General features: G+C 73.0%; 55 protein-coding genes and 1 pseudogene (2 of these 56 only partly in view). 24 read left to right on the plus strand and 32 right to left on the minus strand.

What is annotated here, in order from left to right; translation table 11 throughout:
• From H1226_RS10335 to H1226_RS10350, 4 genes are all read right to left on the minus strand, one after another.
• Nucleotides 1–559: the 5' portion of an ROK family transcriptional regulator gene (locus H1226_RS10335; RefSeq protein ID WP_258348723.1), read on the minus strand. Its footprint begins 701 nt before the window's first position; only the first 559 of its 1,260 coding nucleotides appear in the window; it begins with the start codon at nt 557–559; the stop codon falls past the left edge of the window.
• A 295-nt stretch (nt 560–854) separates the two neighbouring features.
• Nucleotides 855–2,081 carry an acyl-CoA dehydrogenase family protein gene (locus H1226_RS10340; protein ID WP_258348727.1) on the minus strand — a complete coding sequence of 409 codons (1,227 nt, stop codon included), beginning with the start codon at nt 2,079–2,081 and terminating at the stop codon, nt 855–857.
• A 64-nt stretch (nt 2,082–2,145) separates the two neighbouring features.
• On the minus strand, nt 2,146–3,291 hold the full coding sequence (locus tag H1226_RS10345) for an NtaA/DmoA family FMN-dependent monooxygenase (RefSeq protein ID WP_258348730.1): 1,146 nt from the start codon (nt 3,289–3,291) through the stop codon (nt 2,146–2,148).
• A gap of 201 nt (nt 3,292–3,492) precedes the next feature.
• Nucleotides 3,493–6,258, minus strand: coding sequence for a sensor domain-containing protein (locus tag H1226_RS10350; protein WP_258348733.1), 2,766 nt, complete (start codon nt 6,256–6,258; stop codon nt 3,493–3,495).
• A gap of 549 nt (nt 6,259–6,807) precedes the next feature.
• On the opposite strand from H1226_RS10350, the gene H1226_RS10355 reads away from it, so the two are divergent.
• A complete protein-coding gene (locus H1226_RS10355; RefSeq protein WP_258348736.1) occupies nt 6,808–7,974 on the plus strand; it encodes a beta-ketoacyl synthase N-terminal-like domain-containing protein in 1,167 nt (388 codons plus the stop codon).
• 103 nt (nt 7,975–8,077) lie between these two features.
• On the opposite strand, the gene H1226_RS10360 is transcribed toward H1226_RS10355, so the two are convergent.
• Complete coding sequence (locus H1226_RS10360) at nt 8,078–9,061, minus strand: adenosine deaminase (protein ID WP_258348737.1); 984 nt, start codon at nt 9,059–9,061, stop codon at nt 8,078–8,080.
• Between the two features lie 63 nt (nt 9,062–9,124).
• Nucleotides 9,125–9,607, minus strand: coding sequence for a MarR family winged helix-turn-helix transcriptional regulator (locus H1226_RS10365; protein ID WP_258348738.1), 483 nt, complete (start codon nt 9,605–9,607; stop codon nt 9,125–9,127).
• A 115-nt stretch (nt 9,608–9,722) separates the two neighbouring features.
• Here H1226_RS10365 and H1226_RS10370 point away from each other — a divergent pair, with 115 nt between their 5' ends.
• On the plus strand, nt 9,723–10,151 hold the full coding sequence (locus H1226_RS10370; RefSeq protein WP_258348739.1) for a DUF5313 domain-containing protein: 429 nt from the start codon (nt 9,723–9,725) through the stop codon (nt 10,149–10,151).
• Nucleotides 10,152–10,479: 328 nt separating this feature from the next.
• Nucleotides 10,480–11,334, plus strand: coding sequence for a 4-hydroxy-tetrahydrodipicolinate synthase (gene dapA / locus H1226_RS10375; RefSeq protein ID WP_258348740.1), 855 nt, complete (start codon nt 10,480–10,482; stop codon nt 11,332–11,334).
• Between the two features lie 249 nt (nt 11,335–11,583).
• Here dapA and H1226_RS10380 read toward each other — a convergent pair whose 3' ends face one another.
• The 4 genes from H1226_RS10380 to H1226_RS10395 all read right to left on the minus strand — a co-directional run bounded on the left by H1226_RS10380 (nt 11,584) and on the right by H1226_RS10395 (nt 16,732).
• Complete coding sequence (locus tag H1226_RS10380) at nt 11,584–13,389, minus strand: choline/carnitine O-acyltransferase (RefSeq protein ID WP_258348742.1); 1,806 nt, start codon at nt 13,387–13,389, stop codon at nt 11,584–11,586.
• Between the two features lie 47 nt (nt 13,390–13,436).
• Nucleotides 13,437–14,243, minus strand: coding sequence for a class I SAM-dependent methyltransferase (locus tag H1226_RS10385; RefSeq protein ID WP_258348743.1), 807 nt, complete (start codon nt 14,241–14,243; stop codon nt 13,437–13,439).
• A 25-nt stretch (nt 14,244–14,268) separates the two neighbouring features.
• A complete protein-coding gene (locus H1226_RS10390) occupies nt 14,269–15,138 on the minus strand; it encodes a HalD/BesD family halogenase (RefSeq protein ID WP_258348744.1) in 870 nt (289 codons plus the stop codon).
• Nucleotides 15,139–15,409: 271 nt separating this feature from the next.
• Nucleotides 15,410–16,732: a carboxypeptidase regulatory-like domain-containing protein gene (locus H1226_RS10395; RefSeq protein WP_258348746.1), complete on the minus strand. Its 1,323-nt coding sequence runs from the start codon at nt 16,730–16,732 to the stop codon at nt 15,410–15,412.
• A gap of 381 nt (nt 16,733–17,113) precedes the next feature.
• Here H1226_RS10395 and H1226_RS10400 point away from each other — a divergent pair, with 381 nt between their 5' ends.
• From H1226_RS10400 to H1226_RS10415, 4 genes are all read left to right on the plus strand, one after another.
• Entirely contained in the window at nt 17,114–17,740 is a 627-nt protein-coding gene (locus tag H1226_RS10400) for a TetR/AcrR family transcriptional regulator (protein ID WP_258348747.1), read from the plus strand.
• A gap of 80 nt (nt 17,741–17,820) precedes the next feature.
• Entirely contained in the window at nt 17,821–19,764 is a 1,944-nt protein-coding gene (locus tag H1226_RS10405; RefSeq protein ID WP_258348748.1) for a galactan 5-O-arabinofuranosyltransferase, read from the plus strand.
• Between the two features lie 82 nt (nt 19,765–19,846).
• The gene (locus tag H1226_RS10410; protein ID WP_258348749.1) at nt 19,847–20,665 is read left to right on the plus strand and encodes a siderophore-interacting protein; all 819 of its coding nucleotides are present in this window, start codon (nt 19,847–19,849) and stop codon (nt 20,663–20,665) included.
• Nucleotides 20,666–20,833: 168 nt separating this feature from the next.
• Nucleotides 20,834–21,157 carry an SCO4225 family membrane protein gene (locus H1226_RS10415; protein ID WP_224957563.1) on the plus strand — a complete coding sequence of 108 codons (324 nt, stop codon included), beginning with the start codon at nt 20,834–20,836 and terminating at the stop codon, nt 21,155–21,157.
• 164 nt (nt 21,158–21,321) lie between these two features.
• Here H1226_RS10415 and H1226_RS10420 read toward each other — a convergent pair whose 3' ends face one another.
• The 3 genes and pseudogenes from H1226_RS10420 to H1226_RS10425 form a co-directional block, all read right to left on the minus strand.
• Nucleotides 21,322–21,507 carry a tRNA-dependent cyclodipeptide synthase gene (locus H1226_RS10420; protein ID WP_258348752.1) on the minus strand — a complete coding sequence of 62 codons (186 nt, stop codon included), beginning with the start codon at nt 21,505–21,507 and terminating at the stop codon, nt 21,322–21,324.
• Between the two features lie 82 nt (nt 21,508–21,589).
• Nucleotides 21,590–21,763 (minus strand): annotated as a pseudogene (locus tag H1226_RS28295) (DUF6092 family protein); the annotation flags it as partial.
• Between the two features lie 489 nt (nt 21,764–22,252).
• A complete protein-coding gene (locus H1226_RS10425; protein ID WP_258348753.1) occupies nt 22,253–23,083 on the minus strand; it encodes an SDR family oxidoreductase in 831 nt (276 codons plus the stop codon).
• Between the two features lie 101 nt (nt 23,084–23,184).
• Between H1226_RS10425 and H1226_RS10430 the strand changes: the two genes are divergently transcribed.
• The 3 genes from H1226_RS10430 to H1226_RS10440 all read left to right on the plus strand — a co-directional run bounded on the left by H1226_RS10430 (nt 23,185) and on the right by H1226_RS10440 (nt 26,236).
• Nucleotides 23,185–24,009, plus strand: coding sequence for a helix-turn-helix domain-containing protein (locus tag H1226_RS10430; RefSeq protein ID WP_258348757.1), 825 nt, complete (start codon nt 23,185–23,187; stop codon nt 24,007–24,009).
• A 215-nt stretch (nt 24,010–24,224) separates the two neighbouring features.
• Nucleotides 24,225–24,596 (plus strand): MerR family transcriptional regulator, encoded by a 372-nt coding sequence (locus H1226_RS10435; RefSeq protein ID WP_258348759.1) that lies wholly within the window; start codon nt 24,225–24,227, stop codon nt 24,594–24,596.
• A 152-nt stretch (nt 24,597–24,748) separates the two neighbouring features.
• Nucleotides 24,749–26,236: a SulP family inorganic anion transporter gene (locus tag H1226_RS10440; protein WP_258348762.1), complete on the plus strand. Its 1,488-nt coding sequence runs from the start codon at nt 24,749–24,751 to the stop codon at nt 26,234–26,236.
• Nucleotides 26,237–26,284: 48 nt separating this feature from the next.
• Here H1226_RS10440 and H1226_RS10445 read toward each other — a convergent pair whose 3' ends face one another.
• The 5 genes from H1226_RS10445 to H1226_RS10465 form a co-directional block, all read right to left on the minus strand.
• Nucleotides 26,285–26,521, minus strand: coding sequence for a helix-turn-helix domain-containing protein (locus H1226_RS10445; protein WP_258348764.1), 237 nt, complete (start codon nt 26,519–26,521; stop codon nt 26,285–26,287).
• Between the two features lie 11 nt (nt 26,522–26,532).
• On the minus strand, nt 26,533–27,363 hold the full coding sequence (locus tag H1226_RS10450) for an SDR family oxidoreductase (protein ID WP_258348765.1): 831 nt from the start codon (nt 27,361–27,363) through the stop codon (nt 26,533–26,535).
• Nucleotides 27,364–27,507: 144 nt separating this feature from the next.
• Entirely contained in the window at nt 27,508–28,800 is a 1,293-nt protein-coding gene (locus H1226_RS10455; protein ID WP_258348766.1) for a CitMHS family transporter, read from the minus strand.
• Between the two features lie 114 nt (nt 28,801–28,914).
• Nucleotides 28,915–29,541: an aspartate/glutamate racemase family protein gene (locus H1226_RS10460; RefSeq protein WP_258348767.1), complete on the minus strand. Its 627-nt coding sequence runs from the start codon at nt 29,539–29,541 to the stop codon at nt 28,915–28,917.
• Nucleotides 29,538–30,632, minus strand: a complete 1,095-nt coding sequence (locus H1226_RS10465) for an isocitrate/isopropylmalate dehydrogenase family protein (protein ID WP_258348768.1) — start codon at nt 30,630–30,632, stop codon at nt 29,538–29,540. Before H1226_RS10465 ends, H1226_RS10460 begins: the two co-directional genes overlap by 4 nt.
• 287 nt (nt 30,633–30,919) lie before the next feature.
• Here H1226_RS10465 and H1226_RS10470 point away from each other — a divergent pair, with 287 nt between their 5' ends.
• The 5 genes from H1226_RS10470 to H1226_RS10490 all read left to right on the plus strand — a co-directional run bounded on the left by H1226_RS10470 (nt 30,920) and on the right by H1226_RS10490 (nt 37,111).
• A complete protein-coding gene (locus H1226_RS10470; RefSeq protein ID WP_258348769.1) occupies nt 30,920–32,296 on the plus strand; it encodes an NAD-dependent succinate-semialdehyde dehydrogenase in 1,377 nt (458 codons plus the stop codon).
• A complete protein-coding gene (locus tag H1226_RS10475; RefSeq protein ID WP_258348770.1) occupies nt 32,296–32,712 on the plus strand; it encodes a cupin domain-containing protein in 417 nt (138 codons plus the stop codon). Before H1226_RS10470 ends, H1226_RS10475 begins: the two co-directional genes overlap by 1 nt.
• A 130-nt stretch (nt 32,713–32,842) precedes the next feature.
• Complete coding sequence (locus tag H1226_RS10480; protein ID WP_258348772.1) at nt 32,843–33,706, plus strand: GntR family transcriptional regulator; 864 nt, start codon at nt 32,843–32,845, stop codon at nt 33,704–33,706.
• A 218-nt stretch (nt 33,707–33,924) separates the two neighbouring features.
• Nucleotides 33,925–35,754 carry an asparagine synthase (glutamine-hydrolyzing) gene (asnB, locus tag H1226_RS10485; RefSeq protein WP_258348775.1) on the plus strand — a complete coding sequence of 610 codons (1,830 nt, stop codon included), beginning with the start codon at nt 33,925–33,927 and terminating at the stop codon, nt 35,752–35,754.
• A gap of 130 nt (nt 35,755–35,884) precedes the next feature.
• Complete coding sequence (locus tag H1226_RS10490; RefSeq protein WP_258348778.1) at nt 35,885–37,111, plus strand: DUF418 domain-containing protein; 1,227 nt, start codon at nt 35,885–35,887, stop codon at nt 37,109–37,111.
• A 48-nt stretch (nt 37,112–37,159) separates the two neighbouring features.
• On the opposite strand, the gene H1226_RS10495 is transcribed toward H1226_RS10490, so the two are convergent.
• On the minus strand, nt 37,160–37,426 hold the full coding sequence (locus H1226_RS10495; RefSeq protein WP_258348780.1) for a cupin domain-containing protein: 267 nt from the start codon (nt 37,424–37,426) through the stop codon (nt 37,160–37,162).
• 34 nt (nt 37,427–37,460) lie between these two features.
• Here H1226_RS10495 and H1226_RS10500 point away from each other — a divergent pair, with 34 nt between their 5' ends.
• Nucleotides 37,461–37,814: a DMT family transporter gene (locus H1226_RS10500; RefSeq protein WP_258348782.1), complete on the plus strand. Its 354-nt coding sequence runs from the start codon at nt 37,461–37,463 to the stop codon at nt 37,812–37,814.
• A gap of 175 nt (nt 37,815–37,989) precedes the next feature.
• Here the strand turns inward: H1226_RS10500 and H1226_RS10505 are convergent, their stop codons facing one another.
• From H1226_RS10505 to H1226_RS10535, 7 genes are all read right to left on the minus strand, one after another.
• On the minus strand, nt 37,990–38,244 hold the full coding sequence (locus H1226_RS10505; protein ID WP_258348784.1) for a hypothetical protein: 255 nt from the start codon (nt 38,242–38,244) through the stop codon (nt 37,990–37,992).
• 276 nt (nt 38,245–38,520) lie between these two features.
• A complete protein-coding gene (locus H1226_RS10510) occupies nt 38,521–40,011 on the minus strand; it encodes an aldehyde dehydrogenase (RefSeq protein WP_258348785.1) in 1,491 nt (496 codons plus the stop codon).
• 1 nt (nt 40,012) lies between these two features.
• Nucleotides 40,013–40,750 carry an alpha/beta fold hydrolase gene (locus H1226_RS10515; RefSeq protein WP_258348786.1) on the minus strand — a complete coding sequence of 246 codons (738 nt, stop codon included), beginning with the start codon at nt 40,748–40,750 and terminating at the stop codon, nt 40,013–40,015.
• The gene (locus H1226_RS10520) at nt 40,747–41,298 is read right to left on the minus strand and encodes an amino acid synthesis family protein (protein WP_258348787.1); all 552 of its coding nucleotides are present in this window, start codon (nt 41,296–41,298) and stop codon (nt 40,747–40,749) included. The genes H1226_RS10515 and H1226_RS10520 overlap by 4 nt, the downstream gene beginning before the upstream one ends.
• Nucleotides 41,295–41,897: an amino acid synthesis family protein gene (locus tag H1226_RS10525; protein WP_258348788.1), complete on the minus strand. Its 603-nt coding sequence runs from the start codon at nt 41,895–41,897 to the stop codon at nt 41,295–41,297. Before H1226_RS10525 ends, H1226_RS10520 begins: the two co-directional genes overlap by 4 nt.
• Nucleotides 41,894–43,024, minus strand: a complete 1,131-nt coding sequence (locus H1226_RS10530; protein WP_258348789.1) for an LLM class flavin-dependent oxidoreductase — start codon at nt 43,022–43,024, stop codon at nt 41,894–41,896. The genes H1226_RS10525 and H1226_RS10530 overlap by 4 nt, the downstream gene beginning before the upstream one ends.
• Nucleotides 43,025–43,189: 165 nt before the next feature.
• Entirely contained in the window at nt 43,190–43,879 is a 690-nt protein-coding gene (locus H1226_RS10535) for a GntR family transcriptional regulator (protein ID WP_224965807.1), read from the minus strand.
• 197 nt (nt 43,880–44,076) lie between these two features.
• On the opposite strand from H1226_RS10535, the gene H1226_RS10540 reads away from it, so the two are divergent.
• From H1226_RS10540 to H1226_RS10560, 5 genes are all read left to right on the plus strand, one after another.
• Nucleotides 44,077–44,655: a hypothetical protein gene (locus H1226_RS10540; RefSeq protein WP_258348793.1), complete on the plus strand. Its 579-nt coding sequence runs from the start codon at nt 44,077–44,079 to the stop codon at nt 44,653–44,655.
• A 28-nt stretch (nt 44,656–44,683) separates the two neighbouring features.
• Nucleotides 44,684–45,124 (plus strand): ester cyclase, encoded by a 441-nt coding sequence (locus tag H1226_RS10545; RefSeq protein ID WP_258348795.1) that lies wholly within the window; start codon nt 44,684–44,686, stop codon nt 45,122–45,124.
• Nucleotides 45,121–45,630 carry a flavin reductase family protein gene (locus H1226_RS10550; RefSeq protein ID WP_258348796.1) on the plus strand — a complete coding sequence of 170 codons (510 nt, stop codon included), beginning with the start codon at nt 45,121–45,123 and terminating at the stop codon, nt 45,628–45,630. The genes H1226_RS10545 and H1226_RS10550 overlap by 4 nt, the downstream gene beginning before the upstream one ends.
• Before the next feature lie 79 nt (nt 45,631–45,709).
• Nucleotides 45,710–47,137 carry a purine-cytosine permease family protein gene (locus H1226_RS10555; RefSeq protein WP_258348797.1) on the plus strand — a complete coding sequence of 476 codons (1,428 nt, stop codon included), beginning with the start codon at nt 45,710–45,712 and terminating at the stop codon, nt 47,135–47,137.
• Between the two features lie 108 nt (nt 47,138–47,245).
• Nucleotides 47,246–48,265, plus strand: a complete 1,020-nt coding sequence (locus H1226_RS10560) for a 3,4-dihydroxy-2-butanone-4-phosphate synthase (RefSeq protein ID WP_258348798.1) — start codon at nt 47,246–47,248, stop codon at nt 48,263–48,265.
• Here the strand turns inward: H1226_RS10560 and H1226_RS10565 are convergent.
• Nucleotides 48,262–48,765, minus strand: a complete 504-nt coding sequence (locus tag H1226_RS10565; RefSeq protein ID WP_258348799.1) for a molybdopterin-binding protein — start codon at nt 48,763–48,765, stop codon at nt 48,262–48,264. The two genes, H1226_RS10560 and H1226_RS10565, sit on opposite strands and share 4 nt — an antisense overlap.
• Before the next feature lie 289 nt (nt 48,766–49,054).
• Nucleotides 49,055–49,345 (minus strand): hypothetical protein, encoded by a 291-nt coding sequence (locus H1226_RS10570; RefSeq protein ID WP_258348800.1) that lies wholly within the window; start codon nt 49,343–49,345, stop codon nt 49,055–49,057.
• A 354-nt stretch (nt 49,346–49,699) separates the two neighbouring features.
• Between H1226_RS10570 and H1226_RS10575 the strand changes: the two genes are divergently transcribed.
• A complete protein-coding gene (locus H1226_RS10575) occupies nt 49,700–50,356 on the plus strand; it encodes an NAD(P)-dependent oxidoreductase (RefSeq protein WP_258348802.1) in 657 nt (218 codons plus the stop codon).
• A gap of 1 nt (nt 50,357) precedes the next feature.
• Here H1226_RS10575 and H1226_RS10580 read toward each other — a convergent pair whose 3' ends face one another.
• Nucleotides 50,358–51,581, minus strand: coding sequence for an MFS transporter (locus H1226_RS10580; protein WP_309148800.1), 1,224 nt, complete (start codon nt 51,579–51,581; stop codon nt 50,358–50,360).
• A 477-nt stretch (nt 51,582–52,058) separates the two neighbouring features.
• The gene (locus H1226_RS10585) at nt 52,059–52,634 is read right to left on the minus strand and encodes a M15 family metallopeptidase (protein ID WP_258348804.1); all 576 of its coding nucleotides are present in this window, start codon (nt 52,632–52,634) and stop codon (nt 52,059–52,061) included.
• An 86-nt stretch (nt 52,635–52,720) separates the two neighbouring features.
• On the opposite strand from H1226_RS10585, the gene H1226_RS10590 reads away from it, so the two are divergent.
• Nucleotides 52,721–53,398 (plus strand): response regulator transcription factor, encoded by a 678-nt coding sequence (locus H1226_RS10590; RefSeq protein ID WP_258348807.1) that lies wholly within the window; start codon nt 52,721–52,723, stop codon nt 53,396–53,398.
• A 10-nt stretch (nt 53,399–53,408) separates the two neighbouring features.
• Complete coding sequence (locus tag H1226_RS10595; protein ID WP_309148801.1) at nt 53,409–54,476, plus strand: sensor histidine kinase; 1,068 nt, start codon at nt 53,409–53,411, stop codon at nt 54,474–54,476.
• Nucleotides 54,477–54,524: 48 nt separating this feature from the next.
• Here H1226_RS10595 and H1226_RS10600 read toward each other — a convergent pair whose 3' ends face one another.
• On the minus strand, nt 54,525–55,397 hold the full coding sequence (locus H1226_RS10600) for a sucrase ferredoxin (protein WP_224957638.1): 873 nt from the start codon (nt 55,395–55,397) through the stop codon (nt 54,525–54,527).
• A protein-coding gene (locus H1226_RS10605; protein ID WP_258348810.1) for a cupin domain-containing protein crosses the window boundary here: on the minus strand, nt 55,394–55,517 show its 3' portion. The gene runs 1,133 nt beyond the window's last position; the window shows 124 of its 1,257 coding nt (coding positions 1,134–1,257); the start codon falls outside the window, past its right edge — the gene reads right to left on this strand; the stop codon is at nt 55,394–55,396. The genes H1226_RS10600 and H1226_RS10605 overlap by 4 nt, the downstream gene beginning before the upstream one ends.

Raw genomic sequence — 55,517 nt, forward strand, 5'->3', positions numbered from 1 at the left:
CGACCGGGGCGGCCCGCCAGCGCAGCAGCGGGTGGTCGACGCGGCCCAGGTCGTCGACCCGGCCGCCGAGGGCGACCCCGGCCCACAGCGGGGTCCGGCCGGGCCAGCGCGCGAGGAACCGGTGCACCCGCGAGCCGATCGCGCGCAGCACCTCACCGGCGTCCCCGCCGCCGGTGCGCGTCCGGATCCCGCCGAGCACCCGCCCGTGCAGGTCGTGCGCGGTGATCGTGGTGGTGCGGAACCCGATGTGGACTCCCGCGGTGAGGTGCGGTTCGCGGCGCAGCTCGAACGGCAGGCGCGGCCGCCCGACCGCTCCGGCCGGGGCGAGGTCGGTGCGCTCCCGCAGCAACCCGGCTTCGATCAGCGCGGCGACGTGCCGGTTCACCGTGGGCGCGCTGAGCCCGGTGCGGGTGGCGGCGACGTCGCGGAACACCGGCCCCTCGCGCCGCGCGACCCGCAGCACCGCGGCCGCGGGCGCGTCCACGATCCGCAGCCCGGGGGCGATGACGGTCGGACCGGTGTCGCGGACAGGGGGGAGCGCGTGCAGTGCTGCGGGCATGGGGTCCTCGGGAACGGGAGGACGGCACCCGGGCGAACGGCCCGGTGGCACCGTGCGGTCGGCGGATTCGTCAGCGGAGCGGCGACGAACCGCGACACAGCACCCGCACCAGCGGCAGGCGGCAGGCGAGCGCGACGGTCACGTAGGTGACCTCAGGCGGAGCGGTCGGGTTGCCGGGCACGGGCGAAAACTACCGCACCGGCACGACCCCGTTCCGCCAGGTGAGAACCGCGGCAGGGGTGAACGGCCGATCCGCCCAGCGTGGCGGGGCCGGTGGGCCGTTCACCTGGTGGGATCAGAAGTAGCCGTTGACGGGGAGCGGGGTGGCGTTGACGGTGACGTCGCCGACCACGGCCGCCTTGTAGGCGGTCGGGTTGTGCAGGGTGAGGGTGCGGATGTTGCGCCAGTGCCGGTCCAGGTTCCGCGAGCGGCTCGCCGCCGACGCGCCGCCGACCTCGAACAGGTCGGTCGCCGCGCGCAGCGCGATGGCGTCCACGTGCACCTTCACCTTGGACGCGGCCAGCGAGGCCGCCGCGAACAGCGCCGGGTCGGGCGAACCGAGCCGTTCGCTGCGGTAGGCGGCGTCGATCTCGTCGGCGGCGGCGAGCACCGCGGCCTCGGCGACGTAGGCGGCGCTGCTGATCCGGCCGACCTCGGCGTGCAGGATCGGGTCGTCGGCGGGCGAGGCGGTCGGCGCGTGCTGGAACGAGCGGGAACGGCCGCGGATCAGCGCGGCGGCGTCGGTGGCCACGCTGCGCAGGACGCCCGCGATGATCGCCTGCAGGTACAGCTGGAGCTGCGCCACGTCGCTCGTCGGCCGCGGCGAACCGTCGGTGACCCGCACGTCGATCACCTCGTGCTCCTCGATGCGCACGTCGTCGAAGACGGTGGTGCCGGTGCCGGTGCGGGTCTGCCCGATGCCGTCCCAGTCGTCCAGGACGGTCACCCCCTCGCGGCCCACCGGGACCAGCACGGCCGCGACCGAGTTCTCGTCGAGCTGCGCGGACACCCCGATGTGGTCGGCGAACAGGGTGCCGGTGGAGTAGAACTTCTCGCCGTTGAGCCGGAATCCGTCCCCGGTGCGGGTGAGCCCGGTGGCGAAGGAGAACGCCCCGGCCGCCTGCCCGCCGCGTTCGCTGTTGGCGTTGCCGAACAGCTTCCCGGCGCGGACCTCGTCGAGCCAGTGCTGCCTGCGCGGGCCGGGCGGCAGCGCGCGCAGCAGCTCGTTGACCTGCCAGAAGTGCGCTCGCAGCGCGTGCGCCACGTTCGGATCGGCCTCGGCCAGGTCGATCACCACCGACAGCAGCTGCCGCACCGAGGCACCGGGGCCGCCTTCGGACGCGGGCAGGGTGATCGCGCCGAGGCGCGCCCGGCGGATCCAGTCGATCTGCTCGTGCGCGTTGCGGTCCTTGGCCGCGCGCTCCTCGGCCCCGGCGGCGATCTCGGTGATCAGCGCGGCGAGTTCGGGGGAACCCGGCAGCACCGGGTCCGCGGGCGCGGCGATCGTGGTTTCGGCGGTCACTTCGGCTCCTCACCGTTCGAAGGGTCTGCCGCGCTGCGGCGGGGAATGCGGTGCGTGCGGGCGGTCAGGAGAACGCGCCCCGGTAGGCGGCGGCCGGGTGGTGCTCGTCGAGCAGGTCGGCGCCGGTGATCTTGCGGCGGGTGGTGCCGGGGGCGTACTCCCGTTGCGCCAGCCCGCGGTCCCGCAGCACCGGCGTGACGTGCTCGATGAACTCCAGGTAGCTGCCGGGGATCGTGTAGTTCATGACGTTGATGCCGTCGACCCCGGCGGCCCGCCACTCGTCGAGCCGGTCGGCGATCTGCTCGGGGGTGCCGACGACGCGGCTGTTCCGGGTGCGCAGCCGCGCGAGGTCGCGCACCGTCGGCTCCCGGTCCGGCACGGCCTCCCGCAACCACAGCAGGTGGCTGCGGGACCCCTCCGACTCGATGTCGCCGATCGGGGTGTCCAGGTCGTAGTGCCCGAGGTCCACGCCGATGCCGCCGGCCGCGTGCGCGATGATCGCGTCGTCGTCGAGGTACTCGTCCAGCTCGTCGGCGCGCAGCCGCGCCTCGGCCTCGGTGCTGCCGATGACGAACGACAGGCCCTGGAAGAACCGCAGGTCACCCGCCCGGCGGCCGGCCTCGGCCACGAGCCGCCGGGTGTCGTCCACCAGCGCCTTCGCATCCGCCGGGCTGGGAGACTGGATGAACTGGGCCTCCGCGTTGCGGGCCGCGAACCGGCGGCCGGTGGGGGAGGAGCCCGCCTGGAACAGCAGCGGGGTGCGCTGCGGCGACGGCGCCACCAGGTGCGGTCCTTCGACGCGGTACCGGGCACCCTCGTGGTGGATCTTGTGAATCCGGCTGAAGTCGCCGTGCACCCCGGACGCCCTGCCCTGCGGCAGCGCCCCGTCGTCCCAGGAGCCCTCCCACAGCTTGTACACCACGTCCACGTACTCGTCGGCCCACGCGTACCGCTCCTCGTGCGGGGTGATGTCGGCGTAGCCGAAGTTGCGCCACGCGTTCGGCGACAGGCTGGTGACGATGTTCCAGGCGATCCGGCCGCGCGAGGCGTGGTCCAGCGTGGAGATCTTGCGGGCGAAGTTGAACGGGTGCTCCTGCAGCACCGAACTGGTGATCGCGATCCCCAGCTCCGAGGTGGCGTGCGCGATCGCCGAGGCGATGTGCGAGGTCGTGTTCATGACGAACGCGGAGAACTGCAAGGGGCGGGGCATCGGATTCCCTCCTCGGCGCGACGGCCCGGCTCCCGCCGACGCTAGAGCCGGACCGCCGCCGCGCCGAGGTTTCGCATCTACCTGATCGCAACCCTTGGCGCGGCCGCGAACACCGCCCCCCTCCGCACCTCGCGGGATCCGGCTCGCGCGGCGGATCTCGTCGTTCCCCCGGCAGCGGCGGGAGCCGGGCAACGGCGCCCGTCAGGGCGCGGCGATGCCGCGGAGGGAGGCGAACTCGGCCAGCGGGGCCGGTTTGCCGAAGTAGAAGCCCTGGCCGTGGTCGCAGCCGATGCGCCGCAGGATGTCCAGCTGCTCCGCGGTCTCCACGCCCTCGGCGACCACGGTGAGCCCCACCGCGTGCGCCATCGCCACGATGCTGGTGACGATCGCCTGCACGTCGTCGGAATCGCTGAGTTCGGCCACGAACGACCGGTCGATCTTGAGCGTGTCCAGCGGCAGCCGCCGCAGCTGCGCCAGCGAGGAGTACCCGGTGCCGAAGTCGTCGATCGCCAGGAACACGCCCAGCTTCCGCATCCCGCGCAGCATCCGCACCGCCGAGGTCGCATCCAGCATCAGCGCGTTCTCGGTGACCTCCAGGCACAGCGAGCTCGCGGGCAGCCCGGCGTCGCCGAGCGCGGCCCGCACCGTGTCGTGCAGCCGCGGGTCGCCGAGCTGGCGGGGGGAGAGGTTCGCGTTGATCTGCAGTTCCGCGCCGTGCTCCCGCCGCAGCTCGGCGAACTCGCGGGTCGCGGTGCGGAGCATGAACCCGCCGACCTCGTTGATCAGGTCGCTCTCCTCGGCGAGCGGGATGAACTCGGCGGGGGAGACGGCACCGTGCTCCGGGTGGGTCCAGCGCAGCAGCGCTTCGGCGCCGACGATGCGCTCGGAGGCCAGCTCCACCACCGGCTGGTAGGCCACCCACAGCTGGCCGCGCGGCACGGCGTGGCGCAGCTCCTGCTCCAGCAGCATGTGCCGCTGCACGCGTTCCCGGAGCTCCACGTCGAAGAACGCGTACCGGCCGCGGCCCTGCGCCTTCGCCCGGTACATCGCCACGTCCGCGTCGCGCAGCAGGTCCTGGGCGGAGCGGGTGTCGCCGGGCCGGGACACGACGATGCCGACGCTGGCGTCCACGTGCAGCCGGATGCCGTCCACGTGCGTCGGTTCGGTGAGGGTGCGCAGCAGTTCGTCCGCGCGGGCGCGCAGGTCGTCGTGGTCCGGCGAGTCCTGGGTGGCGACCACGAACTCGTCGCCGCCGAGCCTGCCGACGAGCTCCTGGTCGCTGGTGGCGCGCACCAGCCGCTGCCCGATGTTGCGCAGCACCTCGTCGCCGACGCCGTGCCCCAGCGAATCGTTGACGATCTTGAAGTTGTCCAGGTCGACGAACAGCACCGCCAGCGGCTCGGTGCGGTCCGGCGAGTTCACCGCCGAGTCCAGGTGGCGCAGCACCAGCGTGCGGTTCGCGAGCCCGGTCAGCGGGTCGTGAGTGGCCTCGTGCTCCAGCCGTTCGCGGGCGGCGAGGCTCTCGGTGATGTCGCTGAACGACACCAGCACCCGGTGCGGCGGCCGGTCGTCGGGATTCAGCGCGCGGGAGGACACCGCGAGCCACACGCTCTCCCCGTCGTCCCGCTGCACCCGCGTCACCTGCGAGTTCACCGGTTTCCCCGTGCGCAGCGTGACCGTGGACGGCCGGGTGTCGCCGCTGGCGCGGTCGCCGTTCTCGTCGAACATCGGCCACCACTCGGAGTCCATGCCGACCAGTTCGCTCGGCTGGGCGCCGAGGATGCGCTGCGCCGCCGGGTTGGCCGATTCGATGATCCCGGTGGGGGCGACCACCAGCACGCCTTCGTCGAGCGCGTCGATGACGGTGGCGAAGGTCCGTTCGGCCCGGCGGCGGGCCGTCTCGTCGGCGCATACCAGCACGTAGCCGTCGTCCATCTCGGAGACGGTGACCCGCACGACGAGCGCGTTGCCGTCGCCGCGCCGGTGCAGCGCCTCGCTGACCCCGCCGGCGGCGAGCAGTTCCGCCGGGCTCAGCCGGGCCCCGACCAGTTCGTCCACCGGGCGGCCCATGGCCTGGTCCGCCGAGATCCCGTAGACCGCCTCGGCGGCCGGGTTCCAGCTGGTGACCAGCGAGTCCCGGTCGGTGGCGATGATGGCGTTGCTGACGTGCTGCACCAGCGCCGCCTGGTAGCGCAGGCTCGTCTCGGCGGCCTTCTTGTCGGTGATGTCGCGCAGGATGACCTGCAGCGCGGGACGGCCTTCCCAGGTGGTGAGCACCGAGACGACCTCGACGGGGGCGCGGCTGCCGTCGAACCGGTGCAGCGCGGCCTCGGCCGGTTTGGTCCGCGCGCCGGGGAACGTCAAGGTCCGCAGCCGCGCCCGCATCATCGGCACCGAGTCGGCTTCCACGAAGTCGGTGATCGCGCGGCCGACCACCCGGTCGGTGCTGTCGGTGCCGAGGATGCCCAGCGTCGCCGAGTTCGCGTAGCGGACCACGCCGTCCTGGTGCACGCAGATCGCGTCCGGGCTCAGCTCGACCAGCAGCCGGTACCGGTCGGCGAGGTCGGTGAGGGTCTGCCGGTCCTGGTGCACGCGCGTGACGTCGGCCGCGACGCCGATGAGCCGGTCGGCCTCGCCCTCCTCGCGGTGGCGCCGCGCGTGGAAGTGCACGAAGCGGGTGCCGCCGTCCGAGGCGGGCAGGCGCTGTTCGAGGTCCAGGTCGTGCCATTCGGCGGCGGTGCGGGCGGACAGCGCGATCGGTTCGAGGAGTTCGCGCAGCCGGGCGCGCAGCGTGTCCTCGTCGGCCCCGGGCAGGCCCAGCAGCGCGTCCATGCCGGAGGTCCAGACGAGACCGTCGTCGTCGAGGCGCAGCGACCAGCGGACCGCGCCGCTGGCGGCCAGCGCGAGGTCGAGGAACTCGCGGTCCAGCTCGGAGTTCTTCGAGTGCGAGACCACCGGGTCAACCATCGATCATCCAGGAGACAGATCTTGTGCACGTACTGCGCAACCGCTCCACCGCCGTCCACGCCATGTCGTTCCGCTCTCGAACAGCGAAGCGCCCTCCCCTTCTCCCCGCGAGGCGCAGGCCCCCGACCGGATGCTCGTAGTTTCCCATGTGCGCTGCTCGCGAACCGTCCTGAGTGGCGGGTGCGTCCGAGGAGCCCGCTGATCATAAGCCCGCGTCGGATCGGCGGCGAACACGGCAGGTGATCCGCCGCGGGTTGTCAGTAGTGATCTGTTGGCCCGTTCGCGTGGTCATTCGAGTTCAAAAACACTAATGGTTTTCGAGAACCGCCTTCTCGCTTCACTCTAAAGAGGATCGAGCTGGTAGGTGCGGTGCACCAAGTGACTGCGCGTAGCTCGATCTCCGACTCGGTGATCCGCCTCTCCCGCCGGTCCCGCGGAATTCACGACGCCGGTCCCGGCGGGCGATTCACGGCGGCTCCGAACGCGCTTCGCCGCGGCTCGTGCGGCGAACGCGGAATCGATCGATTGGAAAGCGAGAAGGAGAAGCAGATGAACTCACAGCGCTCTGAAATCGAAATCGGCGGCATCGGCGCGGTGACCGGCTACGGCTGGGGTCGCGCCGAGCTCTGGGACGGCCTGGCCACCTCGAAGCTCGCCGCCACCCTCGTCGACGGGTACGGGCCCGACCAGGACCGCACCGCCTGGGTCGCGCGCGTGCCCGACGGCGGCGACCCCGCGGACGGGCCGAGCCGCTTCGCCAGGGCGATGCGCTCGGCGGCCCGCGAAGCGATCGCGGACGCCGGCGAACGCGGCTGGGAACCCGGCCGCCGGGTCGGCCTGCTGCACGCCGTGGTGCTCGGTGAAGTGGATCTGTGGCGGGAGTTCTACCAGTCCCGCGGCGGGCAGGTCTCGGTTCGCGAATACCTGGCGCTGATGCCCTCCACCCCGATGTCGACGTTCATGAAGGAATTCGGATTCCACGGACCCGCCATGAACGTTTCCGCCATGTGCGCGTCGGGGAACGCCGGGATGCTCACCGCCAAGGCGTGGCTGGACGCCGGGATCGTCGACGACGTGATCTTCGTAGCCACCGACCTGTCGGCGAGCCCGGAGAACGTGCTGCACTTCGAACGGCTCGGCGTCGTGGTCACCGATGCCGATCCGCTCGACGCCTGCCGCCCGTTCCAGGAAGGCAGCCGCGGTTTCGTCATGGGCGAGGCCTCGGTCGGCATGGTGCTGTCCCGCGGCCTTCCCGACGCCTACGCGCGGGTGCTCGGCGGCGCCATGTCGCACGACGCGCACCACGTCACCTCGATCGAGCCGAACCTGGCGGAGGTGACCCGCTGCGTGCGGGACGCGCTGGACAACGCCGGGGTGGCGGGCGGCGACATCCGCTACCTCAACGCGCACGGCCCCGGCACCGCGCAGTGCGACCGCGCCGAAGCGCGGTTCTGCGCGGAACTGCTGGGCGCGGACACCGAGATCTTCTCGGTGAAGCCGCTCGCCGGGCACTGCCAGGGGGCGGCGTCGGCGGTCGAGGTGGCGGCCACCGCGCTGGGCCACCGGCACGGCCTCGTCCCGGCCGCGCCGCGGCAGGCGGCGGGCGATCCGCGGCTGCTGGACGGCCCGACGCCGTTCGACGGCGGGCTCACCCTGAAGTCCTCCATCGGCATGGGCGGCCACAACTCGGCCGTCGTGCTCGCCCCGCCGCGGTGAGCGCGCCCCGGAGGTCGCCCGAGCCCGGCTCGGGGTGATCGGCCGGGGGATCGGAGCGCGGCGGTGCCCGGACCTCCTCCGGGAGGCCGGGCACCGTCCCGGGTCAGGGCGTCCAGGCCGCCACTTCGGCGAGGAACTCGTCCCGGCGCCGGTCGTCGAGGAACGCCGCGCGGAACGAGTTCGCCGCCAGCTCCCGCAGCTGCTCGGTGCTCAGCCCCAGCTCGCGGCGCACCGCGTCGAAGTTCTCGTCTACGTACCCGCCGAAGTACGCCGGGTCGTCCGAGTTCACCGTCACCAGCAGCCCGTGCTCCAGCAGCGCGGGCAGCGTGTGCCCGCTGAGCTCCGCGAACGCGCCGAGCCGCACGTTGGACAGCGGGCACACCGTCAGCGGGATCCGCTCCCGGCGGAGCCGTTCCACCAGCTCCGGGTCCTCCAGCGCGCGGATGCCGTGGTCGATGCGCTGCACGCCCAGCAGGTCCAGCGCCTCCCGCACGTACTCCGGCGGCCCCTCCTCACCGGCGTGCGCGACCGCGCGCAGGCCCAGTTCGCGGGCCCGGGCGAACACCTCGGTGAACTTCGACGGCGGGTGCCCCATCTCGGCCGAGTCGAGGCCGACCCCGACGATGCGGTCCAGGAACGGTTCGGCCAGCCGCAGCGCCTCGGCCGCCGATTCGGCGGACTCGTCGCGCAGGAAGCAGAGGATCAGCGAGGCCGACACGTCGCTGTCCGCCAGCGCCGAGTGCAGCCCCCCGATCACGGTCTCCATCGGCACGCCGCGCTTCAGGTGCGCCTGCGGGTCGAAGAAGATCTCCGCGTGCCGCACGCCCTGCTCGGCGCAGCGGTCCAGGTAGGCGGCGGCCAGGTCGCGGAAGTCGGCCTCGGTCCGCAGCACGGCCATGTTCGCGTAGTAGATGTCCAGGAACGACTGCAGATCGCTGAACCGGTACTTCGCCCGCAGGTCGGCGACCGACTCGTGGGGGAGCTCGATGCCGTTGCGCCGCGCCAGGTCGAAGACCATCTCGGGTTCGAGGGTGCCTTCGATGTGCACGTGCAGTTCGGCCTTGGGCGGGGTGGGCGCGGCGTTCATCCCGCGAGACTAGCGAGGCGCCGGCGACCGGGACGCCGCTCCGGTGCCCGGAGGAGACGGTGCTCACCGCGCGGGGGGCGCCGCCTTGGCGTGCTGGGCGGCGGCCATCACCTCGCGCAGGGCGGTGTTCAGCGCTTCGAGGGTGCTCAGCGGCAGGCCGAGGCGGTCGACGATCTGCTGCGGGATCTTCTCGGCCTCGGCGCGGAGTTCGCGCCCGGCGGGGGTGAGGCCGACGGTGACCGAGCGCTCGTCGCCCGCGTTGCGGCTGCGCGTGAGGTAGCCGACCGCTTCGAGGCGCTTGAGCAGCGGGGACAACGTCGCCGGTTCGGCCTGCACGGTGTGGCTGAGGTCTTTGACGGAGCGCGGTTCGGCCTCCCACAGCGCGAGCATCACCAGGTACTGCGGGTGGGTGAGGTTGAGCGGTTCGAGCAGCGGCCGGTACAGCGCGATGACGCTGCGGGACGCGACCGACAGCGCGAAGCAGACCTGCCGGTCCAGCGCCAGCGGGTCGTCGCCGAGTTCCAGGTCCGGTTCGACGGGGCTCATCGCGTTCCTTCCGATCGGCCTGGGTGCACGTTAACATATAGCGGGCATATGATTAGCGTGTTAAACATCGGGTGGTCGTCCGAGGTGCGGACGGCCGGACGGGAGGCGGTTCGCGGTGACCGAGGCGAAGCGGGTGCGCCCCGACCCGGTGCGCTGGGTCTGGTACGCGTTCGGCGGCAAGCTGCCGTCGCGGCACGACGAGTGGGTGCTGCACGACGTCACCGCTCGCACCTGGCAGCTGCGCCACGCGGTGCGCAGCCTGGTGCAGATCTCCCCGGGGCTGCTGTTCCTGCTGGTCCCCGGCCCGATGTGGATCAAGGCGATGGCGATCCTGGGCGGCGCGATCCTCGCGGTCTGGTACGGCATGGCCTACGCCGAGTTCACCTGCGAGCACCGCGCGTTCAAGCAGGGCTATCCGCTCGGCACCGCGCGCCGGGTCCGCAAGGAGGCCTCCGAGTGGATGAGCGAGCAGCAGCGCGCCCGCTACGCGGCGCTCTACCGGACGCCCGAGCAGGACGGCTCCGGCGAGCAGGCCGGGAGCTGATCGCGCGGGAGCGCTTCGGCCGGGTCCCGCGTGCGCGGGAGATCGCCCGGAAACCCGGGGCTCGGCGGGAGATCGTCCGGGAACTCCGGCGCCCCGGCGGAGGAACCGCCATCGCCCACACCCTCGTCGAACGCGCCGCCCCGGATGATTCATGCTGGTGACACCCGTCCCCGCGGCGAAGTGCCCGGAACGCGCCGCCCTGGGACGGTGGGTCGAGACCTGAACGCCGGAACCGGCGCCCCCGCGCAGCGATGCGGGCGGGCCGGGCGGTTCCGACGGTCCGGCGCCGGGATCGGCCGAACGACACGGACTTGAGGAAGGCAGCGCCATGACGACCACACTCGGAACCCTGCTCACCGCGATCGTCACCCCGTTCGACGACGAGCTGAAAGTGGACGAGGACGCGTTCGTCGCGCTGCTGCACCACGTGATCGACAGCGGTTCCGACGGCGTGGTGGTCTGCGGCACCACCGGCGAGGCGGCGACGCTCACCAACGAGGAGCACCTGCGGCTCGTCGAGATCGCCTGCGCCGAACGGCCCGAGGGCGTCACGATCCTCGGCTCGACCGGCTCCAACGACACCGCGCAGGCGTGCGCGATGACGGAGCGGGTGACGGAGCTCGGCGTGGACGGCGTGCTGTCGGTGACGCCGTACTACAACCGGCCGAACCGGCGCGGGCTGGTGCGGCACTACACCGAGATCGCGCAGGCCACCGACAAGCCGGTCGTGCTCTACAACGTCCCGTCCCGCACCGCGATCGACGTGCCGAACGATCTGCTCGCCGAGCTCGCCCAGATCGAGCGCGTCGACTACGTGAAGCAGGCCAACGACGACAACCTGGCGCTGATCGACGGGCTCGGCGTCTACTCGGGCAACAACGAGACCTTCGCGCGCGCCCTCGACATGGGCGGCGTCGGCGGCATCGTGGTGGCCAGCCACGTGGCCGGCCCGCAGATGCGGCGGATGATCGACGAGCCGGAGAACCGGGCCGAGCTGGACGCCGCGCTGAAGGACCTGTTCGCGGCGCTGTCGGTGACGACGAACCCGATCCCGGTGAAGGCGGCGCTGAACCTGCTCGGCCACCGCGTCGGCGGCCCGCGGCTGCCGCTGGTGGAGGCCGACGAGGCCGAGACCGCCGTCGTCCGCAACGCCCTCATCGCAGCCGGCTTCCTCGAACCCTGACCCACCCGAAGCGCCCCGCCCGCCCGGGGCGCTTCAACATCCGGTCACATCTCCCGCTTTCCGCTTGTCAGCGGCGAAGCCGCTGAGCGGCGACCACCTCATCAGCCCGACCACCCGCGGGTTCTCAGCGGTCTTCTCGCGAGGACAGCGTTTTCTCCTGTGGCGGAGCCACCGGTGAAAACGATCCCGCAGCGAGAAGACCGCTGAGGTTCCGCCACCCGCCCCGACTCGCAGTCGGATCCGGGGGCATCACTCGGTGATCAGTAGGTCTTCTAGTTGTTGTAGGGCGTTGCGGAGGTGGTCGGCGAACTTGTACATCTCCCCGGACACCGCCAGCGGCGTGCTCAGGTAGATGTTCAACCGGTCGGGCAGCAGCACGTAGGCCACCCCGATGCACTTGCCGCTGGTGGAGCCGAACCCGAAGTGCTGGATGTTCTTCGACGGCGCCGAGCTGGTGCTCAGGTAGTCGTCGCGCATGATCGTCCAGCCGGGGGAGTCGTAGAGCGCGAGCGGTGCCGCGTCCGCCTCGCCACCGCGGCGCTGGATCAGCTGCAGCTCCCACAGGTGCTGCTCGGGCGCGTCCCCGGCCTGGCACTGCTTGGCGCGCGCCACGTGCGCTTCGGCCGCGGCCCGGAACGCCGCGGTCTTCGCGGCCGCGTCGGCGTCCGGATCGTCGACGGTGCGCACGAAGTCGACGACCTGCGGGGTGACGACCCGCATCGCCTCGGTGCGCCCGTGCCGCCACTGCCGGGTGGCGATGGATTCGTAGGTGGCGCCGATGCCCTTGGTGCGGTGGTGGGCGAGCTGGTACGCCAGCTGCACGAACGCGTCGGGGGACATGCCGAGCCGCTTGGCCCGTTCCGAGCCGAAGTCCTCGAAGGCGAGGACCTTGTTGGAGGTCTCGGCGGCGAAGGTGGCGAACGCGCCCGCCGCGTCGCGCACCTCGGCGCGCAGCGCGTCGTCGAGGACGAAGTCGAGGCGGGAGAAGTCGGGGACGCCGAGCGCGCGGGCGCCCGCGTTCGCCGCGTGCTGCTCCGGCGTCGAATCCAGCAGCCCGTCGACGAAGGCGAGGATGGTGGTGCCGTCCAGCTCGCAGTGCTCCACGTTGATCCCGGCCCGGCCGTCCTCGAACACCACCAGCGACACGGCCTTGTCGAACCAGCGGTTCCCGCTGTCGCCGTGCAGCAGCTGGTCGCAGGCCTCCTGCACGTCGGTGGGCGCGAAGTCCTCCAGGCACAGGCAGAACAGCGCCGACTCGATGGTCTCCAGCGCGTCGCCGTTGCCCAGTTCGAGCAGCCGCTGCCGGGTGTGCGCCCAGTCGGCGCGGGCCTTCGTGGTCAGGTGCCCGACGGCGGTCTCGATCGGGGCGCGCTGGGAACCGGCGTCGCGGATGGCCTCCAGACCGGTCGCGAGGTCGGCCAGGCCGTGCGGGGTGCCGTCGGCCGCGAGCACGTCGAGCCGGAACGCGTTGCCGCGGAAGAACACCACGACGTGCCGGGCGTCCGACGGGCCGGGGTGCTCGGCCGAGTAGGGGGAGCGGACGGTGTCCTGCTGCTCCCCGGGGATGCGGGTGGTGGAGAACAGGTACTTGTGCTGCTCCATGGAGGAGGCGGCGCCGCGCTGGACCACCGGCGGCAGTTCCTCGGCGTCCACCGCCCGCTTGTGCGCGACGGCGCCCGCGATGAGCCCGGCGGCGCGTTGCACCTGCGTCAGCTCGGAGTCCTGGAACAGGAAGAAGAAGTTGGCGTTGAGCGCGATCCGGTCCCGCCTGCCGAGGTAGCGCGACGGCCAGAACCGGTCGAGCCAGCTGTGCGTGCCCTCGGCGGCGTCGAAGCGCCGCAGCTCGGCGTGCAGTTCGCGGGCCGGGCTGTCGGGCCGCAGGTACTCGGCGACGGCCTGCTCGGTGCGGGCGGTCTGGTCGGCGTCGAGCAGCGGGGCGCACCACTCCAGGAAGCGGGCGCAGCTGCTCTCCAGGGTGGGCAGCGGCACGCGTGGCAGCCGGTCCTCGTTGCCGAAGGTGCGGGTGGACCAGTCGTGGTCGTCGTTCACGGTCATCCTAATGCGATCGGGCTTTCCGGTGTCCGGCTTGCTGGTGGTGCAATTCAGTCGTGCGGGCGGGACAGGTGGAGCTCGGCGTAGAGCCGCCCGTCCGCTTCGAGACCGGTCGGGTCGACGCCGGCGGCGGTCAGCGTCGCCAGCATCTGCTCCTGCTCCTGCGGGGAGGCGAACCGGCGTTGCTCGAACACGCCCGCCACCCGGGTGGTGCGGTAGCCGAGCTCGGCGAGGCCGGCGGCGATCTCGTCGTACGGGAACATCCGCAGCACGAAGTGCGCCATCCACGGCTTGCGCGGCCCGGCGGCGTCGACGACGCGGCGCAGGGTGCGCTCGCCGACGTAGCCGAGGCAGCCGGTGGAGATCACCAGGTCGGCGCCGTGCAGCAGGTCCCGTTGCCGCGCATCGGGTTCCCGGGTCTCGAAGTCGGCGTGCACCGCCGCGTCGAGGTAACCGGCGGCGAGCCCGTAGTCCAGCGCCGGTCCGGCGGTGTCCAACCCGATGAACCGGGCCTCGCACCGCTCGCCGCGGGCGCGCAGCCAGTCCCGGTCGCGGGCCAGCAGCCGCTCGTGGTCGAGCTCGTCGGCGTCGCCGGTGTAGCGGGCGTAGAACTCGTCGAGCGTCGCGTCCGCCCGGAGCAGCGCGGCGTTCACCCCGTACGAGCTGCCGACGTCCACGACGGTCGGCACCGGCACCCCGCGGGTGTGCCGGTACTCGTCGAGGAACTTGGCGAAGTACGGCTTGGCCAGTTGCGGGATCCGGTAGTCGAGGGGGCGCAGCGTGCGCGCGAAGTCCCGCGGATCGGGACGGGTGTAGATGTGGTCGAGCGTGATCTTCCCGGTCGAGTCGAACTGCACCGGCGTGCTCCTCTGCGGCTGGGGGTCAGTCGAGCAGCGCGTCGCCGCGCACGGCGTTGCCCGCGGCCGCCAGGTGCTCGGGCAGGACGCGGCCGAAGATCTGCTTCGTGCGGGAGACGCTGCCGATGACGCCGGGGCGCTCGCTGTAGGCGAAGATCGCGGTGTGCCGGGCGCGGGTGCCGCCGACCTCGGTGACCCGGTGCAGCGAGAACCGGCCCTTGAACAGCTGCAGGTCGCCGGGCCGCAGCGCGAGCCCGCGCACCAGGTGCTCGCCGTCGCCGTCCAGCACGGCCCGCACGTCGTCGAAGTTCTCCTGCTCGGCGGAGCGGATGTCCTGGCAGTACTCGAAGCCACCGCCGGATTCGGGTTCCTGCGTCAGCATGCTCACCGCGAACTCGTTGGTGTCGAAGTGCCACGGGTGGGACATGCCGGGGTTGACGACGTTGAGGGTGAGCCCGGCCAGCGGGTCGGCGAGCGGGTGGATCACCGGCAGGCCGACGCAGTCGGCGAGGAACCGCTGGAACCGCTCGTCGGTGTAGAGGCGGTGGATGATGGCGCCGGAGGGGATCTGGTCGCGGGCGACGAACGCGTTGCCGCGCCGCATGGTCTTGCGGCCCGGGTGCTCCGGCGGCAGTTCGGTGCGGACGTCGATGTTGTAGGCGTTGACGGTCTCGACGTCGTAGTGCGCGTCGGGGGCGATGGCGGCGCACTCGGCGCGGAGCTCGTCGCGGAGTTCCGGGCGGATGAAGTCGGTGAGCACGCTGCACCCGTGTTCGGCGAGGTCCCGCCGGGCCCGGCCGACGGCCTCGGCCCAGCCGGGGCCGCCCGGATCGGCGAGGGGGTAGCGGTCGGTGTCGACCACTCGCTCGACCAGCGGGGATTCGGATGCGCTCATGGGGTCCTCTCCGCACGTCGAGTTCACCGACCCGGTCGAGCGGGTCCGGTGCACGCGAGCCGCGCCGCTGCGGTGTACTCCGGATCCAACGAATCTGGCACGGTGCGGTTGCTGTCGGGTGCACCGCGGCGCGGGGAATCCGGAGCCTTTTTCCCGAGAAGATCAAATCAGCGGATTTGCTCCGGCGGAAGGTGGGCGCCGCCGCCGGATCGTGTGATCGGGATCTTCTTGTGCGCGAGGCCCGCGGAGGGGTAAAGGGCCGCCCCGCTCGTCAGCGCCGTGCTCCGGAGGCGGTGGGGGTGAGCGCGAAGTCGTGCTCGCTGCGCCCGGCGGGTACCGACACCCGGCTCGCGGCGGGCGCCGCGCCCGGTGCGGCGGCGACCACGGTGACGAACCGGTCCGGCAGGTCGTGCACCTCGTACCAGCCCTCGGTGTCGGCGTCGACCCGCGCCAGCTGGTTGCCCGCCGCGTCGGTCACCGTCACCACCGCGCCGCGCGCGGGGAGGTCCCCGGCCAGCCGGATCGTGCCGGCCAGCGTCCGGTGGTGGGCGGGGCGCGGCGGCTCGAACGTCGGATCCACGATCGCGTCCCCGTCGTCGCGGTGCTCGTAGGAGCCCGCCTCGGCCACGGCCTCCGGATCGTTCTCCCGCTTGCGCTTCGCGTGCCACTGGGTCGCCGCGGTGAGCCCGACCCCGATCGCGCACCAGACGGCGAGCCCGGTGATCCCCGGCCAGGAGCGGGCGCCGTCGAAGTACAGGACGCCGCGGATCGAATCGGCCGCCTGCCCCAGCGGCAGCAGCAGGTGGAAGAACTGGAAGAACGGCGGTACCAGCTCCTTCGGGATGGCCCCGCCGCTGGAGGGCATGCTCAGCAGCACGAACAGCGACATCGCCACCCCGGGGATGAACTGCTTGACCAGCGGCACCAGCCCGAACGTGGTCCAGCCGACCGCCTGGGTGAGCATGAACCCGAGCAGCAGCACGATCGGGTGCGGCGGGATCACGTTCAGGATCCGCCCGGCCGAGTAGCAGACCACGGCCGCGAACGCGCCGACGCCGACCAGGCACAGCAGCTTCTGCCGGGTGGTCAGCTCCGCGCGCAGCAGCACCATCACCGTCACGTACGGCGGGATGTTCATCGCCAGCAGCAGGTAGAACAGCCCGGTGCCCATCACGTCGCCCGCGGCGGTGGGCACCAGGTCGACGGGCGTCAGCGCGTGCCCGGTGGCGGCGGCGACGGGCGCGAACATCTGCTGCAGGAACTGGACGAGCGCGGCGCCGTTGGCCTTGGCGTAGAACAGCTGCCCGCTGGCCGGGTCGTAGGCGGCGACGGCCTCGCGGTCGGTGATGGCCGACTTCGCGGCGGCGGCGTCCGGGACGGCGGTGACGTCCACGCCGCCGGGCAGCGCCGCGGCGAACTTCGCGTCGAGCTGCTGCGCGAGCTGCTCGCCGACGGCGACCACCGGCACGTGGTGCGGGGCGGGCGCGTGGAACGGCAGCAGGTAGCACAGCACGAAGCCGAGGATGAAGAACAGCGGGAACCACAGCGACGAGGCCAGGGTGCGCACCAGCGATGTCGGCTGCTGCTCGGGCACGACTTGCTCCTTGTCTCGGTGACGGTCGTGTGCAGGCGGGGCGGATGGGCACGTGCGCCTGCGGCCGGTGGCGGAGCGGGTTCGCCGAGCCGCCGCCTGCCCGGTCCGGTCCTCGGCCGGCTGCGCCGAGCGGATCGACCCGGCCGGGCCGCTGTCGGGGCCCGGCTCGTGGTCGCCGCGCGGGGGCGAGGTCGCGGAGCTCCGTGCTCCGGCAGCGTACCAGTAGCTGCATTCGATGCAAGAATGCAGATAGTGCAACTTTCGTCCGTGCTGCGGTGCTTTGTCCGGAAGGGGCGGAGTTCCCGGCCGTGCGCGGCACCGCACTACGATGGTCGGTCCGACGTGCGGCCGCCGCGACGGATCCACGAGGAGTAGCCCAGGATGCCCAGAACGACGACGCCCGACGACGCCCCGCCACCAGCGCCGGAAGGCCTGCGGGAGCGCAAGAAGCGCGCCACCCGGCAGGCGTTGCAGCAAGCCGCGGTCCGGCTGTTCCGCGAGCACGGCGCGATCTCGGTCACCGTCGAGGACATCTGCGCCGCCGCCGAGGTCTCCCCGCGCACCTTCTTCAACTACTTCGCCGCGAAGGAGGAGGTGCTGGTCCCGTGGGACCCGCAGACCATCGCGGGCACCCCGCAGCGCGTCGTGGACCGGCCGAGCGTGGAGCCGCTGCTGCGCGTGGTGCACGTCGTGCTCGGCGAGGCGATCGACACCGCGATGGCCGCCCCCACGTGGCGCGACCAGGCGCTGGTGCTGCGCGACCACCCGGAGCTGGTGAGCCGGGTGGCGCTGGCCTCGCGGGACCTGGAGCTGGCGCTGGCCGACGGGCTGTCCCGCCGCGTCGGCGAGGCGCAGGACGACGCCTACGTGCGGTTGCTGGCGGCGACCGCGGTGACCGCGCTGCGGGTGGCGATCCAGTGCTGGCACCGGGCCGATCAGGAGGCCGACCTGCACGACCACCTCGACGCGGGGTTCGCGCGGTTGGCACGCGGGTTCGCGGCGGACTGATCCGGGCGGGGCGCGGGAAACCCCTCGACTCCCTCCGTCACTCTTGCGGGTGAGTATCGAACACGTGTAGTCACCTGATCATGGGTGCAGTCGCCGACGAAGCCGCAGGACGGGCGGAGTGCTCGCTCCGGATCAGGCCGAAGCGCTTCATCCTCGAACTCTCCGCGGCCGTCGTGCTCGCCGCGGTGGTGAGCCTCGCCGTGCAGCTGCCCCTCGCCCGCCTCGGCCTCAGCGAACCCACCGAACTGCCCGAGCTCGCCGCCACCGCCGGTGCCGCGCTGCTGCTCGTCCTGCTGCTCGGCGGCGCCCGGTTCGCCGACCGCGTCCCCGCCCGGCTGCGGCTGCCCGCGATTTGGGTGGCGCTGCCCGCGCTGGCCACCACCGTGCTCGCCTGGCCGCTGGAACCGACCCGGCTGTACTACGGCGGCGTGTCCGTCGACCAGATGTTCCGGATGCAGTACCTGACCCGGCTCGCCGACTCGCCGGTGCCGGCGGACATGAACTACCCGGGCATCGCGCCCTACTACCCGGCGGGCTGGTTCTGGCTGGGCGGTCGCTTCGCCGACCTCACCGGGCAGCCCGCGTGGGCCGCGTACAAACCGTTCGCGCTGCTGACCATCGCCGTCACCGCCGCCGTCGCGTTCACCCTGTGGAGCACCGTGGTGCGCAGGCGGGTAGCCGTGCTGTGCGCGGTCGCCACCACGCTCAGCGGCTTCCTGCACGGCTTTGACGAGCCGTACGCGTGGATGTCGGTGGCCTGGCTCGCGCCGGTCGCCGTCGCCGCCTGGCACGTACTGCGCTGCCGGGAGCACCCGCACCGCGCCGCGCACCTCGGCATCGGGCTGTTCCTCGGCTTCACGGCCATCACCTACGCGCTGTACCTCGCGTTCGCCACCGCCGTGCTCGTCGGGATGGCCGCCGTCGTCGCCACCGCCCGCATCCGCGCCGGAGGCGGCGTCGCCCGCGTCGCAGGCCCGCTGGTGCTGCGGCTCGCCGCCGTCGGCGCGATCGGCGGGGTCGTGGCGCTGACCGCGTGGGCGCCGTTCCTGCTCGCGAAGCTCGGCGGAGCCGGGGGTGCGGGCGCGGCGAACCGGTACCTGCCCGCGGAATCGGTGCCGCCGTTCCCGTTCCTCGAACCCACCCCGTTCGGCGCGCTGTGCCTCGCCGGGTTCTGCTGGCTGGTGCTCGCGTGCCGCCGCGACGAGACGGCGGCGGCGCTGCTCGTGCTCACCGGCGCCACCTACGCGTGGTTCGCGCTCTCCGCGCTCGCCGTCGCGGCGGGCACCACGCTGCTCGCGTTCCGCACCACCGCCGCGCTGGAGGTGCTGCTCGCCGCCGCAGGCGTGCTCGGACTGCTCGACCTGTGGCGGCGCGGCCTGCCCCGGCTGCGGGAGCGGTGGCGCGCGCGGGTCGCGGCGCTCGCCGTGCTGCTCGGCCTCGCCGGATCGATCAGCACCGTGGAGACCGCGCTGGCCACCAGCATCGCCGAGGCCGCGGGTCCCGCCTACGAGGACTACTACCCGACGGGCTCCAACGCGCAGCGCAGGCAGGACCCCGCGCAGCCCGGGGCGTGGAACGACGAGCTGGCCACCGCGCTCGCCGGAACCACCGGCCGCCCGCCCGCCCGGATCACGCTGCTCACCACGTACCACCCGATCATGTCGTTCGCGCCCTACTGGGGTTTCCAGCAGGAGACCCCGCACTACGCCAACCCGCTCGCGCACTACGAGGAGCGCGCCGCGCTGATCCGCGGCTGGGCAGGCGCCGCCGGGCCCGACGAGCTCGCCGCGATGCTGCACCGCAGCCCGTACCCGCCGCCGAACGCGTTCCTGCTGCGCCGCGAGGACGACGGGCTGCACCTGACGCTGTCGCACGACGCGTTCCCGCACCAGCCCAACGTGCAGATCTACGACGTGCGCTTCGGCCCGGCGCTGTTCGACTCCCCGCGCTTCGTCCGCCGGGACGTCGGTCCCTTCGCCGTCATCGCGCTGACCGACCCCGGGGGAACCCGTTCGTCCCGGTGATCGGGGCGGTGGGCCGTTCACCCGAGGCGGATCGTCAGGTTAGCCTTGCCTCAGAGAGACGAATCGCGATGAGGAGGGCCGAATGGCTGGAGCGGGCAAGCCCAGGCCGATCAAGCGGCTGCGAGTGCTGCGCAAGGAACAGCTCACCCCGCACATGATCCGCATCGTGGCGGGCGGGGACGGCATCCGGGCTTACCAGCACAACGAGTTCACCGACGCGTACGTGAAGGTGATCTTCCCGGTGGCCGGCGTGGCGTACCCGGAACCGCTGGACATGGGCGTCATCACCGCGGAGCTGCCGCGCGAGCAGTGGCCCAGCACCCGCACCTACACGGTCCGGTACTACGACGCCGACGCGGGCGAGCTCACCATCGACTTCGTGCACCACGGCGACACCGGCCTCGCCGGGCCGTGGGCGGCGAACGCGGCGGTCGGCGACGAGCTGCTGCTCGCGGGGCCGGGCGGCGCTTACGCGCCGGACCCGGCCGCGGACTGGCACCTGCTGGTCGGTGACGAGAGCGCGCTGCCCGCGATCGCCGCCGCGCTGGAGGCGCTGCCCGCGGGCGCGCAGGCGCGGGCCGTGGTCCTGGTGGACGACGTGCAGGAGCAGCAGCCGCTGGCGACCAAGGCCGACGCGCAGGTCCGCTGGCTGCACCGCGCGGCGGGCGACGACGTGGCGACCGCGGTGCGGGAGCTGGAGTTCCCGCCCGGCGACGTGCACGCCTTCGTGCACGGCGAGGCCGGGTTCGTGCGGGAGCTGCGCCGCTACCTGCTCGACGAGCGCGGCGTCACCAAGGACCGGCTGTCGATCTCCGGGTACTGGCGCCAGGGCAAGAACGACGAGCAGTGGCGCCAGGAGAAGGCCGCCGAACGCGCCGCCGAGCAGGCCGCGACGGCCTGACCGCCCCTCGGCCCGCCGCGGGCGGGTCGGGCGGCACGAGGGTGGTGGACGTCCCGGGATCGGCACGGGGGCGTCCACCGGCGCGGGAAACGGGTACTACTACTCATGCGCCCCGCGCCGAAGGAGGCGATCATGAGTGCTCGCAGTCGTTCGCCCAGGAGGAGCAGCATGACCGAGCAGAAGCGATCCCCGATCCAGGCGTTCCGCCGCCTGCTGGTCAACCCGGTGTCGCTGGGCTACCTGGCCCTGGTCGCCGCCGTCTGGGCCTGGGTGCTGGTGATGACGTTCCTGGTGCCGCACCCGGACGCGAGCCTCGCCGGGGTGTGGGGCTTCCTGGTGACCGCGCCGACCTCGCTGCTGTTCCTGGGCATGTCGAGCCCGTTGGTGTGGGTGGGCGTGGCCGTCGCGGCGGTGTTCCAGGCCCTGCTGCTCGGCGCCGCGTACCGCGGGATCACCGGCCTCGTCCGCCGGGCCGGGACCAGCGCCGCCTGAGCGGGGCGTTCACCGCGGCAGCCCGGGCCCGGACGGTCCCTGAGGCGAGGCAGCCCTTCGTGCACAGCCCCGTTCGGGCCGGGCGAGGGGGCTTCGCGGCCCTCGCGCTGTGCTGGACCGCCTCGAACCGCGGCCGGCCGACGCCCTGTCCCGGTGAGCGGGCATCACGAGGTGGAATTCGGCTCCACCACGAGGAATCCGTGATCGCGATCCGCGGGGAGCACGCCGTTTCCGGGGCGGCACAGGAACTCCACCACCGGTGTGCTGGTGTGGTAGCAGACCACCGACGAGTCGACGCCGAAGACGCCCGCTGGGTCCAGGAAGAACGGCAGCTCGGCGAGCCGCAGCACGTCCCCATCCGGGCGCGCAGTTCGTCGAGCAACGAGCCGAAGTCGGCGGTGCGTGCACGACTGCGTCGAGCAGGGTGAGCACGGGCGCCAGCCGCGGGTCGGCATCACCGGCGATCAGCAGGGCGCGCCGAGCACCTTCGAGCAACCGGGACACCGCGTAGTCGCGGGTCTCCCCGAGCTGCCTGCGGCCGCTGCTGCGCAGGAATACCGCGAGCAGCAGGATTTCCTCGCCGTCGTCGACGTCACCAGTGCTCATGCCGCACGACCTCCGAGTCGTCGCGGCGCACCGACCGCTGGTGTTCCCCGTCCGGACGGCCGATCGGCACTACCAGCACCGGGGCGATGCGGCCCGGGAGGTCGACCGACCTGCGGACGGGTCCGGCGAGGAAGCTGCTGACGGGGCAGCCGCCGAGTCCGAGGGGGTCGCGTCGTCGATCGGTTCACCGGTGAAGCGCCGGGTCCCAGTGCGCCCGGCGCGCTCGCGATGTCGTGTTCGGTGGTCATCCTCCGTCCCCCGTCCGCCCGGCGTCCTGGGCCGCTGCCCACGACGTCCGCTCGGGCATTCGGTCGTCGAACCACCGGGTGGTGGAGGGGGAACAGGTCGCGACGGTGCGATCGGCGTTCGCCGGACTGGTGGTTCCAGCGCGGTCCGCGATTCCGGTGCGGTGCGGCCGAATTCGATGCACGGCCCGTCGATCTTCGATGTGGGTGCTGTCCCGCACCGGGCGGCCCGACTCGCCCGCGGTCAGGCGTCGGTTCCGGCGGCGCTCGCCTCCTGCGGCTCCACTTGGGCGAGGCGGGCCCGCAGCGACGCGGTCACCGCGCGGTACGAGTCGCTGCCCAGCACCAGCCGCAGCGGGGCGGGCCGCTGCTCCGCGCTGTCGATGACGCGGGCCGCGATCTTCACCGGGTCGCCGACGATCGGCACCGGCGCGCCCTCCCGGAGGCCGCGCACGAAGGCGGCGGGTGTGCCGTCGTAGGCGGCGAGCGGTGCGCCGGTGCGCAGGCTGGAACCCGCGAACGCGGTGCGCGCCCCGCCCGGTTCGACCAGCGTCACCTCCGCGCCGAACGGGGCGACCTCCTGGGCCAGCGCCTCGAAGAAGCCCTCCACGCCCCACTTGCTCGCGTGGTACAGCGAAGCGCCCGCGTGTGCGGCGATGCCCGCGACCGAGGAGATCGGGATCAGCCGTCCGCCGCCCTGCGCCCGCAGGTGCGGCAGCGCGGCCCGCGCCGTCTGGATGGAGCCGAGCAGGTTGGTGGTGATCTGGTGCAGCACCTGCTCGTCGCTGACCTCCTCGGCCGCGCCGAACAGGCCGTAACCGGCGTTGACGACCACCACGTCGATGCGGCCGAGGTCGGCGAACGCGGCGTCCACGACCTCCCGGATCCGGGGCAGGTCGGTGACGTCGAGGTGGGCGAGCCGGAACCGGTCGCCGTGGGCGTCGCGGAGGTCGTCGGCGGAACCCTCGCGGCGGACGGTGCCCGCCACCCGGTCGCCGCGGGCCAGCAGTTGCTCCGCCAGCTGCCGCCCGAATCCGCTGTTGACGCCGGTGATGAGCCAAGTGCGCGTTGTCATGGCACCGAGCCTCGCCGCCCGCGGGCGCGCCCGGCAGCCCCCGCTGTTCCTGGTAGTGCGGGGGACACCCACCGCGCCGCCGCGGCGGCATACTGGAGCGCATGGGCAACGCGCTCGGCGACTTCCTGCGGGCCAGGCGGGAACTGGTCACCCCGGCCGAAGTGGGCCTGGCGCCCGGCACCGGCCTGCGCCGGGTGCCGGGGCTGCGCCGCGAGGAGGTCGCGACCCTCGCGGGGATCAGCGTCGAGTACTACCTGCGCTTGGAGCAGGGCCGGGACCGCAGCCCGTCGCCGCAGGTCATCGAGGCGATCGCCGGGGTGCTGCAACTGGACGCCGAAGGCGTCGAGCACCTGACCGCGCTCGCGAGCCCCCGGCCGCGCCGCCGCGCGCGGCGGGAACCGCAGGTACCGCGCGGGCTGGAGCTGCTGCTGCGCACGCTCAACGTGCCCGCGCTGGTGTGCACCAAGTACGGCGAGGTGCTGGCGGTGAACGCGCTCTCCCGGGAACTGCTGCCGAGCGCGGCACCGGGTACGAACCGGCTGCGCGCCCTGTTCACCGAACCGGAGGCGCAGCACCGCGTCCCCGATTGGGAGGAGCACGCCGCCGACGCGGTCGCGCACCTGCGCGCGCAGAGCGGCGCCGACGTCGAGGACGAGCGGCTGCATGCGCTGATCGGCGAGCTGTCGATGAAGAGCGAGCGGTTCCGCACCCTGTGGGCGCGGCACGACGTGCGCCGGGCCCACGGCAGCCGGTTCCGCGTCCGGCACGCGAAGCTCGGCGAGGTGGAGCTGCTGGCGGAGAAGTTCACCGTTCCCGGCGACGGCGGCCTCGAAGCGCTGCTGCTGCACGCCGAACCCGGCACCGCCTCCGCCACGGCCCTCGCCCGGCTCCGCGACCTGGTGGACCTGCGAACCGACCCCGAGTGAACCGCGCTGTCCTCGCTCCCCTAGGCGGGCCGGTCCTGTCAGCGGCGAAACCGCTGAGCCGCCGGCCACCTGATCAGCCGGACTCCGGCGGGTTCCCAGCGGTTCCCCTGCTCGCGGAGCACGCGGCCGCGATCCGCGCCACGAGGTGACGCGCGGGGACCGCCGGGGCGCCCGGGTAGGGTCGGGGATCCACCGCGGCGAGGGAAGGGACCGGCTTGGGCGAGCGGATGCAGATCGGCGAAGTGGCCGAGCGCACGGGGCTGTCGCTGCGGACGATCCGCTACTACGAAGAGGTCGGCCTGGTCGTCCCGAGCGACCGCAGCCCCGGCGGTTTCCGCCTCTACACCGACCCGGACGTCGACCGGCTGCGGCTGATCATGCGGATGAAGCCGCTGGGCTTCCAGCTCGACGAGATGCGCGAGCTGCTGGCGATCCTCGACCCGAAGGACGGCGACCCGGAGATCGCCGACCCGGACGCCCGGCTGGCCGAGTTCACCGCGGGTGCCGAGCAGGCCTGCGAGAAGCTGCGCGCCAAGCTGCGCATCGCCGAGGAGTTCGCCGAAGTGCTGCGCGCCCACCGGGCGTGATCCCGCCCTCATCGGGTTCCGGGGGTGGGAGTCCGCGCGACGGTCTCGTCTAACGTAAGGGGAGAGTTGCGGGTCGCCCGCCGCACCGCTGCCCCTTCCGGCGGCACGAAACCTCCGCGCCCCCCGCGGCGCCCGAGCACGTCTGGACCCCCGTGTCGAACTCCGCCGCCCCCACCTGGGCACGCCCGTCGTGGCTGTCGCCGAAGGTCGCCCGCACCGAGATCCTCGGTGGACTGGTCGTCGCGCTGGCGCTGATCCCGGAGGCGATCTCGTTCTCCATCATCGCCGGGGTCGACCCGAGCGTCGGCCTGTTCGCCTCGTTCACGATGGCGGTGGTGATCTCGATCGTCGGCGGTCGCCCTGCGATGATCTCCGCGGCGACCGGGGCGATCGCGCTGGTCGTCGCGCCGATCAGCCGCGAGCACGGGCTCGGCTTCCTGGTCGCCACCGTCATCCTCGGCGGGATCTTCCAGGTGGTCCTCGGCTCGCTCGGCGTGGCGAAGCTGATGCGGTTCGTGCCGCGCAGCGTGATGGTCGGCTTCGTCAACGCACTCGCCATCCTGATCTTCACCGCGCAGGTGCCGGAGCTGATCGGCGTGCCGTGGGCGGTGTACCCGCTGTTCGCCGCCGGGCTCGCCATCATGGTGCTGTTCCCGAGGCTCACCAAGGTGGTCCCGGCGCCGCTGGTGGCGATCGTCGCGCTGACCGCCACCACGATCGCCGCCGGGATCGCGGTGCCGACCGTCGGGGACAAGGGCGCGCTGCCGTCCGCGCTGCCCGTGCCCGGGCTGCCCGCGGTGCCGCTCACCCTGGAGACCCTGCGGCTCATCGCGCCGTACGCGCTGGCCTTCGCGCTCGTCGGGCTGATGGAATCGCTGATGACGGCGAAGCTCGTGGACGACATCACCGACACCCGCTCGAACAAGACCCGCGAATCCATCGGGCAGGGCGTCGCGAACATCGTCACCGGTCTGTTCGGCGGCATGGGCGGCTGCGCGATGATCGGTCAGACGATGATCAACGTGAAGACGGCGGGCTCCCGCACCCGGCTGTCCACGTTCCTCGCCGGGGCGTTCCTGCTGGTGCTGTGCCTGGTGTTCGGGCCGGTCGTGTCGCGGATGCCGATGGCGGTGCTGGTGGCGGTCATGGTGCTCGTCGCGTTCGGCACGTTCGACTGGCACAGCATCGCGCCGCGCACGCTGAAGCGGCTGCCCGCGGGGGAGAGCATCGTGATGGTGGTGACGGTGGCCGTGGTGGTGGCCACCGACAACCTCGCCGTCGGCGTCGTCGTCGGCTCGATCACCGCGATGGTGATCTTCGCGCGCCGGGTGGCGCACCTGGTGGAGGTCAGCGCCGTCACCGACCCGGACGGGCGGCAGGTGGTGTACGCGGTGCGCGGGGAGCTGTTCTTCGCCTCCAGCAACGAACTGGTGTCCCGGTTCGACTACGCCGCCGACCCGGAGCACGTGACGATCGACCTGTCGGCCGCGCACATCTGGGACGCCTCGACGGTGGCCGCGCTCGACGCGATCACCACCAAGTACGGGTCCCGCGGCAAGCAGGTGGAGATCACCGGCCTGAACGAGCCCAGCGCCACCCTGCACGGCAGGCTCACCGGCAGGCTGACCCCCGCGGGATGACCGAGGTCAATGGCCCATTCGCCCAGGGAACCGGGGTGAATGGGCCATTCACCTGGTGATCAGGGTCGGCAGTTCGTCGTGCAGCGCCCGGACGAAGGCCCGCGCGGCGGGGGAGGGGCGGGCCTGCCGCTCGAACAGCGGGCCGCCCGCGGCGTCCTCGGCGGCACCGATCTGGCGGGAGATCGCGGATTGCGTGTACCCGAGGGCTTCCGCGGTCGCGGTGAACGACCCGCGGCGGGCGACCTCGACGAGCACCCGCAGCCCGGTGAGCGTCAACTCCGACATGCCGTCCAGTATCAGTGCCGGGCGCCGGTGAACTCGGCGTCGGCCGCGCCCGCCGACTCGCGCTGCGCCTCCCACCCGGCGAGCCGCTCGCGCACCGCGGTCGTGACCAGCTCGTAGGCGTCGGAGTTCAGCAGCAGCCGCAGCGGCGGCGCCGGGGACACGGCCGCCTCGATGATCGCGTGCGCGATGCCGGAGGGGCTGCCGACCATCTCCTCTACCGGCGTCGGCGCCCGGTCCGCGGGCCCGCCGCGGTACGGCTCGCCGGCCGGGACCCGCTCGGCGACGTCGAAGAAACCGGTGCGGACCTGGCCGGGCTCCACCAGCACCGTCCTGATCCCGAACGGTTCCACCTCCTTCGCCAGTGCCTCGAAGTAGCCCTCCACGCCCCACTTCGTCGCGTGGTAGATCGCGAAGCCGGGGAAGGCGAGGTGACCGCCCATGCTGGACAGCTGCACGAACACCCCGCCGCCCTGCGCCCGCAGGTGCGGGACCGCGCGCCGGGCCAGCTGGATGGACGCGGTCAGGTTGGTGCCGATCATCTGCTCGACCTGCTCGTCGGCGAGGTCCTCGCCCGCACCGAACACGCCGTAACCGGCGTTGGACACGAGCACGTCGATGCGGCCGAGCTCGGCGAACGCCTCGGCGAGGACCTGCTCGACGCGGGCGGTGTCGGTGACGTCCAGGCTCCACCGCCGCAACCGGTCGCCGTGCTCCCTGGCGAGGTCGTCGAGCCGTTCGGGCCTGCGCAGGGTGGCGGCGACCCGGTCGCCGCGCCGCAGCGCCTGCTCGACGAGTTCGCGGCCGAAGCCGCGGGAACCGCCGGTGATGAACCACGTGGTCATGCTGATCTGCTTCCTCCACTGGGTGGGAGGGCGAGGTGGTTCCCGGGCCACCACGCCGCCCTCCGCGGACACCACCCAGCCTCCGCCCGCCGACCCATGCCCACAAGCGAGGTTTCCGCACCTCGGCCATGCGGGAACCGCATGTCACACCACGCTGATCGCCCCGGTGAGGACGGCGAAGGCGATGTAGGCGACGGAGGCCAGCAGCACCCAGGGCAGCGCGAAGCGCTGGAACTCGCCGAGGTCCCGCTTGACCAGGCCGAGCAGCACCCACAGCGGTGCCGAGGTCGGGCCGATCGAGTGCATCATCTGCCCGATCGCGCCCGCCCGGGCGATCTCCACCGCCGGGATCCCGTAGTGCCCCGCGGATTCGGCGAGCACCGGCAGCACGCCGAAGAAGTACGCGTCGTTCGACATGAAGAAGCTCAGCGGCAGGCTGATCACCGCGGTGAACAGCGGCAGCAGGTTGCCCATCGACGCCGGCACCACCGACAGCAGCGCGTCCGCCATCGCCTTCGTCATGCCGGTGTCGGTCATGATGCCGGTGAAGATCCCGGCGCCCAGCACCAGCATCACGACCGGGACCGCGCTGCTCGCGTGCTTCTTGACGACCTCGGCCTGGTCCGCGAGCCGCGGGTGGTTGACGACGAGGGCGACGACGAACGCGAGCATGAACAGGTTCACCAGCTCGGCGACGCCGAACACCAGCAGCACCAGCAGCAGCACCGTGAGCCCGGCGTTGAACCAGGTCCGCCAGGTGCGCCCGTCGCGGTCCACCCGCTGTTCGGCGATCTCGGCGGCGAACTCCTCGATGACGGCGCGGTCGATGCGCTTGCGCTGAGCGCGCCCCAGCAGCCAGGAGATCGTGATGATGGCCAGCGAGGTCAGCGCCATCGGCGCGATCATGTGCACGAAGTAGTCGGTGGAGTCCAGGTGCAGCACGCTGATCCCGCGGGTCGCCGCCCCGCCCCACGGCGTGGTGCCGGAGATGGTGCCCAGCGCCATCGTCGCGATCGCGGCCAGCACCAGCGGGTTGATGCCCAGCCGAAGGTAGATCGGCAGGAACGCCGAGCACAGGATCATGTAGCTGGTGGTGCCGTCCCCGTCGAGCGCCACCAGCAGCGCGAGCACGGCGGTGCCGACGCAGATGCGCGCCGGATCGCCCTGCGAGAGGCGGATGATGCCCCGCGAGATCGGGTCGAACAGCTTCGCGTCCATCATCACGCCGAAGTACAGCACCGCGAACAGCAGCAGGATCGCGGTCGGGGCGACGATCTCCAGGCCGTTCAGCATCATCTCGTCGAGGCGTCCGCCGAACCCGGCGGCCACGGCGAACACGACGGGGGTGGCCATGATGGCGACGAAGGCGGTCAGGTAGCGGCGCATCACCAGCGCCATGAAGACGCCGAGGGTGGCGAAGCCCAGGACGGCGAGCATCGTTGCTCCTTTGCTGCTCCCGGCGGTGGTGCGGGCGCGACGGGGCGCCCGCACCACCGGGGGAGCGGGGGTCGTGGCGAGGGGTGCGGCCGAGCCGCGGCCGGCGGGCCGGGCTCAGGCCGCGCCGAGCAGCTGCGTCCGCAGCGAGCGCGCGGCGAGCAGCGGCGGGCTCAGCACTTCCGTGCCGAGGTCCGCGGCGAGCGCGGCGGCGTGCGGGCTCAGCGAGTACTGCGCGAGCAGCACCAGGTCGGCCGCGGGCAGGTGCGGGCGCACCGCCACGGCGAGGGAATCGGCGCCGGCCGGCTGCGCGAGCGCGGGCAGGACTCGTGCCTCGGGAGCCGCGATGTCCAGCCGCCCGGCCGATTCCGCGAGCGCGCTGTCCAATGAGGACACCAAAACGGCGGTGGTCCGGCCGCGGCGGGCGAGTTCGGCGAACGCGGCGTCGTCGGCGCCCCGCACCGGTGCGGACCACAGCTGCCGGGCGAGCCCGGCGACCGGCCCGTACATCGAGCAGCTCAGCTGCACCGCCTCCGCCCCGCCGTCCACGGCGTGCCGGATCAGCCCCAGCATCCGCCTGCGCAGCGCCGGGGTGAGCCCGCCCGCCGCGTCGGCCTCGGAGACCAGCCGGTCGTCCAGCAGGTTCCAGGCCGTCGCTTCCGGGAACGCCTCGCGCAGCGCCGCGTTCGCCGGTTCCACCGCGGCGGGCGCGGCGTGCACGAACGCCACGAGCGGGCGGGTCATCTCGCGTCCGCGATGGCGGCGGCGACAGCGGCGGCGAACGCCGTCGTCCCGGCGGAACCGCCCATGTCCGAGGTGCAGGTCCCGGCGGCGACGGTGCGCGCGATACCCGCGTCGAGCGCCGCGGCGGCGGCGCGCAGGCCCGCGTCCTGGTGCCGGTCTCCCAGCCACTGCAACAACATCGAGCTGGACAGCATCATGGCGATCGGGTTCGCGAGGTCCTTGCCCGCGATGTCGGGGGCGGAGCCGTGCGCGGCCTGCGCCATGCCCTGCCGGTCCGAGACGTTGATCGACGGCGCGATGCCCAGCGAACCGGCCAGCTCGCCGGTGAGGTCGGAGAGGATGTCGCCGAACATGTTCTCGGTGACGATCACGTCGAACTCGGGGGCGCGGCGCAGCAGGTGCACCGTCATCGCGTCGATGTGGTAGTCGTCCACGGTGACGTCGGGGTACTGCTCGGCGATCTCCCGGCAGACGTCGCGGAACAGGCCGGTGGTCAGCCGCAGCACGTTCGCCTTGTGCACGATGGTCAGCTTGCCGCGGCGCCCGCGGGCCAGCTGGAAGGCGGTGTGCGCGATCCGCTCCACGGCGGGCCGGGTGATGATGCCGTGCGCGATCGCCACGTCCGGGGTGGGCATGAACTCGCCGGTGCCCGCGTGGGTGTTGCGGTCGGCGTAGAAGCCCTCGGTGTTCTCCCGCACGATCACCAGGTCGGTGCCGGGGACCATCGCCTTCGCGCCCTCGAAGGACTTGGCGGGGCGGATGTTCGCGTACAGCCCGAAGCGGGTGCGGATGGTGCCGCTGGGGTTGAGCCGCGAGCGGTGCGGTTCCGGGTAGGCGGCGCTGTCGTGCGGCCCGAGCAGCCAGGCGTCGAGCTCGTCGAGCGCGGCCAGCGTGGACTCCGGCGAGGGCGTGCCGTGCTCCTCGATGGCGTCCCGGCCCAGCGGCAGCGGCACCCACTCGACGGCCGGGGCCCCGGCGGCGGTGAGCGCGGCGTCCACGGCGCGGGTGGCGGCCGGCACGATCTCCGGTCCGATCCCGTCGCCTTCGAGCAGGCCGAGTCGGTAGGTGCGGGCGGATCGGGGTGCGGTCATGGATCTCTCCTCGGGTGGTGCGTTCCCGCGACATCCTGGAGGTTATAACCTCGCTCGGTCAAGACCTGGAACCAGGGAGGTTCAGCCGAGCTGAGCAGCGGACTAGTGCGTGCGCAGTGCTTATAACGAATCGGATCGCGGTGGGCGCCGAGTTGGTACTTGTGCGTTGAGAAAAACCATCCGGTCGATTAGCGTCCTGCTCCGCCGGGACACCGCGGACCGCCGCGACCGGGCCGCGAACCCCGGAACCCGCACCCTCAGAACCCCTCCTGGAACGGAGCAGCCCCGTGACCATCCTGTCGATCGACCCGGCCACCGAGGCCGAACTGGCGCGGTACGAGGTGGACGGTCCCGCCGAAGTGGACGCGGCCCTCGCGGCCGCCGCGACCGCCCAGCGGGCCTGGCGCCGGACGCCGCTCGCCGAGCGCACCGCGCTGCTGCGCGAGATCGCCCGCGTGCTGCGCGCCGGGCGGAAGCGCTACGCCCGGCTGATCACCGCCGAGATGGGCAAGCCGATCGCCGAAGCCGCCGCCGAGGTCGACAAGTGCGCGCTCACCTGCGAGCACTACGCCGAGCACGCCGCGGAGCTCCTCGCCGACCGTCCTGTTCGGACGGACGACGGCGAGGCGCTGGTCGTGTGCGAACCGCTCGGCGTGGTCCTCGCGGTGATGCCGTGGAACTACCCGTTCTGGCAGTTCTTCCGGTTCGCAGCCCCCGCGCTGGCCGCCGGGAACGGCGCGATCCTCAAGCACGCCAACAACGTTCCGCAGTGCGCGCTCGCGATCGGCGAGGTGCTGCGCGACGCGGGCGCGCCCGCGGGGCTGTGCCGGGCGCTGCTGGTCGAGGTGCCGGTCGTCGCCGAGCTCATCGCCGACGACCGGATCGCCGCGGTCACCCTCACCGGATCCACCGAGGTCGGCGCGATCGTCGCCGGACAGGCCGGGAACGCGCTGAAGAAGCAGGTGCTCGAACTCGGCGGCTCCGACCCGTTCCTGGTGCTCGCCGACGCGGACGTGCCCGCCGCGGCCGCCGCCGCGGTGCGGGCCCGGTTCACCAACGTCGGCCAGTCCTGCGTCAACGCCAAGCGGTTCCTGGTGGCCGAGCCGATCGCCGAGGAGTTCGCCGCCGCCTTCACCGCGGCCGCCGAAGCGCTGCCCGTCGGCGATCCCACCGACCCGGCCACCCGGATCGGCCCGATGACCCGCGCGAACCTGCGCGACGCCCTGCACGACCAGGTGCTGCGCACGATCGCCGCGGGCGCGCGGCTGCGCACCGGCGGCGAACCGGTGCCGGGGCCCGGTTTCCACTACCCGCCGACTGTGCTGGACCACGTCGAACCGGGCATGGCCGCGTTCGACGAGGAGACCTTCGGACCGGTCGCGGCGATCACCCGCGTCGCCGGTGCCGAGCAAGCGGTGGAACTGGCCAACCGCACCGAGTTCGGCCTCGGCGCCGCGGTGTGGACCCGCGACCTCGCGCTGGCGCGGCGCATCGCCGCCGAGATCGACGCGGGCGCGGTGTTCGTCAACGGCGTCGTCGCCTCCGACCCGCGGCTGCCGTTCGGCGGGGTGAAGAAGTCCGGTTACGGCCGCGAACTGGGTGCCGAGGGCATCCGCGAGTTCGTCAACGTCAAGACCCTCTGGATCCGCGAGGAGCGCGCCTGATGCCCGAGCACGAGACCTTCCCCGCCGCCGTGCTGCGGCCGGCCGAGCTGTCCGCGTTCTCCCGCGGCGGCGGTGCCCGCACCATCCCGCTGGTCACCCGGGAGCGCGGCGCCACCACGTTCCTCAACGGGCAGACCCTGTTCGAGGGCGGGGCGGGCATCCCGCTGCACACGCACGACTGCCCGGAGAGCGTGGTGATCCTCGAAGGTGATGCGATCGCCGAGATCGACGGCGTCGAGCACGAGCTCACCGCCTTCGACACCACCTACGTCGACGCGGGGGTGCCGCACCGGTTCCGCAACGCCTCGGCGACCGCGCCGATGCGCATCCTGTGGACCTACGCCTCCGTCGACGCCACCCGAACCCTGGTGGCCACGGGAGAAACCCGGCGCGTCGACGCGGAGCACGGGGCCTGACGCCTGCCTCGTCCGGAACCTCGCCACCGGGCTGGCGCCGCGGGATCCCGACCGTCGGGGCGGGAACCGGCGCCGGCGCCGAAGTAGGCTCGCTCGGCACACCGCCCCCTCGCGGAAGGACCGGGAGCTCATGGCGACGCCCCTCGTCGAGCAGATCGCGGCGCGCATCGCGGAGCACATCCGCGAGGAGCGGCTCGTGCCGGGCACCCGCCTGGTGGAGCGGGCGCTCGCGGAGCGCCTCGCGGTGTCGCGCTCGCCGGTGCGCGGCGCGCTGCGGCTGCTCGCCGCCGACGGCGTGGTGGCGGCGGGGGAGCGCGGCGGCTACGCGGTGCTGCGGGTTCCGGACGCCGCACCGGTGGCCGAGGACGGGGACGGCGTCGAGGCGACCTACCTGCGGATCGCGGGGGACCGGTTGGACGGGCGGCTGCCGGAGCGGGTGACCGAGAGCGGGCTCGCCCGCGAGTACGGGCTCACGCCCGCGCAGCTGTCCCGGATCCTGCAGCGGATCGGTGCCGAGGGCTGGATCGAGCGGATGCCCGGCTACGGCTGGCGGTTCCGGCCGATGCTCACCTCGCAGGGCTCGTACCGGGACAGCTACCGGTTCCGGTTGACGATCGAACCGGCCGCGCTGCTCGAACCGGATTTCCAGCTGGACGAGGACGCGGTGCGGGAGGTGCGCGCGCAGCAGCAGCACCTCGTGGACGGCGCGATCCGGGAGGTCGGCGACGCGGAGCTGTTCGACCGCAACAGCGCGTTCCACGAGGTGCTGGTGCAGTGCTCGGGCAACGCGTTCTTCATCGACTCGCTGCGCCGGGTGGACCGGTTGCGCCGGTTGGTGGAGTACCGGCGGACGCTGCCGCGGGACCGCGCGGTGGTGCGCTGCCGCGAGCACGTGGAGATCGCGGACCTGCTGCTGGCGGGGCGCCGGGCGGAGGCGGCGGAGCGGCTGCGCGAGCACCTGGGCTCGGTCGGCGCCGAGAAGGCGGGGGAGTAGTGCCGGTCGCGCTCCGTGTTCGGTCCGGTCCGGGGTGGCGCGCGGAGAACTTCGCATTCGTCCTGTTCACGTGGTATTTGCGATGTGCCCGCAACATCGCGACATCTATGATTTACATCACTCGGCGTCACACTTTTGCTCCGCAGTGAGCGCGGGTCCCGGCCACTAGCGTCCATTTCGTTAGTTTGAGCAGCTATCTAAATGGGTGAGGTGGTCGTATGTGCGGCATCACGGGCTGGGTCTCCTACGGGCGTGATCTCGGTACCCAGGACCGAGTGCTGCGGGACATGACCGAAACGATGGCCTGCCGCGGCCCGGACGCCGCGGGCACCTGGGTCGCACCGCACGCCGCGCTCGGGCACCGGCGGCTCGCCGTCATCGACCTGCCCGGTGGCGCGCAGCCCATGGAGGTCGCCACGCCCGACGGCGCGGTCGCCATGGTCTACTCCGGCGAGGCCTACAACTTCACCGAGCTCCGCGCCGAACTGCGCGGGCGCGGGCACCGGTTCGACACCGACTCCGACACCGAGGTCGTGCTTCGCGGATACCTGGAGTGGGGCGAGCAGCTCGCCGAACACCTCAACGGCATGTACGCCTTCGCGATCTGGGACGAGCGCACCGAGAAGCTCGTGATGATCCGCGACCGGATGGGCATCAAGCCGTTCTACTACTACGAGACCGCCGACGGCGTGCTGTTCGGCTCCGAGCCCAAGGCGATCCTGGCGAACCCGGACGCCGAACCGGTCGTCGGCCTCGACGGGTTGCGCGAGATCTTCTCGTTCGCCAAGACGCCCGGCTTCGCGGTGTGGGAGGGGATGCGGGAGCTCAAGCCCGGCCACCTCGCCATCGTCGACCGCAACGGGCTGCGCGAGCGCTGCTACTGGCAGCTGGAGGTCGGCGACCACACCGACGACCGCGACGCCACCGTCGCGCACGTGCGGGAGCTGCTCGACGACATCATCGCCCGTCAACTCGTCGCCGACGTGCCGCGCTGCACCCTGCTCTCCGGCGGGCTCGATTCCTCGGCGATGACGGCGATCGCGGCGCTGCAGCTCGCGGAGCAGGGCGAGACGGTGCGCAGCTTCGCCGTCGACTTCCCCAACCAGGCCGAGAACTTCCGCGCCATCGACGTCGCCCCCACCCAGGACACGCCGTTCGTGCACGCCGTGGCCGAACACGTGCGCAGCGACCACGACGACATCATGCTCGACGGCGCGGCCCTGTCCGACCCGGCGGTGCGCGCCGCCGCCGTCGCCGCCCGGGACCTCCCGATCGGTCTCGGCGATCGGGACAACTCGCTGTACCTGCTGTTCAAGGCGATCCGCGAACAGTCCACAGTGGCCTTGTCCGGGGAATCGGCGGACGAGATCTTCGGCGGCTACCCGTGGTTCCACGACGAGCGCAAGCGCGACGCGGACACCTTCCCGTGGCTCGTCGACTCGCCGCTGACCCCGTCCGGGCTGCTCGACCCCGGCCTGAGCGCGCAGCTGGACCTCGGTTCCTACATCGGTGACAACTACCGGGACGCCGTCGCCGCCGCGCCGCTCAAGGACGGCGAAACCGGGCAGGAGAAGCGGATGCGGCAGGTCTGCTACATGCACCTGACCCGCATGGTGCAGACCCTGCTGGACCGTAAGGACCGGATGAGCATGGCCGTGGGCCTCGAAGTGCGGGTGCCGTTCTGCGACCACCGGCTGGTGCAGTACGTGTTCAACACCCCGTGGGCGCTGAAGACCTTCGACGGCAGGGAGAAGAGCATCCTGCGCGGCGCCACCCGGGACACGCTGCCGGAATCGGTGGCCAACCGGAAGAAGAGCGGCTATCCGGGCAGCTTCGACCCGAACTACCTCCGCGCCATCCAGGCGCAGGCCGCGGAGCTGATCGCGACCGACCACCGGGTGCTGGAGTTCTACGACGCGGATCGGCTCAAGGCCGCCACCACCGCCGACGGGGCGACCATCACCCACGAGCAGCGCGGCGCGATCGAACGGTCCCTGGACTTCGCCACCTGGCTGGACCAGCGGAACCCGGTGCTCAAGCTGTCGTGAGCACCGGGCGGGGCGCCCGCGGTGCGCGCGGGCGCCCCGTTCTCCGGGCGGTGGGCGGAAATCCGGGCTTGAGTGTGCCGCAGGGGCACGGAGTGGGATGGGGTTACGACAGCCCGAGAGGAGCCCACCCGTGTCCACCGACACCGTCCCGCGCCCGTCCGCACCACCGGCGCGACCCACCCCGCTCGCCGAGCGGGCGATCGCCCCGGACCTGGCCCGGGGCATGATGCTGCTGCTCATCGCACTGGCCCACGTGCCGTGGTTCCTGTACACCGCGGGCACCGGTGCCGCGCTGCTGCACCCGGCGGGCGGTGGGCTCGCCGACCGGATCGTGCAGGCGGCCACGATCGTCGTGGTGGACGCCCGCACGCACACGATGTTCGCGTTCCTGTTCGCCTACGGGATCGGACAGCTGCACGCCCGGCGGATCGCGGCGGGCGCCTCGCCGCGCGAGGCGCGCGGGCTGTTGCACCGCAGGCACCTGTGGATGTTCGGGTTCGGCCTGGTACACGCCGCGCTGCTGTGGCACGGCGACATCCTCGCCACCTACGGCGTGATGGGACTGGTGTTCGTGCCGCTGTTCCTCGGCCGCGGGGACCGCGCGCTGCGGGTGTGGATCGGGGTCCTGGTGGCGCTCGGCGTCGCGGTGTGCGCGATCTCGGTGATGGCGGGCCCGGTGCCGCCGTCGGTGGGTCCGCGTCCGGAGCGGTTCCCGATCACCGAGACCGGCTACCTCGCGTCCGCGCTGCTGCGGTTGGCGAACTGGGCGCCCACGCCGCTGGCAGGAATCGCCACGCTCGCGCTGCCGACCGCGTTCCTGCTGGGGCTGCTCGCTTCCCGGCACCGCGTCCTGGAGGAGCCCGCCCGGCACCTGCCGCTGTTGCGGCGCACCGCCTTCTTCGGCATCGCCGCGGGCTGGGCGGCGGGCGTTCCGCTGGCGCTGCACCACGTCGGCGTGCTGGGGCTGCCGAACCTGGCGGTCTTCGGCACGGTCCACTTCTTCGCCGGGATCCCCGCCGGGGTCGGTTACGCCGCCCTGTTCGGCCTCGTCGCGCACCGGATCACCGCGCGCGGTGCGAGCCCGGCCAGGCCGGTGCGCGCGTTGGTCGCGTTGGGGCGGCGCTCGCTCAGCGGGTACCTGGCGCAGTCGGCGGTGTTCGTGCCGCTGCTCTCGGCGTGGGGATTCGCGGCGGGGGCGCACCTGTCGAGCTGGTCGGCGGCGCTCGTCGGCGTCGCCACGTGGGTGCTGACCGCGGTGCTGGCGCGGCTCTCGGAACGAGCGGGCGTGCGCGGACCTGCGGAAACCTTGCTGCGCAGGCTCAGCTACCGGGAGCCGCGGCGGCGGACCGCGGTCTGATGCCCGTCGCGGTGCGCGGTTCGAACGGGCCGCGCACCGCGACGTCGGTCAGGAGACGACGTTGCGGAGGAACGTGGTGGTCCCCGCTGCGTCGTTGACGTAGGAGTACCGCTGCGCGCTGGAGTAGATCGCGTAGTCGCCCGCGTCCACGACCGCCACCTCGTCCTCGCGCTCGATGCGCAGCCGCCCGGCCGTCACGAAGACCATCTCGTGCCAGCCGGCGGGGTCCGGTTCGGCGTCGTAGCGGTCACCGGCGGCGAGGCTCCAGGTCCACAGCTGCGCCTGGTCGCGAGCGGGCGCGCTGCCGAGCAGCACCGCGCGGCTGCCGGCCTCGGCACCGCGCCCCGCGGTGGCCTCGATCCTGCCGGGCGGGGCGGACGGCGGGCTGACGACCTCGACGAGGGTGGCGCCCAGGGTGTGGCTGGTGGCGGCGCTCGGGCTCGGCGCGGCGAGCTGCCTGATCCAGATCGCGATGAACTGGGCGCAGCGCGAGGTCCCGCCGACGCGCGCCACGATCATCTACGCGGGCGAACCCGTGTGGGGCGGGATCTTCGGTCGCCTGGCGGGGGATCGGCTGCCGGGGCTCGCGCTCGTCGGCGCCGCGCTGATCATCATCGGCACCCTGGTCAGCGAGCTGAAACCACGCCTGAAGTCCGAAGTGGACACTCCTGCCGCCGAACTGTCCGAGTCCACCACCCGCTGACCGGCGCGGCCCCGCTCCGGCCCGGACGTCCCCGGGTTCCGGGGCACATCGGCGGTCCGCCCCGGCCGCGGCTGGCGGGGTCGAGGCCGCGACCGGCACGATCGCGCGGCCGGGTGGAGTAGGTGACGCGACCCGGCGGACCGCGTTCCGCCCCGACGATCGTCGCGCTCGCGCGTCAGCCGCCGATCTCCTCGCCGAAGCGGAGCAGGGAGCGGAAGAAGTCGATCGGGGCGCTCAGCACCGAGCGGGCCCCGTCGCCGAGAGCTCCCCACCAGTGGTTCACCCCGCCCGCCGCGCCGCTCGGATCCTTCGCGATCACCGCCAGCAGCACGACCGACCCCAGCAGCACCAGCACGATCACCAGCCCGATCAGGCATCCGGTGTTGCGCAGCCGCTTGCGCCAGGACCCGCGCGCGGAACGTTCGGACATGGCAGCCCACCTTCGTCGAGTGGCACCGGACCCTAGAGCAACCGCGGCCCCGTGGGCAGACCCGCGACCGAATCGCCGCCGGATCGTCCCGCGCTGCCCGGCGGAGGCCGGTGGTACCGCTGCCGACCGCCGTCGCAGCAGTGCCGTTCCGCCGCGAACGCCCGGCCGTCGCGCTGAGGACGAGGTTCCGGCCGGTGGCCGATCGAGCCCCGACGTGGTGCGGTCCCGCTCGCCGAATCGGCGAGCGGGACCGCGCGGTGGAACCCGGCGGAGCCGTCAGGAACCCAGCACGAACGGGTCCCGGGCCGGGCTCTCGTCGGTGTTGATCCACACGCTCTTGAGCCGGGTGTACTCGCGCAGCACCTCGGTGCCGTGCTCGATGCCGACCCCGCTCTGCTTGAACCCGGAGCGCGGCGACATCGGCGACATCGCCCGGTAGGTGTTCACCCACACCGTCCCGGCCTCCAGCACCGAGGCGAGCCGGTGCGCCCGCGCCAGGTCCCGCGTCCACACCCCGGCGGCCAGCCCGTAGGAGGTGTCGTTGGCGAGCGCCACCACCTCCTCCTCGGTGTCGAACGGCATCACCGTCAGCACCGGGCCGAAGATCTCCTCCTGGCAGACCCGCATCCCGTTGTCGGTGTCCACGAACACGGTGGGGGAGTAGAAGTAGCCGTCCAGGCCCACGTCCGGCCGTTCGCCGCCGGTGAGCACCCGGCCGCCCTCGTCGCGGCCGATCCGCACGTACTCCTCGATCTTGTCCCGCTGCTCCGCGAACGCGACCGGGCCGAGCTCGGTCTCCGGCTCCAGCGGGTCGCCGATCTTGATGCTGGCGGCGCGGGCCGCGACCTTCTCCAGCACCTCGTCGTAGACCTCGCGCTGCAGGAACACCCGGCTGCCCGCGATGCAGGTCTGCCCGGCCGCGGCGAAGATCCCGGCGACGATGCCCATCGCGGCGCTGTCGGTGTCGGCGTCGGCGAACACGATGTTCGGCGACTTGCCGCCCAGCTCCAGCGTCACCGGCACGAACCGGGAACCGCAGGCGGCGGAGATCCGCGAACCGGTCGCGGTGCTGCCGGTGAAGCTGAGCTTCGCGACCTGCGGGTGCTGCACCAGCGCGTCCCCGGCGTCCGCGCCGAACCCGGTGACCACGTTGACCACGCCCGGCGGGAAACCGGCCTGCTCGAACAGCGGCACCAGCTTCAGCAGCGACGCCGAGGTGTGCTCGGACGGCTTGATCACCACGGTGTTGCCCGCGGCCAGCGCGGGCGCGATCTTCGCGGTGGTCAGCATCAGCGGCGAGTTCCACGGGGTGATCGCCCCGACCACGCCCACCGGCTCGCGCTGGGTGTAGTTGAGCAGCTTGGTGCTGTTCGCGGGGATGACCTCGCCGTGGATCTTGTCGGCGTAACCGGCGTAGTAGTAGAAGTACTCCGGGATCCCGGCCAGCTGGGACCGCATCTCGCGCAGCAGCTTGCCGTTGTCCAGGGTCTCGGTGCGGGCCAGGTCCTCGGCGTTCTCCGCGACGAGGTCGCCGAGCCTGCGCAGCAGCCGCCCGCGCGCGGTCTGCGACAGATCCCGCCAGGACGGCGCCTCGAACGCCGCCCGCGCGGCGCGCACCGCGCGGTCCACGTCGGCCTCGGTGCCGCGCGCCGCCTCGTACCAGGGCCGCGCGGTGGTCGGGTTGGTGCTGGCGAAGTAGCCGCCGTCGGCCGGGGCGACCCACTCGCCTGCGATGTAGTGCTCGTAGCGGGGGAGTTCGGTGCTCATCTCAACGCTCCACGGTCGTGCGGGTGAGGTGCGTGCGGATCTCGGTGACCAGCCGGTCCGGTCGTTCCAGCGGCAGCAGGTGCCGGACACCGGGGACGACGACGGCGTGCGCGTCCGGGATGGTCGCGGCCAGGTGCTCGGTCATCGCGGGCGTCGAACCGGGGTCCTCGGCGCCGGTGATCGCCAGCGTCGGCGCGGTGATCCCCGGCAGCAGCGGGGCGAGCTCCCGGTCCGCGGTCGCGAAGATCCGGTAGCAGGCCAGGTAGGAGTCCAGGTCGTTGCCCAGCAGGGTGGTGCGCAGCCGGTCGGCCAGTTCCGGTTCGCGCGCCTGCCATTCCGGGCTCATCCACCGCTGCACGGCGGCCTCGGCGGTGCCGGCGAAGTCCTGCGCCACGCCGCGCAGCCGGTCGCCGACCGCGGCCGACTGTTCCGGGCTGCGCGCGGCCACCGAGCTCACCAGCACCAGCGACCGCACCAGCTCGGGGCGGCGCACCGCGAGGCACTGCGCCACCAGCGCGCCGAGGGAGAACCCGACCAGGTGGGCGGGACCGTCCAGCCGCCGCGCCACCGCCGCGGCGAGGTCGTCGAGCCCCGCGTCCGGCTCGACGGCCCCGCCCGCGCCGTGCCCGGGCAGGTCCGGGGCCAGCACCGGGTTGTCCCGGGCCAGCTCCGGCGTGCACCGGTCCCACATGCGGTGGTCCAGGCCGACGCCGTGCAGCAGGACCAGCTGGTCGGTCATCGCTCGCTCGACAGCGGGGCGAGCCGCGCCTGCGGGCGGCCCTGCGCCGCCGCGGCCAGCCCGACCACGATCTCGTCGGCGCGCGGTGCGTCGGCCAGCCGCACCTCGATGCTCTGGTGGTGCGAGCGGATCGTCGCGTCGGTGATGTGCTTGAGCGGGATGTCGAAGGTGGTGCCGGCCGCCGCGCGCTTCTCCACCGCGGGCAGCAGCGTGGTGGCGCTCGCGGCCTGCCGGAAGTGGTCGCCGAACTTCAAGGTGTGGATCAGTGCCGACCCGTGCTCGACCTCGCCGTCCAGCCCGACGACGGCGGCCTTGCCGTATGCCTCGATCGGCTCGCCCAGCGCCTCCACCACGCGGGGTGCGAGCAGCGCGCCCAGCGGGGACGCGAACTCCTCGATGCCCGGTGCGAGGTCTTCGACGAATCCGCGGCCGGCCCACGGGTTCTGTAGCACCGCCAGCACCACAGCGGTGCGCGCTCGCGGGTCCACCGGGCGGCCGCCTTCGGTGAGCACGTCCTCGGTGTAGCTCACGATCTTGCGGATGTTCATCGGTCCTCCAGGTCTGCCAGCCGCACCACCGGGTCGGTCTTGCGGTCGCCGATGCGGGCGTTGGGGCGCGGTCCGGTCGACGCGGCCGCGATGACGACGATCTCGTCGGCGGCGGGCGCGTCCGGGATGCGCACCGGGATGGTCTGGTAGTGCGAGCGGGTGGCGGCGTCGGTCTTGTGCCAGATCGGCACGGTCAGCGTGGTCCCGGCGGGCCCGCGCTCGTCGGAGAACACGATGACCGCGGTGCCGCCCGCCAGTTCCCGCAGCACGTTGCCGAAGTACGGGGTGTGGATCAGCGCCGCGCCGTGCTCGATCTCGCCGTCCAGGCCGACGATGGCGGCCTTGCCGAACGCGGTGATCTCGGCCTCGCCGCCGTTCGCCGTGGTCAGCGCCGCGGTGAGCTCGTCGTGCAGGGTGCGGGCCAGGCCGGGCGCGATCCGCTCCACCTCCGCGGAGAGGTCCGCGACGTGGCCGCGGCCCGCCCACGGGTTCGGGATCACCGCGGCCGCGGCGGCCCGGTGCGCGGTGGACTCCACCGGGGAACCCAGCTCGCGCAGCACCGTCTCCGTCGTCGTGACGACCTTGCGCGGCCCGCTCACGAGCCGGCGCCCTGGAAGCGCGGCATGACCTTCTCGGTGAACAGTTCGAGGCTGCGCATCGCGTGCTCGTGGCGCAGGCCGGGGTGCGTGGTCCACAGCAGCAGGTGCTCCAGGTTCAGCTCCTCCTGCAGCTCCTCGATCTTGCCCGCCACGTGCTCGGGGGTGCCGACGAGCAGGTTGCGCTGCTCCAGGAACTCGAAGGACAGCTCGTGGGCGTCGGTGAGCTCCTCGCCGGCCTCCATCAGGTTGCCCAGCCCGCGCCAGTGGGTGATCCACTTGTAGGAGGTCAGCAGCGCCTCCTCGAACTGGGCGCGGGCCTGCTCCATGGTGTCGGCGACGAACACGTCGCGGACCAGCCCGATCCCCTCGCCCAGCGCCAGGTCCCGGCCCGCCGCCTGCGCGGAGTCCCGGTACAGCTGGAAGCGGTCCTTGAGCGCCGAGATCGGCGGCAGCCAGAACAGGCCCTGCACACCCTGCTGGGCGGCGGTCTGGATGGACCGCGGGCTGTCGATCACCTGCCACAGCGGCGGGTGCGGGCGCTGGTAGGGGCGCGGGGTGACGGCGAGCTTGGTGATCACGCCGTCCTCGGTGAACTCCGGGGTGGCCGGCGAGAGCGGGTGCTCCCAGCGCACGCCTGGGGCCGGGAAGGTGTAGAAGCGCCCGTCGTGCGAGAAGAACTCGTTCGACCACGCCTTCTGCAGGATCTCCACGGTCTCGTCGAACAACGCCCGGTTCTGCTCCTGGTCGCGCGGGTCGGCGAGCGTGTTGAGGTTCAGCGCCTCCCGCCCGTAGAGCCCGCGGCCCAGGCCGACCTCGACGCGGCCGCCGGAGAGCTGGTCGAGCTGCGCGATGTCCTCGGCCAGCCGCAGCGGGTGCCAGAACGTGGCGATGTTCGCGGCCTGCCCGATGCGGATGTTCTCGGTGCGGGCCGCGATGTCCGCGCCCATCAGCACCGGGTTCGCGATCAGCTCGTAGCCCTCGTGGCCGAAGTGGTGCTCGGTGTACCAGATGGACCAGAACCCGGCCTGGTCCGCGTACCGCGCGAACTCCCGGGTCTCGTTCATGACCTGGTCGTACTCGCCGAACCGCCCGGGTGCGCCGAGGTTGTGGAAGATGGAGAAACGCATGTCTGCCTCCACGTCGAGGAGAGGGATCCGCACCGGACGGTGCGCGAGTGCCGCGGAGACCGGACGGGCGCGGGGATCGCGCCGCCGGGCGGGCGTGCTCGGGGGACCACCGCCGGGAGAACTCCCCGCGGTGGCCGGTCTTCTCTTGCCGGGGCCGAAGCCGGATCACTCCGGGGCGGGCTGCTCCCGGTGGGTCATGGCCTCGCGCTCGCTGCACCGGACGTGGTCGCGCATGGCCTGCTCGGCGCCGAAGGCGTCCTTGTCCACGATCCGCTTGAACACCTCGTGGTGCTCGTGCAGCGAGGCGCCCAGCCGTCCCGGGTGGCGCAACGTGTTCATCACGACCCGGTGGTAGGCGAGCTGGTTCATCAGCATCTGGTAGTGCTCGGCGAGCCTGCTGTTGTCCGCGCCCTGGATGACCAGGCCGTGGAAGTCGTGCACCAGCTGGGCGTAGCGCTCCACGTCGCCGTCGGCGACGGCGCGTTCGGACTCGGCGAGGTTGTCGCGCAGCAGATCGACCTCCGCGACGCGGCCCCGCTGCGCCAGCAGCTGCACGCCGAGCCCCTCCAGCACCGCCTTCAGCTGGAACAGCTCGCCGAGTTCGCGCCGGGACGGTTCGCGCACGAAGCTGCCGACGCGGGGGACGACCTCGACCAGGCCTTCGGTCTGGAGCTGCTGGAGGGCTTCCCTGATGGGAGTCCGGCTCGTGCCGTAGGTCTCGGCGAGGGTGCCTTCCGACAGCAGCGCACCGGGCTGGTGCTCGCCGCGGATGATCGCCTCGCGCAAACCGTCCAGCACTCGGGCCCGAGCGCCCCGGGCTTGCATACCAGCGGCCCGTGTTCCGGTCTCTTGCATGGCAGGCACGCTAGCCAGCCCGTGCTGGGCAGGTCAATGGGAACCCGTGATTTTTCGCGGTAGCGCCTGGTGATCGATGATCTGAGCAGTGGATCCCAGGTGGATTCTTGACAGTGACCTGGTCCACTCGTAGCGTCCCGCTGACATACAAGCAGGCTCGGTCGGACGGGCACTCGATCCGGACGGGGGACGAAGCGTTGGTCGATGCGGCGGAACCCGGAACCGGTGACCTGGCCAGGGCGGTGGACGTGCTGGCCGCGGAACTGGAACTGCTCACCGGCCACCGGCCGGTGCGGCGGCGACTCGTTCCCGGCCAGGCTCACGTGCACCGGATCGCGCTGACCTGGTGCGGCCGCCGGGACGAACCGGAGGTGTGCCTCCAGGTCCTCGCCCACCCGGCCGCCACCGGCACCGACCCCGGCTGGCTGCCCGCGGAAGCGGGTGCGCTGGCCGAATCGGTCGACATCAAGGCCCGGGCCGAGCGGTTCAAGGACCGCGACGCCGGGATCGCGGCCTGGACCGGGCGGACCGGGCCGGGCTACCACCTCGTGCTGCTCGACATCGCGGGCGATCGGACCCGCGCCGAGCTGGACGGCAGGTGCGCGGCGTTGGAGGCCGGGTACCTCGACGGCGCCGGCTGGATGCGCTTGTACACCGACGGAAAGTTCGGCGAGGGGTCGTTCACCCGAGTCGTGGAGCGCGTGCGCAACGACGTGCGCAGCCGCCTGGGCATCCCCGGCGGGCGCGCGCCGAACAGGAACCAGGGCCTGTGCTGACCCTGGACGGGCATCGAAGGAGTGACACATGGCCGCAGGACAGGACTCGCCGCGCAAGCAGCGGATTCGCGCAGCGTGGACCGCGTGCTGGGACCGCGGGGACGTCGACGCGCTCGACGAGCTGCTGGCCCCGGGCTACGCGCGGACCTCGGCGTCCGACGGCGCGGTGCAGGACCGCGCCGGCTTTAAGGAATCCATCCTGACCACCAGGGACGCGTTCCCCGACCTCACCACCGAGGTGGAGGAACTGGTGGAGGAGGGCGACCGGGTGGTGATCCGCTGGCGCAGCCGCGGCACCCACACCGAGACCTTCCTGGACGTGCCGCCCACCGGCCGCGCCGTCGAGGTCGTCGGCGTCACCTTCGCCACCTTCGACGGCGACCGGGTGACCGCGGAATGGGTCACCTGGGACCCGCGCCAGCTGCTGCGGGCGCTGGGCATCATCTCGATCGGGGAGGGACAGCGATGAGCACGTCGACCGAGCAGGCCGTCGACCCCGCCGCGGTGCGCGAGGTGCACCGCCGCTTCGTCACCGGCGTCACCGTGGTGACCGCGATGGACGGCGACGTGCCGCGCGGGCTCGCCGTGAACGCGTTCTGCAGCGTCTCGCTGGAACCGCCGATGGTCATGGTCTGCGTGCAGACCACCTCCAGCACCTACCCGGCGCTGGTGCGCGCGGACCACCTCGGCATCAACATCCTCGCCGCCGACCAGCTGCCGGTCGCGGGAGTCTTCGCCTCCAAGAGCACCGACAAGTTCGCCGAGGTCGACTGGTCGCCCGGCCCGCACGGATCGCCGCTGCTGACCGGATCGGCGGCCTCCGTCGAGGTGGAGATCGGCGAACGGCTGCGCGCCGCCACTCACACCGTGTTCGTCGGCCGCATCGTGCAGGCCGAGCACCGCGACGTCGACCCGCTGGTGTACCGGGCGGGGAAGTTCTTCGCGCCCGCTGACATGACCCCGCTCAGCCCCTGATCCCGATCCCCCTCGTGCGAGGCCGGCCCAGGTCCGCCCCGCACCCCGAGCCGTTCCGGCTCTCAGCACTGGAGAGACCATGACGCACGAGTCAGCGCCGACTCCGCAGCCCGCGTACGGCGAATCGGTGACGACGGTCGAGCCGTTCGGCGTCGACCACATCCCCGACTCCGAACGCCACGGCAAGCCGAGTTCCCAGTTCTTCGTCTGGTTCGCGGCCAACCTCAACTTCCCGATCATGATGCTCGGGTTCAACGCCATCGCGCTCGGCCTCAGCTTCACCGCCGCCGTCACCGCGGTCGCCGCCGGTGCCCTCGCCGGGTCGCTGCTGATGGCCACCATGTCCCGGATGGGCGTGCGGCTCGGCGTGCCGCAGCAGATCCAGGCCCGCGGCCCGCTCGGGTTCCTCGGCAACTTCATCCCGGTCGCCTACATCAACGTCTTCGCCGGGGTCGGCTGGGCGTCGGTGACGGTGATCCTCGGCGGCAAGGCCATCGCCGAGCTGCTGCCGGTGCCGTTCTGGGTGGGGTCGCTGCTGCTGACGCTGGTGCAGCTGGTGGTGGCGATCTACGGCTACAACATGATCCACTACCTGGAGCGGATCCTGGCGTTCGTGCTGCTCGCCCTGTTCCTGCTCATCACCGTGGTCGCGCTGGCGCGTGGTGCGGGCACCTTCCACGCCGACACCGCCGCAGACGGCTACATCGGCGGGTGGGGCGGGTGGATCACCTTCGCCGGTGCGTTCTTCGCGTTCCTGGTGGCGTGGTCGCCGTTCGCCTCCGACTACTCCCGCTACCTGCCGGACACCAAGCGCAGCGGCAAGCTGACCGCGCTGTTCACCGGCCTCGGTACCTTCATCACCGTGTTCTGGCTGGGCGTCGTCGGCGCGCTGCTGGGCAACAGCGCCACCACCAGCGATTCGATCGCGGCGCTGCACCAGCTCACCGGGCCGTTCGCGGTGCCCGCGCTGGCCGCGGTGATCCTCTCGGCGCTGTCGCAGAACTTCCTCAACGTCTACGGCGGGGCGATCTCGCTGCAGACGCTGCGGGTGCCGCTGACCCGGCCGCAGGGCGTGGCGTTGATCTGCGTGCTCGGCTTCCTGATCAGCCTGTGGGGCGAGACGGGGATCGAGGCGAAGTTCGAGGTCTTCCTGAGCCTGACCGCGTACTTCATCGCGCCGTTCGCCGCAGTGCTGCTGCTGGACTACTACGTGGGCGGGCGTTCGGACCGCAGCCGCATCGGCGAGCTCTACGACCGGAGCCGCGTCGTCGGCTGGGGCTTCGTGGCCTGGGCCGCCGGGGTGCTGCTGTCGGTGCCGTTCTGGCACTCGGCGCTCTACACCGGACCGATCGCCGCGGCGCACCCGGAGTGGGGTTCGCTCGGCAACTACGTCGCCGCGGCGGTGGCCGCGATCGCGTACCTGGCCACCCGCCGGTTGCCGTACCTGTGGGTGCGCGGTTCGGCGCGGCGCACCGGTGACGAGGTTCCGGCGACGTCGAAGTCCTGACGCCCCGCGGGGCGCGAACCCGGCCCTGCGGCGGACGATCCCGCCGCAGGGCCGGACTTCCGGTACGCGGTCCGATGTGGACGGACCGAGTCGCAGCGAGGAGGAAGCATGACCACCACCACCGCCGACGCCGGCCCGGCGGCACCGGCCCGGCCCGCCGACCCGGTGGCCGCCGCGCTCGGCGGGCTCGCCGCCGGGCGGGCCGTCGTCGTGCTCGACGACACCGGGCAGGAGGACGCCGCGCACCTCGTGCTCGCCGCCGAGCACGCCACGCCGCCGCTGGTCGCGTTCGCGGTCCGGCACACCTCCGGCCTGCTCCGCGCGGCGATCGACGCCGGGCGCGCCGACGCGCTGCGGTTGCCGCCGATGACCCGCGCCGGGGTGCGTCCCGGCGGCGCGGTTCCCTCGGTGGCGGTGGACGCGGTCCGCGGCGTGGGCACCGGGATCTCGGCGGCCGACCGGGCGCGCACCATCGCGGCGCTCGCCGATCCGCGCACCGGGCCGGACGACCTGGCGCGGCCCGGCCACGTGGTCCCGCTGCGGGTGGACGCCGGGGGCGTGCTCGGCCACCGGGGGCCCGCGGAGGCCGCCGCCGACCTGGCCGCGCTCGCCGGGCTGCACCGCGCGGTCGCGTTCGGCGAGCTCGTCGGCCTGGACGACCCGACCCGCCTGGCGGGGGCGGCCGAAGCCCGGCTGTTCGCGCTGGAGCACGAGCTGGCGGTGGTGTCCGTCGACGAGGTCGCCGAGCACCGGATGCGGCGGGACGGCCTGGTCGAGCGGGGCGCGGAAGCGCGGTTGCCGTTGCCGGCGGGGACTTTCCGCGCCGTCGGCTACCGCGCCCGCGACGGTCGGGAACACCTGGCGCTGGTGCGCGGCACGCCGCGGGGCGCGTCGCCGGTGCACGTCCACCGGGAGTGCGCCCTCGGCGAGGTCGCGGCCGGGCTGCACTGCACCTGCCGCGCCGAGCTGGACGCGGCGCTGGCGGCCGTGGCCGGGCGGGACGACGGCGTGGTCGTCCTGCTGCGCGCGGGCGGGCGCGCCGGGTCCTGCGGTTCAGCCACCGGGGCGCGGGAGGCGCGGGAACTGGAACTCGTCGCCGAGGCGATCCTCGCCGACCTGCGCGGCTAGGGCGCGGTCACCAGGTCCTCGGCCGGGGCGATGTTCAGCAGCCGCAACCGGCAGACCTGGCGCACGTAGCGGCTGGCGCGGCCGTCGCACGGCATCACCAGGGTCGGCCGGGTCAGCGTCCGCCCGTTGTAGCGGGTGGCCAGCAGCGCCGAGCACGCCCCGAACTCCGGGTCGACCTCCGCCAGCGACAGCACCACCTGGAACCCGTCCTCCGAGGTCGCGAGCACCACCACGTTGAGCAGCCCCATCTTGTGCCGCCCGTCCAGCCGGGGTGCCGCCGTCACGAGCACCTCGTGCAGCGGAACCCCGCGCACCAGGTGCACCTGGTCGCAGCGCCGGGTGCGGTAGTGGACCCGCCGCTGCACGGTCGCCCGCGCGTCCAGCTCGGCGGTGTCGAGCACCAGCTCCCCGCCCACGTCACCGGTGATCAGCAGCTGCCCCGGGGCCGGCGCGGCCCGCTGCTCCGGGATGCGCGGCCGAGCGTCCGCAGGCGGTTCCATGCGCTTCACGTTAGGACGCGCCCGGTCGCCCCCACATCGCCCGAACGGGCGAGCCCCCACACCGCGAAAGCGGACGGCATCCGCACGCCACACCCGCACCTGCGGAACATTTCCCGGGAATTCCGCATCACCTGCGAAAAGCTCACCAGGTGAGTGGCCCACTCGCCCCGGCGCACTGGTCGAGCGGGCCACTCACCTGGAGAACGTTCCACGGATAACTACTGGTGCTTGCGAAAAGCTCACCGGGTGAGTGGCCCGCTCGCCCCGGCGCACTGGTCGAGCGGGCCACTCACCTGCCGGGGTCCCGCAGGTGACGTCCAGCGCGAGCTCCGGCGGCGCCGCCGCGAGCGATCCGGCGGTGGCGGCGAGCAGGCAGCCGATCAGCAACACCCGGCGGCGGCCGGTGCGGTCGCCGGCCCGGGCGAGCGCGCGCACCCCACGGCAGCGAGAACGTGTTGGCATGGAGGGACATCTGCACGGCGAAGTGGATGAAGGTGCGCAGCAGCACCGCCGGGTCCCGCAGCGGTTCGACGTCGTGCAGCCGGACCTCGCCGAGCGCGGCGGGTCCACCGAGGCGCAAGCGGTCCGGCAGCTCGCCACCACCTGGAACCTGGGGACCTTCCTCGGCCTCTGCCGCGAGTCGGGATGGCGGAACCGCGGCGGTCCCTCCGCCGCGGCGCTTCCTCGGTGCGGCCGGCGATACCTGATGCCCGTCCGGCGCACGGCGGCGTCGCCGTGCTCGCGGGGCCGGCGCTGAGCACCCGTGGCGATGCCGGGTGGCGCGCGTGGTCGGTGGCTCGTCGGCTCCGCCGCTGACAGGAGGACCCGCCGCGCGCGGACCGGCCCGGTTCTCGGAAATGGTCCGGTCGGGGTGCGGACCAGGGCATGATGGCTCGGCGAGAGAGCGGTTGCCCCCACCGGTTCGGAGCGAGTCATGCAGATCGTCGTCCTCGGCGCGACCGGGCGGACCGGCGGCGCCGCCGTCGAGCACGCCCTCGACCGCGGGTACGGGGTGACCGCGTACGCGCGGAACCCCGACGCGATCACCCCGCGCCCCGGGCTGGCGGTCGTCGGGGGAGCGGTCGACGACGGCCCGGCGATGACGGCGGCCTTCGCCGGGCACGACGCCGTCGTCTCCTGCCTCGGCGCCCGCGTCGGAGCCGGATACCTGTGGCACGGCACCGATTTCCAGCGGCGCAGCCTGCCGCGCGTCATCGACGCGCTCGACGCGGCGGCGGTGCCCCGGTTCGTGCTGCTGTCCTCGCTGGGCATCGGGGACACGGCCCGGAAGCAGTCGTTCGTGCCGCGGCTGTTCGCCCGCACCCTCGCGAAGCGGCTGTTCGACGACAAGCTCGCCGCCGAGCGGGACCTGCCGCGGTGCGCGGCGGACTGGACCGCGGTCTACCCGGTGACGTTGAAGTCCGGCCCGGCCGACGAGGACCGCGAGCTCGCCCCGCTGGACGAGGTGACCGCGGTTCTCGGCAGGCCGGTGCTGACCTTCGCCACCGTCGCGGCCGCCCTGATCGACCTGGTGCCGGAGCAGGGCGGTCCGCGGCGGCTCGTCCTCACCGCGCGCGGGGCCTGGCGCTGACCTACTTCTCGACGCGCTGGACGTGCGCGTCGCCTTCGCCGGTGCTCAGGACGAGTTCGGCGGTGCCGCGGCGGCCGCTCGTCTCGGGCGCGGCGAACCACGCGGCCAGCGCCAGCACCGCGGTCAGCCCGGTCACCGCGAACGCGGCTCGGTAGGAGATGAGGTCGGCGAGCACCCCGGTGACCAGCGGCCCGAGGATCGACCCGACGTCCGCGCTCATCTGGAACGCGGCCAGCACCGGCCCGCCCTTGCCCTTCGCACCGACGAGGTCGGCGACGGCCGCGTTCTGCGCCGGGTTCAGCAGCCCCGCACCGACCCCGGCGACCAGCGACACCGCCAGGAACACCGGCACCGAACCGCTGAAGCCCAGCGCCGCGGTGCCGAGCCCCGACACGGCCAGCCCGACGAGCACCAGCGGTTTCCGGCCGTGCAGGTCGGAGAGCCGCCCGGACACCATGATCACGGCGGCGTTGCCGACGGCGAACACCGACAGCGCCACGCCACCCATCGCCTGCGTGGAGCGCAGCGCTTCGACGACGAACAGCGGGATCAGCGCGATCCGCACCCCGTACACCGCCCAGCCCATGCTGAAGTTCGACAGCATCGCCGCCCGGTAGGTGCGCGAGCGCAGCGCTTCCCGGACCGTCATCGCCGGGACGTCGTCCTTCACCGGTGCCGCCAGCGTCGACTTCCGCAGCAGCAGCCAGCCGATGAACGCGGCGAGGAACAGCGCCGCCCCGTAGGTCAGGAACGGCATCCGCAGCGAGAAGCCCACCATGACGCTGCCGATGATCGGCCCGGAGATGTTGCCCAGCAGGAAGCTCGTCGCCCACAACCCGGACGCGCGCCCGCGCTGCTGCGGCGGCGCGAGCCGCACCAGCAGCGCCACCACCGAGACGGTGAACATGGTGGAGCCGATGCCGCCGAGCGCGCGGAACACCAGCAGCTGCCAGTACGAGGTGGCGAACGCGCAGGCCGCGCTGCTGACGCCGACGATGCTGATGCCCCACACGTAGATCGGCCGCTCGCCGAACCAGGCGACGAGCCGCCCGCTGGCGGGGGCGAAGGCCAGGCGCATGAACGCGAACGCGCTGACGATGAACGACGCCGCCGTCACGCCCACGTCGAAGGAGGTCGCGAAGGCCGGCAGCGCGGGCGAGACGATGCCCATGCCGATCGCGACGATGAAGCTGCCGCCGACCAGGATCCAGATCTCGCGGGGCAACCGGGTTCCACTGCCGGGACCGCCCGACGCCTGGCTCGACGACTCACCTGACACCACTGCCTCGCTTCCGCTGGATGATCCGGGCTTCCCGGCCAAGAGGGCTCAACCGCGCCCGGGGCCAGCGCATTCCCAGCAGGTGGTGGGCCCTTGACAACTCGCGGCGGACGCGTCGACGCCCGGTTGCGGATCCACGGGGGTGATCTGGCGTGGCGGCCCGGAGGGCGACCGGGTGATCCGCGGGTCGGAGCCGGTGGAGATCGGGCCCGGGCGTGATCGCGCACCCGTTCCCCAGCCCGGGGACGGCGCTGTTCCTCGCCGAGCTGCCGGGTCCGTACCACCGGCTCCCGGCGGCGGCGCGCGAGCGGACGCGGGCGCTGGCGCGGTGGGCGGCGCGCTTCGACGAACCGGAGCGCGAGGACCGCGGCGCGGTCCGCTACGAGCGGGTGGGCGGCCCGCCCCGCCGGCCGCGACGGGCCGTCACGGGTGGATCCGGGGGTCCTCGGTGGGGTCGGTGTAGGGCTGCGGGCAGCCCTCGGTGACGGCCAGCGGGCGGAGTTCGAAGTGCCACGGCTCGTTGGCGTAGATCTGGCAGAGCCCGTGGTCGTCACCGTGCCGGACCAGCCAGTCCGAGGCGTCGTACGGACCGATGTCCACGGCCTGGCCGGACACGTGCGCGGAGGTCTCGGCGGTGGCGACCCAGCGCGCGGCCTCGGCGCGGGAACCGTAGGTGGTGACGGCGTCCTGCAACATCCGTTCCTGGAGGCCCGGTGATCGCCAGCCGCTGTTGACGCGGAACCGCAGTCCCTCGTCCTCGGCCTCGGTCGCGGCGGCCCGCAGCGCCTCCAGCAGGTCCTCGTCGAGCTTCCCGACGGCGGGTTCGGCGTCGTCGAACACCGACACCTCCCGGTCGTCGGGGATCGCGCCGTCCTCGGCGGTGGGTTCGCCGCGCAGCGCGGGAGAAGCGGCGATCGTCACCGCGACGCCGAGGGCGCCGAGCAGCGCGACGGCGGAGGCGGTGGTGATCCGGTTCCGGAGGTGCGGTGTCGTGGTCATGCCACCAGCGAAGACCCCGCGCCGTTGCCACCGCGTATTCGTTTTCGCATATGCCGGCGATACGTCCGCCGAACTAGCATTCCCCCATGCGAGTGCTGATCGTCGAGGACGAGCGCTACCTGGCCGAGGCGATCCGGGACGGCCTGCGGCTGGAGGCGATCGCCGCCGACGTGGCCGGGGACGGCGACACCGCGCTGGAGCTGCTGCAGGTCAACTCCTACGATCTCGCGGTCCTCGACCGGGACGTCCCCGGCCCGTCCGGGGACGACGTGGCGCGGTGGATCGTCGGCTCGGGCAGCGGGATCCCCATCCTGATGCTCACCGCCGCGGATCGGTTGCACGACAAGGAGACCGGCTTCGAGCTCGGCGCCGACGACTACTTGACGAAACCGTTCGCGCTGCGGGAGCTGGTGCTGCGGCTGCGCGCGCTGGACCGCAGGCGGGAGCGGTCCCGGCCGCCGGTGCGGGAGATCGCAGGGCTGCGGCTGGACCCGTTCCGGCGCGAGGTGTTCCGCGACGGCAGGCACGTCGCGCTCACCCGCAAGCAGTTCGCGGTGCTGGAAGTCCTCGTCGGCGCGGAGGGCGGCGTGGTCAGCGCGGAGGAGCTGCTGGCGCGGGCCTGGGACGAGAACGCCGACCCGTTCACCAACGCGGTCCGCATCACGGTGTCCGCGCTGCGCAAACGGCTCGGCGAACCCTGGCTGATCGCGACCGTCCCCGGCGTCGGCTACCGGATCGAGGCCGCGGTGGACGACCGTGGCTAGGCGCCCCGGGATGAGCGCCCGGTTCAAGCTGGCCGTGAGCTACGCCGGGTTCCTCGTCGTCGCGAGCGCCCTGCTGCTCGCCGTGGTGTGGGTGTTCCTGCTGCGCTACGTGCCGGAACAGGTGAACACGCCGGGCGGTTTCGTGCCGGGGCGCCGGGACCTGGTGCGCGCGTTCGCGCCGAAGGCGGCGCTGGTGCTGGCGGCCGTGCTGGTGTTCGGGCTGGCCGGCGGCTGGTTCCTCGCCGGGCGGATGTTGTCGCCGCTGCGCCGGATCGGCGCGGCCGCGCGGCTGGCGGCGGACGGTTCGCTCTCGCACCGGATCCGGTTGCCGGGGCGGCGGGACGAGTTCCGGGACCTCGCCGACGTCTTCGACGCCATGCTCGCGCAGCTGGAGGCGCACACCGCGGAACAGCGGCGGTTCGCCGCGAACGCCTCGCACGAGCTGCGCACCCCGCTGGCGATCTCGCGGACGCTGCTCGACGTGGCCAGCCACGACCCGGACCCGGACGTGGACGCGCTCGTCACCCGGCTGCGGCAGGTCAACACCAGGGCAGTGGAGCTGACGGAGGCCCTGCTGCTGCTCGCCCGCGCCGACCGGGGTTCCTTCAGCAGCGAACCGGTCGACCTGTCGTTGCTGGTGGACGAGGCGGTCGAGACGTCGCTGCCGCTGGCCGAGCGGCGCGGTGTCGAGCTCGACGCGGGCGGGGACGCGGCGTGGGCGTCCGGTTCGGCGGCGCTGCTGCTGCCGATGGTGACGAACCTCGTGCAGAACGCGCTCGTGCACAACCTGCCGGGCGGGGGTGCGGTGCGGGTGCGCACCGAGGCGCGGCCGGACGTCGCGGTGCTGCTGGTCGAGAACACCGGCGCGGTCCTCCCGCCGGAGGTGGTGGGGACGTTGACCGAGCCGTTCCAGCGCGGCGCGGAGCGGGTGCGCGACGACGAGCACGCGGGCGTCGGGCTCGGCCTGGCGATCGTGCGCAGCGTCGTGCGCGCGCACCACGGGAACCTCGACCTGGCGCCCCGGCCCGGAGGTGGTCTCCGCATCACCGCCGAACTGCCCGCGGCGCGGCCGAGCTGACCCGGCCGGTCTCCGGCCGCGGACCGGGCGGGAAGCGGAGTCCGGCGGTCAGCCGCGCAGGTCGAGGAGGTCGAACACCCGCATCCGGCCGGGTGCGGTGGCCGCGCAGGTCAACGGTCTCCCGGTGGCGACCCACCGCTCGCGCAGCCGCACCGCGACGTCCGGATCGGCGAGTTCCACCCGCCAGCCGGCGTCCCCGTCGGGTTCGACGGCGACGGGCCGCAGCTCGTCCACGCCGGTCGCCCCGGTGGCGGCCCGCGCGTGGTGCTGCGCGGCCTGCGCGGCCGGGGGCAGCGAGGTGCGGCCGCGCACCCAGCGGGCGTCGAGGTTCCCGGCGGCGTAGTCGCGCGCGGCCCCGACCGCGTCCACCGCCGGGATGCCGCCGAGGGCGTAGCCGTGCGGCAGCAGCACCAGCGCGGGCGCGAACCGGCAGCCGCCGAGGTGGCTGCACTCCCACGTGCCGCCGGGCGCCGCCGCGGCGAGGGCCGCGGCCACCGGTCGGCCGCGCACCGCGCAGCAGGTGTCGTGCCTGCCATGCGCGCACACCAGGTTCAGCGGCCCCGCGACGGGTTCGCCGGGTGCGTCCACCGCGTCGACCAGTTCGGCGGCCGAGGCGACCGCGCCGCCCCGGACGGATTCGCGTCCCGGCCGGGAGTCCACCCGGAACCAGCGGCGGACCGCTCCGCTCGCGTTGCGCCCGGGCCGGCGCACCAGCAGCACGCGCGCGCCCGCGTCGGCGGCCCACCCGGTGATCGCGGTGACGACGGCCGGGTCGAGCCCGGACCCGGTGAGCGCGTCCCGCCCCCACGGCCCGGGGTGTTCGAGGAGGAACCACCGCTGCGCGGGCGGCGCCGACCCCTCCAGCGGGTCGCCCGCGGCCTCGGCGACGAAGGAGCAGCGCGGCCAGTGGTGCCCGGTCACGGGAAGGCCGCGGGGACGAGCACGCCCTCCCGCAGCAGCCTGCGGACCAGCACGACCTGATCGGCCTCGTCCAGCCCGGGCAGCTCGCCCACCCGGAACGTGCCGCCGGTGAGCAGTTCG

It is taken from the genome of Saccharopolyspora gregorii, assembly GCF_024734405.1.
Lineage (GTDB): Bacteria > Actinomycetota > Actinomycetes > Mycobacteriales > Pseudonocardiaceae > Saccharopolyspora_C > Saccharopolyspora_C gregorii.

Coding starts and splice junctions, on each gene's coding strand:
- H1226_RS10550 (WP_258348796.1), top strand. CDS start 45,121: ATGAGCACGTCGACCGAGCAGGCCGTCGACCCCGCCGCGGTGCGCGAG.
- asnB (WP_258348775.1), top strand. CDS start 33,925: ATGTGCGGCATCACGGGCTGGGTCTCCTACGGGCGTGATCTCGGTACC.
- H1226_RS10430 (WP_258348757.1), top strand. CDS start 23,185: ATGGGCAACGCGCTCGGCGACTTCCTGCGGGCCAGGCGGGAACTGGTC.
- H1226_RS10365 (WP_258348738.1), bottom strand. CDS start 9,607: ATGAGCCCCGTCGAACCGGACCTGGAACTCGGCGACGACCCGCTGGCG.
- H1226_RS10450 (WP_258348765.1), bottom strand. CDS start 27,363: ATGACCACGTGGTTCATCACCGGCGGTTCCCGCGGCTTCGGCCGCGAA.
- H1226_RS10460 (WP_258348767.1), bottom strand. CDS start 29,541: ATGACCCGCCCGCTCGTGGCGTTCGTGCACGCCGCGCCCGCCGCGGTG.
- H1226_RS10535 (WP_224965807.1), bottom strand. CDS start 43,879: ATGCAAGAGACCGGAACACGGGCCGCTGGTATGCAAGCCCGGGGCGCT.
- dapA (WP_258348740.1), top strand. CDS start 10,480: ATGACGACCACACTCGGAACCCTGCTCACCGCGATCGTCACCCCGTTC.
- H1226_RS10425 (WP_258348753.1), bottom strand. CDS start 23,083: ATGACAACGCGCACTTGGCTCATCACCGGCGTCAACAGCGGATTCGGG.
- H1226_RS10345 (WP_258348730.1), bottom strand. CDS start 3,291: ATGCCCCGCCCCTTGCAGTTCTCCGCGTTCGTCATGAACACGACCTCG.
- H1226_RS10555 (WP_258348797.1), top strand. CDS start 45,710: ATGACGCACGAGTCAGCGCCGACTCCGCAGCCCGCGTACGGCGAATCG.
- H1226_RS10510 (WP_258348785.1), bottom strand. CDS start 40,011: ATGAGCACCGAACTCCCCCGCTACGAGCACTACATCGCAGGCGAGTGG.
- H1226_RS10445 (WP_258348764.1), bottom strand. CDS start 26,521: ATGTCGGAGTTGACGCTCACCGGGCTGCGGGTGCTCGTCGAGGTCGCC.
- H1226_RS10585 (WP_258348804.1), bottom strand. CDS start 52,634: ATGACCACGACACCGCACCTCCGGAACCGGATCACCACCGCCTCCGCC.
- H1226_RS10590 (WP_258348807.1), top strand. CDS start 52,721: ATGCGAGTGCTGATCGTCGAGGACGAGCGCTACCTGGCCGAGGCGATC.
- H1226_RS10350 (WP_258348733.1), bottom strand. CDS start 6,258: ATGGTTGACCCGGTGGTCTCGCACTCGAAGAACTCCGAGCTGGACCGC.
- H1226_RS10355 (WP_258348736.1), top strand. CDS start 6,808: ATGAACTCACAGCGCTCTGAAATCGAAATCGGCGGCATCGGCGCGGTG.
- H1226_RS10505 (WP_258348784.1), bottom strand. CDS start 38,244: ATGTCCGAACGTTCCGCGCGCGGGTCCTGGCGCAAGCGGCTGCGCAAC.
- H1226_RS10410 (WP_258348749.1), top strand. CDS start 19,847: ATGGCTGGAGCGGGCAAGCCCAGGCCGATCAAGCGGCTGCGAGTGCTG.
- H1226_RS10400 (WP_258348747.1), top strand. CDS start 17,114: ATGCCCAGAACGACGACGCCCGACGACGCCCCGCCACCAGCGCCGGAA.
- H1226_RS10520 (WP_258348787.1), bottom strand. CDS start 41,298: ATGAACATCCGCAAGATCGTGAGCTACACCGAGGACGTGCTCACCGAA.
- H1226_RS10390 (WP_258348744.1), bottom strand. CDS start 15,138: ATGAGCGCATCCGAATCCCCGCTGGTCGAGCGAGTGGTCGACACCGAC.
- H1226_RS10595 (WP_309148801.1), top strand. CDS start 53,409: ATGAGCGCCCGGTTCAAGCTGGCCGTGAGCTACGCCGGGTTCCTCGTC.
- H1226_RS10575 (WP_258348802.1), top strand. CDS start 49,700: ATGCAGATCGTCGTCCTCGGCGCGACCGGGCGGACCGGCGGCGCCGCC.
- H1226_RS10380 (WP_258348742.1), bottom strand. CDS start 13,389: ATGACCGTGAACGACGACCACGACTGGTCCACCCGCACCTTCGGCAAC.
- H1226_RS10405 (WP_258348748.1), top strand. CDS start 17,821: ATGGGTGCAGTCGCCGACGAAGCCGCAGGACGGGCGGAGTGCTCGCTC.
- H1226_RS10415 (WP_224957563.1), top strand. CDS start 20,834: ATGACCGAGCAGAAGCGATCCCCGATCCAGGCGTTCCGCCGCCTGCTG.
- H1226_RS10565 (WP_258348799.1), bottom strand. CDS start 48,765: ATGGAACCGCCTGCGGACGCTCGGCCGCGCATCCCGGAGCAGCGGGCC.
- H1226_RS10360 (WP_258348737.1), bottom strand. CDS start 9,061: ATGAACGCCGCGCCCACCCCGCCCAAGGCCGAACTGCACGTGCACATC.
- H1226_RS10515 (WP_258348786.1), bottom strand. CDS start 40,750: ATGACCGACCAGCTGGTCCTGCTGCACGGCGTCGGCCTGGACCACCGC.
- H1226_RS10465 (WP_258348768.1), bottom strand. CDS start 30,632: ATGACCGCACCCCGATCCGCCCGCACCTACCGACTCGGCCTGCTCGAA.
- H1226_RS10480 (WP_258348772.1), top strand. CDS start 32,843: ATGGCGACGCCCCTCGTCGAGCAGATCGCGGCGCGCATCGCGGAGCAC.
- H1226_RS10545 (WP_258348795.1), top strand. CDS start 44,684: ATGGCCGCAGGACAGGACTCGCCGCGCAAGCAGCGGATTCGCGCAGCG.
- H1226_RS10560 (WP_258348798.1), top strand. CDS start 47,246: ATGACCACCACCACCGCCGACGCCGGCCCGGCGGCACCGGCCCGGCCC.
- H1226_RS10475 (WP_258348770.1), top strand. CDS start 32,296: ATGCCCGAGCACGAGACCTTCCCCGCCGCCGTGCTGCGGCCGGCCGAG.
- H1226_RS10530 (WP_258348789.1), bottom strand. CDS start 43,024: ATGCGTTTCTCCATCTTCCACAACCTCGGCGCACCCGGGCGGTTCGGC.
- H1226_RS10455 (WP_258348766.1), bottom strand. CDS start 28,800: ATGCTCGCCGTCCTGGGCTTCGCCACCCTCGGCGTCTTCATGGCGCTG.